The following is a 57,671-nucleotide window of genomic DNA, read 5'->3' on the forward strand; positions in this document are numbered from 1 at the left end:
ATTGAGCATAATCCGAATGCAAAGGTCGTTTATTTGTCTTCTGAAAATTACGAATGAGTTTATCAATTCACTTCGAGATAACAAAGCTGTGAATTTCCGCAATAAATATCGAAATGTGGACGTACTTTTAATTGATGATATTCAATTCTTAGCTGGAAAAGAACAACTCAAGAGGAATTTTTCCATACATTTAATGCCTTACATGATGATAGTAAGCAAATTGTAATTTCTAGTGACCGGCCACCAAAGAAATTCCTACTCTAGAAGATCGCCTTCGATCGCGATTTGAATGGGGTTTAATCACGGATATTACACCTCCTGATTTAGAGACAAGAATTGCAATTTTACGGAAAAAAGGCAAAAGCTGAAAATCTTGATATTCCGAATGAGGTTATGCTTTATATCGCAAACCAATTGATACAAATATTAGAGAATTGGAAGGGGCTCTTATTCGTGTCGTAGCCTATTCGTCTTTAATTAATCAAGATATGAATGCTGATTTAGCTGCTGTTGCACTAAAAGACATCGTTCCTAACTCAAAGCCAAAGGTAATTACAATAAACGATATTCAACGTGTCGTCGGTGATCATTTTAGTATTAAGTTAGATGACTTTAAAGCAAAAAACGCACAAAGAATGTCGCTTATCCAAGACAGATTGCGATGTATCTATCCAGAGAGCTTACTGATTTTTCATTACCGAAAATAGGTAGTGAATTTGGTGGTAGAGATCATACAACCGTCATTCATGCCCATGAAAAAATATCAAAATTGCTGGCAAGTGATATTGAATTCCAAAAACAAATACAAGAAATTAAGGAACAATTAAAGATATAAGTTTCAAAATATAACATTCTTTTTGAAGGTAATTGCTTTTTAGTGATTTAACCTTCTAATTTTTTGCGGGAAATTGTTAATAACATTGCTTCAGTTACGCACAACTTATCTACATGTGAATAACTTGTTGTCTCTGATTCTTTTCGACTTATCCACAATTAACAGGACCTATTACTATTATTACTACTTTTTATTAAAAAAATAATTAAATATAACTATTAAAAATTAAAATTTTTTTTTGATACTCAGGAGGTATACGATGCAATTTGTTATTAACCGAGATCATTTTGTTCACAGTGTTCAGGCATGTATCGAAAGCAATCTCGTCTAGAACTACGATACCTATTTTAACGGGGATAAAAATTGTTGCGGACCATGAAGGTGTTACGTTAACAGGAAGTGATTCAGATATCTCGATTGAATGCTTTATTCCCAAAGAAGAAGATGGAGAACAACTTGTAGAAATTATTGAAGAAGGCAGTATTGTTCTTCAAGCGAAATTCTTTACTGAAATTGTAAAGAAATTACCTGAGGATAAAATTGAAGTTGTTGTTCAAGACCAATTTGCGACAACATTACCGTTCTGGATCATCTGTATTTAACCTTAATGGCCTGGATCCTGAAGAATATCCACGTTTACCTCAGATTGAAGAAGATAATTTATTTCAAATTCCAAATGACCTAATGAAAAATATTATTCGACAAACTGTCTTCGCAGTGTCCACTGCAGAAACACGTCCAATCTTGACAGGTGTAAACTGGCAGGTCGAAAATAAACAATTAATCTGTACTGCAACAGATAGCCATCGTTTAGCAATGCGAACAGCAACGATTGAAACGAATATCGATGACTTGAGCTTTAGCAATGTTGTCATTCCAGGAAAGAGTTTGACAGAACTAAGTAAAATTATTGAAGACAATGTTGATCTTCTTGAAATTGTTGTAACTGAAAATCAAATTTTATTTAAATCAAAACACCTACTCTTCTTCTCAAGACTTCTTGATGGGAATTATCCGGCTACAAAAAATATGATTCCGGATCATTCAAAGACGGAGATCTTTTTAGAGACTAAAGGATTTTTACAAGCAATAGAAAGAGCTCTTCTGCTCTCTCGTGATGGTAAGAATAATGTTGTAAATTTTAAAACGCTAGAAAATGGTGTAATTGAGATTACATCAGTAACTCCTGAAATTGGTCGAGTAACAGAGAAAATTACAACGAAACAATTGAATGGTGAGGAACTAAGGATTTCTTTTAACGGGAAAAATATTATCGATGCATTAAAGGTCGTTGATAGTAGTGAAATTAAGATTTCGTTTACAGGAGCAATGAGTCCATTTTTACTTAGACCGGTTGAAAGTGACAAAGCATTACACTTATTTTCTCCAGTGAGAACCTACTAAGCCAACAAAAAAATGCTGCCTATACAGATAAGACTAGGTAGCATTTTTCCTGTTTTAAAACTAACTTTCTTTTTAAAGATTGAGTTTGTGTTAGTCCCGGGAGTTTAGTACAATATAGTTTAAGGGCAAAATAAGAACGTTAGATTTTTTTCATAAATGTTTCCTCGAAATAAACGAAAGAAGGTGCGCGGATGGAAACAAATGTAACTGTTTCAACGGAGTTTATTACTCTTGGTCAAATGTTAAAAGAAGTTGGAATTATTGATACTGGTGGAATGGCTAAATGGTTTTTGAGTGAACATGAAGTCTACTTAAATAGTGAGCTTGAAAACAGAAGAGGCAAAAAGCTATATAACGGCGATCTTATTTCGATTCCTACTCATGGTACTTTTCGTATCGTAGTAACCGACTAGTCAATTTTTGAAATATAAGCCTATAACTATAGCGGGCGATTTTCAATTAACTCTATGATGTATAGCGTTAATTGGATTTACTAAAGTGAGGGAAAGTTTTGTATATTAAAGATCTTACTTTAACTAATTATCGTAATTATAAAAAAGAGCAAGTAACCTTTGAAAACAATGTAAATGTCATATTAGGAGAAAATGCTCAAGGTAAAACGAATGTCATGGAATCTATTTATGTTCTTGGATTAGCAAAATCACATCGTACGACGCGGGACAGAGAACTTATTTATTGGGATGAAGAATATGCTAAAATAGAAGGTAGTGTTCAAAAACGAACAGGCCCAATAACCTTAGAAGTGATCATTTCAACTAAGGGTAAAAAGGTGAAATTAAACCGTTTAGAACAACGGAAATTAAGCGAATATATCGGCGCTTTAAATATTGTCATGTTTGCACCCGAGGATTTAAATCTAGTCAAAGGAAGCCCTCAGGTGCGGCGTCGTTTCATAGATATGGAAATAGGACAAATAAATCCTATTTACCTTTATAATTTGTCGCTCTATCAAAAAATATTACAGCAAAGAAATCATCTTTTAAAAGATTTGCAAAGAAAAAAGGCTGATAATGGATTGCTAGATATATTAACATTTCAACTCATTGAACAGGCAGCTAAGGTCATGCATAAACGGTATGAGTTTATTGAAATGCTAGAACGCTGGGCGCAGCCAATTCACCATGATATTAGTAGGGGTTTAGAAAATCTTGAAATTAAATATAAACCTTCAATTAAGGTATCAGAAACGACAGATTGTCGAAAATAGAAGAAGTCTTGGAAGAAAATTTTTCCAAGATGAAGACAAAGGAAATTGAGAGAGGAACCTCGTTAGTTGGACCTCATCGCGATGATCTTTTATTTTTTGTCAATGATCGTGATGTTCAAACATATGGCTCGCAGGGCCAGCAAAGAACAACAGCCCTTTCAGTAAAAATGGCTGAGTTAGAATTAATCTATGACAAAATTGGCGAATATCCAATTCTATTACTAGATGACGTACTTTCTGAGTTAGATGACTATCGCCAGTCTCATTTATTAAATACAATTCAAGGAAAAGTCCAAACATTTGTGACAACAACGAGTGTTGATGGTATTGACCATCAAACACTAAAGGAAGCTTCGACGTATTTGGTTGACAAAGGGAATATTCAAAAATTGAAATGAGGTGTATAAGTGTTTATTCATTTAGGAGGAGACACTGTAATTCGTTCCAAAGATGTTATTGCCATTTTAGATCGCCAAGTGAAGGAAACGTCAGAGACTACTGTTGAGTTCTTAGAGTTTTATCAAAAAGAAAAAAAAGTAGAAGAAATAGCGAAGGATATGACAAAATCTATCGTTATAACAAATGAAAAAGTCTACTTATCCCCTATCTCCTCTTCTACATTAAAACGAAGAGCCTTATTTGTTACAGATATAGATGAAATATAGTTTAGAGCTTAGGGTGTAAAGTGTAGAGTTATCTGAGAGTGTTGCTTCGAAGTAATACTTTTAATCAACTCAAAACTCAAACTCAAAACTCTTAACTCAATTTAAGAAGTGGGTGAAGATATTGACAATTGAACAACAATCTCAAGCATATGATGAAAGTCAGATTCAGGTCCTCGAAGGTTTAGAAGCTGTTCGAAAACGTCCAGGAATGTACATTGGCTCAACTAGTAGTCGTGGACTTCATCACTTAGTATGGGAAATCGTAGATAATAGTATTGATGAAGCGCTAGCAGGTCATTGTGATACAATCTCCGTAACAATTGAAGAAAACAATAGTATTACGGTTGTAGATAATGGACGTGGGATTCCGGTTGGAATCCATGAAAAAATGGGACGACCTGCCGTTGAGGTTATTATGACAGTGCTACATGCTGGTGGTAAGTTTGGCGGTGGCGGTTATAAAGTATCTGGGGGGCTTCATGGTGTAGGTGCCTCTGTAGTTAATGCTTTATCTAGTAAGTTGGAAGTTGAGGTACATAGAGACGGGAAAATCTACTATCAAGAATTTCACCGCGGTGTTCCACAAGCGGATTTATCAATTATTGGTGAAACAGACAGACGTGGTACGACTGTTCGCTTCCAGCCTGATACGGAGATTTTTACTGAAACAATCGTTTATGAATTTGATATTTTAGCAACTCGTTTACGAGAATTAGCATTCTTAAATAAAGGATTACGAATTCTTATTGAAGATAAACGTGAGAATGGTAAACAAAAAGAATACCATTATGAAGGTGGAATTGCCTCTTTTGTTGAGCATTTAAACCGAACACGTGAGGCTCTTCATGAGCCACCAATTTTTATTGAAGCTGAAAAAGATGGTTTACAAGTAGAGGTAGCTGTTCAATACAATGATAGTTACACTAGTAACATTTACTCTTTTGCTAATAACATTAATACACATGAAGGTGGAACGCATGAATCTGGTTTTAAAACTGGATTAACTCGTGTAATAAACGATTATGCTAGAAAACATAATTTGTTTAAAGAAAGTGATGCGAACCTTACAGGTGATGATGTTCGTGAAGGATTAACAGCGATCATTTCCGTCAAAATTCCTGAGCCGCAATTTGAAGGACAAACAAAAACAAAGCTAGGAAACAGTGAAGCACGTACAATTACTGACTCTGTTTTTAGTGAATGTTTTTCTAAATTCCTAGGAGAAAATCCTGCTGTCGCCAAAAAAATTGTTGAAAAAGGTGTCATGGCATCAAGAGCTCGAGAAGCAGCGAAGAAAGCAAGGGAATTAACAAGACGGAAAAGTGCCTTAGAAGTAAGTTCACTTCCAGGAAAGCTTGCTGATTGTTCTTCTAAAGATGCTTCAATCAGTGAAATTTATATCGTAGAGGGAGATTCAGCAGGTGGTTCGGCAAAACAAGGTCGTGACCGTCATTTCCAAGCAATACTGCCTTTACGAGGGAAAATCATTAATGTTGAAAAGGCACGTTTAGATAAAATCTTATCTAACACAGAGATTAGAGCTATTATCACGGCACTAGGGACGGGAATTGGCGAAGACTTTGATATTTCTAAAGCACGCTATCATAAAACGATTATTATGACAGATGCTGACGTTGACGGCGCTCATATTCGTACGTTAATTCTTACATTTTTCTATCGTTATATGAAACCATTACTTGAACATGGCTATATTTATATTGCCCAACCGCCGTTATATAAAGTGCAACAAGGGAAAAAAATCGAATATGCCTATAACGATAAAGAGTTAAATGAAATCTTCTCACAAATGGCAGAAAATCCAAAGCCTAATGTCCAACGTTATAAAGGTTTAGGAGAGATGAACCCAACGCAGCTTTGGGAAACCACTATGGATCCAAGCACGCGAACGCTATTACAAGTAACGTTAGAAGATGCTATAAAGGCCGATGAAACGTTTGAAACGTTAATGGGAGACAAGGTAGAACCACGTCGTGAATTCATACAAGAAAATGCAATTTATGTAAAGAACTTAGATATATAAGGCGCTTTTCGTAAACTTTGTTCCTATTTTCAAACTTAAGGTGTTGCATCCTACGACATGCCTTACTTAACCAAATAATAAGTTAGAAAATATGCCCGTCAAAATTGATGCAAAGTCTTTTACTATATAATTGAAAAAAAACAATCTATGCGAAAACACCCATATATAAAAATGTAGAATGTAGAATGTAAATTGTTTGAAGAAAGCTCTATGAAGCAATTTCAACTTTTTATATTCTACAAAGCTCCATCCAATGAGAAAACATCTAGTAAATTAGAATTAAGAATTAGTTTTATTGGCAAACGGTGCTATTAATAACATTTCTACATTCTAAATTCTACATTATACATTTAGTTTTGTTGGATAAAGGGAATTGGAGGTAAGGCTAGATGGAAGGTCAATCTAGAGTTAAAGAAATAAATATAAGTCAGGAAATGAAAACGTCATTTATGGATTATGCGATGAGTGTAATTGTAAGTCGTGCTCTACCTGATGTTCGTGATGGTTTAAAGCCAGTACACCGTCGTATTTTATTTGCCATGAATGAGTTAGGAATGACTTCTGATAAAGCATATAAAAAGTCTGCTCGTATTGTTGGGGAAGTAATTGGTAAGTATCACCCACACGGTGATTCGGCAGTGTATGAAACCATGGTAAGGATGGCTCAAGATTTTAGTTATCGTTACATGCTTGTTGATGGTCACGGTAATTTCGGTTCTGTTGATGGTGATTCTGCAGCAGCAATGCGTTATACAGAAGCAAGAATGTCAAAAATATCGATGGAAATGGTCCGTGATATCAATAAAGATACCATTGACTATCAAGATAATTATGACGGCTCTGAACGTGAACCTAAGGTTTTGCCTGCTCGCTTCCCTAATCTACTAGTTAACGGAGCAACTGGAATTGCCGTTGGAATGGCGACCAACATACCTCCACATCAACTAGGAGAGGTAATTGATGGTGTCTTAGCAGTTAGTCATAACCCAGATATTACATTACCAGAATTAATGGAAGTTATTCCTGGCCCAGATTTCCCAACTGGTGCTGAAATCGTAGGAATTTCAGGGATCCGTCGTGCTTATCAAACTGGTAGAGGTTCGATAGTATTACGAGCAAAAGCATCTATTGAAGAGATGGGCGGAGGAAAACAACGGATCATTGTTTCTGAAATCCCTTATCAAGTTAATAAAGCAAAGCTTATTGAAAAAATTGCTGAATTAGTTAGAGAGAAAAAAATTGATGGCATCACTGATTTACGTGATGAGTCTGACCGTACAGGTATGCGTATTTGCATTGAATTACGACGTGATGTTAATGCCAATGTACTTTTAAATAATCTATATAAGCAAACCGCTATGCAAACAAGCTTCGGTATTAATTTACTTGCCTTAGTCGATGGTCAACCTAAGGTATTAAACTTAAAAGAATGCCTTGAATATTATTTAGAGCATCAAAAAGTTGTCATTAAGCGTCGTACAGCATTTGAATTACGAAAAGCTGAAGCGAGGGCTCATATTTTAGAGGGATTAAGAATAGCTCTAGACCATTTAGATGCGGTTATCGCCTTAATCCGAGCTTCGCAAACAACTGATATTGCAAGAAATGGCTTGATGGAACAATTCTCATTAAGTTATGAACAGGCTCAAGCTATATTAGATATGAGACTTCAACGCCTAACTGGTTTAGAGCGTGACAAGATCGAAAACGAATATGCAGAATTAGTCGCACGTATTGCAGAATTAAAAGCAATCCTTGCGGATGAAGAAAAAGTCTTAGAAATTATCCGTGAAGAGCTTAGTGAAGTTAAAGAAAGATTTAATGACGAAAGAAAAACAATGATCTCAATTGACGAAGATAGCTTTGAAGATGAAGATCTAATTCCTAGAACGAATATTATTATTACCCTTACCCACAATGGTTACATTAAACGGCTACCAATCTCTACCTACCGTAGCCAAAAACGTGGTGGCCGTGGTATTCAGGGAATGGGAACAAATGATGATGATTTCGTAGAACAATTGTTTACAACATGTACTCATCATACACTCTTATTTTTCACAAACAAAGGGAAAGTGTACCGTTTAAAAGGCTATGAAATACCTGAATTAGGTAGAACCGCAAAGGGAATTCCGATTATTAATTTACTGCAAATCGAACCAGGCGAATATATTAGTGCTGTAATCCCAATTGAAGAATTTAATGAAAATTATTTAATCTTTATGACAAAACATGGGGTAACAAAACGTACTGAGTTAAGTTCTTTCGCAAACATTCGTAAAGGTGGTCTTTTTGCAATCAATTTACGTGATGATGATGAACTGCATGGAGTTCGATTAACAGATGGCACGAAGCAAATCATCGTAGGTACAAGAAAAGGTATGGCGATACATTTCCATGAAACTGATGTTCGTTTAATGGGGAGAACTGCTGGAGGAGTAAGAGGTATCTCTTTAACGGAAGATGATCAAGTTGTTGGTATGGATATTATGGAGGATGGCTATGATGTCTTAACGGTAACTGAAAAAGGGTATGGTAAGAAAACTCCTATTGAAGAATACCGAATTCAAAACCGTGGTGGTAAAGGGATAAGAACATGTAATATTACCGATAAAAACGGAAATGTTGTTTCATTACGTGTTGTTTCAGATGAGCATGATTTGATGATTATTTCAGTTGATGGAGTAATTATCCGACTACACGTTCGTGATATTTCAAGAACGGGACGAAACACACAAGGTGTTCGCTTAATCAGAATTGGCGAAGGTGAAGGCGTAGCCACAGTTGCTAAGGTTGATATCGATGAAGAAGCAATAGAGGCTGAAAGTGAAGAACTTGAAGGTCAGGAAGAAGCTGTTGTTGAAGAGCAAAGTGATAGCGAAAATGAATAATTTAATAAAGTAAGCACTCTAGACTTACCTTCATGTATGTGAAGGTAAGTTTTTTTGGATAATCGTATGTTATAATGGTATAAAATTGAAAAAAGTTTTGTTTTTTTGGGGGAAGGCAGCGATGAAAGTCAAACCAAATCAACTAATAGTAGGATGTATTTTAGCTAATGATATCCATTGTAATTCAAACCAAATATTAATGCGTAAGAAAACGATCTTAACTGAAGAGTACATAAATGTAGTAAAAGCTTTCTTAATTGAAGATATTGAAGTTGAATCTCACATAAGTAATGGAATGACATTTTCTCCCAGAGAAGTTATTCCAACCGATGAAATTAATGAAATTGGCGATAGTTGTTCATTTAGGGAACTTTACCTGCAAGCCGTGGTAAGTTATAAGAAATTATTTCAAGGCTGGCAGGCAGGATTAAAAGTAGATATTTTACCAATAAGAAAAATACTACTATCACTGTTGGATAAATTAGATGAAGCGCCTGATGAAATTATTTCAATTCACAGTTATGCAACTAAAGTTGATTATATCTATCACCATGCTGTATCAGTTGGTGCACTTTCAGCATACTTAGGTAGAATGCTAAATCTAACATATGTAGAGCAAATTCAAATAGGATTGGCTGGATTGATGGCTGATAGTGGCATGTCTAAAACTCCCAATAGCATTATCTATAAAAAGAACTCGTTAACAGCATCAGAATTCGAGGAAATGAAAAGGCATCCTATGCTAAGTTATCAGATGATTAAGGATATACCAGGTATTACTGATGGAGTCTTGCTAGGAGTAGTTCAACATCACGAACGTGAGGATGGTAGTGGTTATCCGATGGCGGTTACCTCACAAAAATTACACAAGTTTAGCAAGATCATTGCAGTGGTAGATGTATTTCACGCAATGACTTCAGAACGCACTTATAAGTCTAAGCAATCACCCTATCAGGTAATAGAGTTAATTAGAAAAGACAACTTTGGTAAATTTGATATAAAAATTGTACAAACATTAGAAAGTTTAATAGCCAACTTTTCAATCGGAACAAGAGTTAAACTCAATAATGGTGAAGAAGGTGAGGTAGTCTTTTTAGAACCTCAAGATCGGATACGTCCAATGGTACGATCAAAAGTCAGTGGTGAATTTATTAAACTAGCAAATCGAAGTGATCTTTATATAGATGAAATTATTTAGTAATAATAATTTAGGATTAATAGATGACTTGCTAAGTTAAGAATATTAATCCTAAATTTCTTTAAAACTATTGTGTAATAGTGAATGCTATGGTAAACTTCATTTTACGGTCAAAGAAGAGCTACATTTTAAAGCTAGAGTATTGACCAAGAGAAGTAAAAGTGATATTATATAAAAGTTGCTGATTTAAGCAATACGATTTAATATTAAAAAAAAGTTATTGACGGAATTAAATTATACTGATATAATTTAATTCTTGTCGTAAACAAACGACATCGTTCTTTGAAAACTGAACACACAGCCAAGCGAATTAAAGAGGTAGTAAAATATCTCGTCAATGCAACAAAATTTTTTGAGCTATATCAAACACTTTTATGGAGAGTTTGATCCTGGCTCAGGACGAACGCTGGCGGCGTGCCTAATACATGCAAGTCGAGCGGACAATTGAGAGCTTGCTCTCAATTGTTAGCGGCGGACGGGTGAGTAACACGTGGGCAACCTGCCCTGTAGACTGGGATAACTTCGGGAAACCGAAGCTAATACCGGATAATCTTTTGAGTCACATGGCTCGAAAGTAAAAGTTGGGTTTACCTAACACTACAGGATGGGCCCGCGGCGCATTAGCTAGTTGGTAAGGTAATGGCTTACCAAGGCGACGATGCGTAGCCGACCTGAGAGGGTGATCGGCCACACTGGGACTGAGACACGGCCCAGACTCCTACGGGAGGCAGCAGTAGGGAATCTTCCGCAATGGACGAAAGTCTGACGGAGCAACGCCGCGTGAACGATGAAGGCCTTCGGGTCGTAAAGTTCTGTTGTTAGGGAAGAACAAGTACCGTTCAAATAGGGCGGTACCTTGACGGTACCTAACCAGAAAGCCACGGCTAACTACGTGCCAGCAGCCGCGGTAATACGTAGGTGGCAAGCGTTGTCCGGAATTATTGGGCGTAAAGCGCGCGCAGGCGGTCTCTTAAGTCTGATGTGAAAGCCCACGGCTCAACCGTGGAGGGTCATTGGAAACTGGGAAACTTGAGTGCAGAAGAGGAGAGTGGAATTCCATGTGTAGCGGTGAAATGCGTAGATATATGGAGGAACACCAGTGGCGAAGGCGACTCTCTGGTCTGTAACTGACGCTGAGGCGCGAAAGCGTGGGGAGCAAACAGGATTAGATACCCTGGTAGTCCACGCCGTAAACGATGAGTGCTAGGTGTTAGGGGTTTCGATGCCCTTAGTGCCGAAGTTAACACATTAAGCACTCCGCCTGGGGAGTACGACCGCAAGGTTGAAACTCAAAGGAATTGACGGGGGCCCGCACAAGCAGTGGAGCATGTGGTTTAATTCGAAGCAACGCGAAGAACCTTACCAGGTCTTGACATCCTTTGACAACCCTAGAGATAGGGCTTTCCCCTTCGGGGGACAAAGTGACAGGTGGTGCATGGTTGTCGTCAGCTCGTGTCGTGAGATGTTGGGTTAAGTCCCGCAACGAGCGCAACCCTTGATCTTAGTTGCCAGCATTCAGTTGGGCACTCTAAGGTGACTGCCGGTGACAAACCGGAGGAAGGTGGGGATGACGTCAAATCATCATGCCCCTTATGACCTGGGCTACACACGTGCTACAATGGATGGTACAAAGGGCAGCAAAACCGCGAGGTTGAGCCAATCCCATAAAGCCATTCTCAGTTCGGATTGTAGGCTGCAACTCGCCTACATGAAGCCGGAATTGCTAGTAATCGCGGATCAGCATGCCGCGGTGAATACGTTCCCGGGCCTTGTACACACCGCCCGTCACACCACGAGAGTTTGTAACACCCGAAGTCGGTGGGGTAACGCAATATGCGAGCCAGCCGCCTAAGGTGGGACAGATGATTGGGGTGAAGTCGTAACAAGGTAGCCGTATCGGAAGGTGCGGCTGGATCACCTCCTTTCTATGGAGTTAAAACTCTAGTCGATGCTTTTCTTTTAGAAAAGTACGCTGACGCTGTGTTTCAGTTTTGAGAGAATGATCTCTCAATTAAATAGTTAACTGCTCAATATTCATTATTGTGCTCCTGCGGTACTCCTTGCGTCGTATCCTCGTCGCAAAGTTGCATGAAGCTAATCAATGAAGCATCACACGATGTGATTGAGGTCAGTGGCTTTGTTCCTTGAAAACTAGATAACAACTAACACATTTAAGTTTTACCGGAAAGTTTGTAAAAGCTTTTGAGTAAACTTGAGTAGTCAAGAATTCAATTCGACGTAAAATCCTTTTAACAGGTAATTTTTCGAAAGAAGCAAGAAGATCGAGGAGCCGATTGAGTCAATCACCGGAGTGTACATAAACCGTACATGAGGATGATTGAGGAATGAAGGCGACGAAGATATTCGCCGCTTATTGCGAAAAATTTAGGTTAAGTTAGAAAGGGCGCACGGTGGATGCCTTGGCACTAGGAGCCGAAGAAGGACGTGACGAACAACGATATGCCTCGGGGAGCTGTAAGTAAGCTTTGATCCGGGGATTTCCGAATGGGGGAACCCACCATCCGTAATGGGATGGTACCCATAGCTGAATACATAGGCTATGAGGAGGCAGACCTGGGGAACTGAAACATCTAAGTACCCAGAGGAAGAGAAAGAAATTATCGATTTCCTGAGTAGCGGCGAGCGAAACGGAAACAGCCCAAACCAAGGGGCTTGCCCCTTGGGGTTGTAGGACACTCTACACGGAGTTACAAAGAAACGAAGTAGACGAAGCGATCTGGAAAGGTCCGCGAAACAAGGTAACAGCCCTGTAATCGAAACTTCGTTTCCTCCAGAGTGTATCCTGAGTACGGCGGGACACGTGAAACCCCGTCGGAATCCGGGAGGACCATCTCCCAAGGCTAAATACTTCCTAGTGACCGATAGTGAACCAGTACCGTGAGGGAAAGGTGAAAAGCACCCCGGGAGGGGAGTGAAAGAGATCCTGAAACCGTGTGCCTACAAGTAGTTGGAGCCCATTTACGGGTGACAGCGTGCCTTTTGTAGAATGAACCGGCGAGTTACGATTACGTGCAAGGTTAAGCTGAAGAGGCGGAGCCGCAGCGAAAGCGAGTCTGAATAGGGCGAATGAGTACGTGGTCGTAGACCCGAAACCGTGTGATCTACCCATGTCCAGGGTGAAGTTCAGGTAACACTGAATGGAGGCCCGAACCCACGCACGTTGAAAAGTGCGGGGATGAGGTGTGGGTAGGGGTGAAATGCCAATCGAACTCGGAGATAGCTGGTTCTCCCCGAAATAGCTTTAGGGCTAGCCTCGAGGGAAGAGTATTGGAGGTAGAGCACTGATTGGACTAGGGGTCCCCACAGGATTACCGAATTCAGTCAAACTCCGAATGCCAAATACTTATCCTCGGGAGTCAGACTGCGAGTGCTAAGATCCGTAGTCAAGAGGGAAACAGCCCAGACCATCAGCTAAGGTCCCAAAGTATACGTTAAGTGGAGAAGGATGTGGAGTTGCCCAGACAACCAGGATGTTGGCTTAGAAGCAGCCACCATTTAAAGAGTGCGTAATAGCTCACTGGTCGAGTGACTCTGCGCCGAAAATGTACCGGGGCTAAACGTATCACCGAAGCTATGGATTGCGCACCTGGTGCGCAGTGGTAGGGGAGCGTTCTAAGTGCAGCGAAGTCAGACCGGAAGGACTGGTGGAGCGCTTAGAAGTGAGAATGCCGGTATGAGTAGCGAAAAGAGGGGTGAGAATCCCCTCCGTCGAAAGCCCAAGGTTTCCTGAGGAAGGCTCGTCCGCTCAGGGTAAGTCGGGACCTAAGCCGAGGCTGAAAAGCGTAGGCGATGGACAACAGGTTGAAATTCCTGTACCACCTCCTCACCGTTTGAGCAATGGGGGGACGCAGAAAGGTAGGGTAAGCGCACTGATGGATATGTGCGTCCAAGCAGTTAGGCTGAGAAGTAGGCAAATCCGCTTCTCGTGAAGGCTGAGCTGTGATGGCGAGCGAAATTTAAGTAGCGAAGTTCCTGATCCTACACTGCCAAGAAAAGCCTCTAGCGAGGTGAGAGGTGCCCGTACCGCAAACCGACACAGGTAGGCGAGAAGAGAATTCTAAGACGCTCGGGAGAACTCTCGTTAAGGAACTCGGCAAAATGACCCCGTAACTTCGGGAGAAGGGGTGCTCTGATAGGGTGTTAAAGCCCGAGAGAGCCGCAGTGAATAGATCCAAGCGACTGTTTAGCAAAAACACAGGTCTCTGCGAAGCCGCAAGGCGAAGTATAGGGGCTGACACCTGCCCGGTGCTGGAAGGTTAAGAGGAGGGGTTATCCGTAAGGAGAAGCTCTGAATTGAAGCCCCAGTAAACGGCGGCCGTAACTATAACGGTCCTAAGGTAGCGAAATTCCTTGTCGGGTAAGTTCCGACCCGCACGAATGGTGTAACGATTTGGATACTGTCTCAACGAGAGACCCGGTGAAATTATATTACCTGTGAAGATGCAGGTTACCCGCGACAGGACGGAAAGACCCCATGGAGCTTTACTGTAGCTTGATATTGGATTTTGGTACAATTTGTACAGGATAGGTAGGAGCCTGAGAACCCGGAGCGCCAGCTTCGGTGGAGGCGTCGGTGGGATACTACCCTGATTGTATTGAAATTCTAACCTAGGACCGTGATCCGGTTCGGGGACAGTGTCAGGTGGGCAGTTTGACTGGGGCGGTCGCCTCCTAAACAGTAACGGAGGCGCCCAAAGGTTCCCTCAGAATGGTTGGAAATCATTCGTAGAGTGCAAAGGCAAAAGGGAGCTTGACTGCGAGACCTACAAGTCGAGCAGGGACGAAAGTCGGGCTTAGTGATCCGGTGGTTCCGCATGGAAGGGCCATCGCTCAACGGATAAAAGCTACCCTGGGGATAACAGGCTTATCTCCCCCAAGAGTCCACATCGACGGGGAGGTTTGGCACCTCGATGTCGGCTCATCGCATCCTGGGGCTGAAGTAGGTCCCAAGGGTTGGGCTGTTCGCCCATTAAAGCGGTACGCGAGCTGGGTTCAGAACGTCGTGAGACAGTTCGGTCCCTATCCGTCGCGGGCGTAGGAAATTTGAGAGGAGCTGTCCTTAGTACGAGAGGACCGGGATGGACACACCGCTGGTGTACCAGTTGTTCCGCCAGGAGCATAGCTGGGTAGCTACGTGTGGAAGGGATAAGTGCTGAAAGCATCTAAGCATGAAGCCCCCCTCGAGATGAGATTTCCCTTGGAGTTAATCCAGTAAGACCCCTTAAAGATGATGAGGTTGATAGGTCTCGGGTGGAAGCACGGTGACGTGTGGAGCTGAGAGATACTAATCGGTCGAGGACTTATCCTATAAATAAGTTTAGAGTGATGAGTGTAGAGTTTTGAGTTGCGTGAGTAACTCAAAGCAGTAAATACCAAATTCTAAATAAACGGATTGAATTTTACTCAAGTCTTAAATGTGTGTTATCTAGTTTTCAGGGAATGAAAATTTCTTGAAAAATTAAGTAGCTTGATCTTGAATTGAGTTCGTGCGTCTGTGTCTACCAGTGTAGCTTCGAAGTAAGCTTCCTCGACGCAAAGCAGCATGATGTAAACTCAAAGAAGCATCTCACGATGTGATTGAGGTCAGTAGCTTTTTTGAAGGAATGAACTTTCTTCAGATAATCTAGTAGCGATAGCGAAGAGGTCACACTCGTTCCCATGCCGAACACGACCGTTAAGCTCTTCAGCGCCGATGGTAGTTGGGGGGTTCCCCCTGTGAGAGTAGGACGTTGCTAGGTAGGAAAACACATTCTTTATGGAATGTGTTTTTTTGTATGTTTATCTATAAGAATTTAAAATAGATTATATGGTTGTGTGCATCTGCGTCTACAAGCTAAGCTCCGAAGCGGAATTCCTCGATGCAAAGCTGCACGTAGTTTTTCAAAGAAGTAACTCACGATGTGAACGAGGTGAGCTGCTTTCCTGCGTCTACAAGCTTAGCTCCGAAGCGTGCTTCCTCGTCGCAAAGCTTCACGTTGTTAACCAAAGAAGTATCTCAGGTTGTAAATGAGGTCAGTTGCTTCTCTGCTTGATTTCACGCTGTAACCTCACTGCAAGCTATAACCAGTGAGGCATTAAACCTTATCCTTGAAGAAGTAATGCAATATAAAAGGGAACTTTTTGTTTAGTTACTTCAAGAAACTCTGTTATGAATGGTAAATCGTTAGATGGGTATTGATGAAATAGCTCGCCCCACCAATCAGTCTCATATCTACAAATCATACTTAAATTATATAAAATTAAATAGTGAACCAATAATTCTGGTAAGTATGAATACATTGATCGCTCTGTTGGGAGTTTAAATTGAATTTTGGAGAGATCAAACTGGATTGGTGAACAAAATAATGGATTTAGCTGTTTTTTAATCTCAAGAAATATTTTTGCCTTTTCTTCTCGACTTTTATTAATCACCAATGGTGCGTGCTCTGAGACAAGGTGAACAAAACTATCTAGTGATAAATGTAGGTTGTCTAAGATACGGTTGTCCAGAGAATACAATAAGTCCTGCTCTTTAGTTATTGGGTAAGCTACCTTTTCATTATAGAGAGAATAAAAAGAAGGATGAAGTTCAGGAATTCGCTTCATTAATTCTCCCATCTTATATTTCTCACCTTCTAAGTGCTTGATAGTAAACATTTTTTCTGAAAAGTGGGTAACAAGACCATTTTTTTGGATTTTTACTTCATCAAATAAAAATTCGTACTGAACCTTTTTTCGTTTTCTTGTAGAAACTCCATGTGCTAGTACTTGGGTTGTTTCTGGATAGTTTGGGTCTACGGTTAAAATAGCAGCTTTCATTAGCTGAATCATTCCATAAAATAACAGCACAGGTTGAAGCTCATAAGGAGCTATGACTGATTGGTCATAATACTTTTTGCCATGTTCTAAATAATAAATCAGCGTATAACTATTTTGAAAAGCCAGTTTCTCTCCTTCGGGAAAATGTGTATACTTCTTACTTAAATAATTCTGCGTCTGATTTGCAGAATAAAAAGTTCGAAAGTACTTCCAGGGGTCTAATTTTTCCATATTCTCTAACCTCTTCGAATAAAGATATTTGAATAATTCGACATCTATTCCATTCTTGACAGTAGTTTAACCAATTGATAAGCTACTAATAATATTTTTAAGAGAATATCGTGAGAGGATGAGTTGGATGTGGGACAATAAGTTTGTTAAAGAAGGTTTGACGTTTGATGATGTTTTATTAATACCAGCTAGATCAGAAGTTCTTCCAAAGGATGTTTCTGTAAGTACGACCCTTTCAAAAACATTAAAATTAAACATCCCAATTATTAGTGCAGGAATGGATACAGTTACTGAGGCGAAAATGGCGATTGCAATTGCCCGAGAAGGTGGCTTAGGCATCATTCATAAGAATATGTCGATTGAAGCTCAAGCAGAGGAAGTTGATCGTGTAAAAAGGTCGGAAAGTGGTGTTATTACAAATCCTTTCTATTTAACCCCAGATGCTCTCGTTTCTGATGCAGAACAACTGATGTCAAAATATCGTATCTCTGGTGTTCCTATCGTTAATGAGCAAATGAAATTAGTAGGAATTTTAACGAATCGCGACCTTCGTTTTATTGATGATTACTCTATTACGATTGATACTGTAATGACAAAAGATCAACTAGTAACAGCTTCAGTTGGTACAACATTAAGAGATGCTGAAAAAATTCTTCAAAAGCATAAAATTGAAAAACTTCCATTAGTAGATAATGAAGGTGTATTAAAAGGTTTAATTACAATTAAAGATATTGAAAAGGTCATTCAGTTTCCAAACTCAGCAAAAGATCATCAAGGGCGATTAATCGTTGGAGCTGCAGTAGGTGTAACCGCTGATACTATGGAACGAGTAAAAGCTCTTGTTGAGGCAAGCGTAGATGTCATTGTCTTAGATACGGCTCATGGTCATTCAAAAGGTGTTCTTGATAAAGTTAGAGAAGTAAGAGAGGCATACCCAGATTTAAATATTATTGCAGGAAATGTTGCAACTGCAGCAGCAACGAAAGATCTAATTGAAGCTGGTGCAAATATTATTAAGGTTGGTATTGGTCCTGGTTCAATCTGCACAACGCGAATTATTGCTGGAATTGGAGTCCCACAGATTACGGCAGTATATGACTGTGCAAATGAAGCAAACAAACACGGCATACCTGTTATTGCTGATGGAGGAATTAAGTATTCTGGTGACGTCGTTAAAGCACTTGCAGCTGGTGGTCATGCAGTTATGCTTGGTAGTCTTCTAGCAGGTGTATCAGAAAGCCCTGGTGATCGTGAAATTTATCAAGGACGTCAGTTTAAGGTATATCGCGGAATGGGCTCATTAGGAGCTATGGAAAAAGGTAGTAAGGATCGCTATTTCCAAGAAAATAATCAAAAGCTTGTTCCAGAAGGAATTGAGGGTCGGGTACCGTATAAAGGACCTCTTCATGATACAATTCACCAGTTAGTGGGTGGTATTCGTGCAGGTATGGGTTATTGTGGAACAAAAACGTTAGATGATTTACGTGAGAACGGACAATTTATAAAAATTACAAACGCAGGTTTAAAAGAAAGTCATCCTCATGATGTACAAATTACAAAAGAAGCTCCAAACTATTCACTATAGCACTCAATAATTTCCATTAGACAGGTTCGGTGCCTGTCTATTTTTTTTGGTTTAATTATGTTAAAATTACGTTTATGAAGTTGGAGAGGAGTTATAACATGAATAAAAATATAAGCAAAGTAATAATCGCAAGTTTTTTAAGTTTCCTATTACTAATGTCAACATTCAGCTTTCCAGCTCAAACGAAAGCGAACTTTGACACAAATGCTTACAATGGCATTTTGTTAGACGCAGAAACAGGTAAAATACTATTTCAAAAAAATATCGATGTACTTTTACCAATAGCTAGTATGTCAAAAATGATGAGTGAATATCTTGTGCTAGAAGCAATTAATACGGGGCGAATTAAATGGGATCAAACCGTTCCAATTAGTACAGAAGTAGCTGCAGTTTCCCATAATACTACTTTATCTAATGTTCACTTACGAATAGATGAACAATATACGGTAAAAGAATTATATGAGTCAGTAGCTATATATTCAGCTAATGGAGCAACTATGGCATTAGCGGAATTAATTTCAGGTTCGTACCCAGCTTTTATAAAGCTAATGAATGAAACAGCTAGTAATTTGGGGATGGGCCAAGAAGGACAGGATTTTAAATTTGTTAACTCAACTGGTTTACCTAATAAGTATGTACCAGCAAATATGCGTTATGAAGGCACTTCAGAATCTGACGAGAACTTAATGACTGCAAGAGCAACTGCAACATTGGCGTTTAAACTAATAAACGATTACCCAGAGGTTTTAGAAACGGCTAGTATCCCTAGAAAGAATTTTAAAGAGGGTACTGCTGACCAAATTTTTATGGAAAATTGGAACTTCATGTTACCAGAGCTTGTTTATGGTTTTGAGTATACTGATGGTTTAAAAACGGGCTTTACGAATGCAGCAGGATATTGTTTTACAGGGACTGCACTTAAAAATGGTCAACGAGTGATTACAGTTGTTATGAAAACAGACTCAATAAAAGAGCGTTTCGATGAAACAAAGCGGATGATGGACTATGGTTTTAATAATTTTTCAAAACAACAGATTACTCCAGCTGGTTTCCAAATTGAAGGCTTTGAAACATTAGCTGTCTCAAAAGGGAAAGAGCGCGAAGTTGCTATTTCAACAGCTGAAGACTTAGCTATTATGATGAAAAATGGCGAAGAAGAGCTTTACTCTGTAGAATTTATTTTTGATGAGAGTTTTTTCGATGAAGAGGGAAAACTAGTTGCGCCACTTGAAAAGGGGCAACAGGTTGGATATATGCAAGTCAATTACCATGGGGATATTAACCATGAGTTTATCATTTCAGAAGCAGCCGCTAGTGAGCAAGTAGCTGTTATTCTAAATGAGTCAGTAGAAAAAGCTGGTTGGTTCTCGTTAACTATGAGAGCCATTGGTGGATTTTTCTCTGGGATTTGGACAAGCGTAGCAAATGCAGTAAAAGGGATTTTTTCATAAAATAGTTCCGAGTTTTGAGTGATGAGTGATGAGTTATTCTAGAAAAGCTTCGAAGCTTGTACTAGTAACTCAAAACTCTGCACTCAAAACTCATAACTCATAACTTGATATTACTTGATACTTTGGTAAAATGAATTACAATATGTATAGTAAAGCAATTGATAAACTGTAGGATACATAATTTGATAGGAGGAATTACATATGGTTCAAACAGGTACTGATCGCGTCAAGCGTGGAATGGCTGAAATGCAAAAAGGTGGCGTAATAATGGATGTTATTAACGCTGAGCAAGCAAAGATTGCTGAAGAAGCTGGTGCAGTTGCTGTCATGGCTCTTGAAAGAGTGCCTTCAGATATTCGTGCAGCTGGTGGCGTAGCTCGTATGGCAGATCCTACAATCGTTGAGGAAGTAATGGCTGCTGTGTCTATTCCAGTAATGGCAAAATGCCGTATTGGTCATATTGTAGAAGCAAGAATTCTAGAAGCTATGGGTGTAGACTACATTGATGAGAGTGAAGTATTAACTCCTGCTGATGAAGTGTACCACTTATATAAACGTGATTTTACAGTTCCATTTGTATGTGGTGCTCGTGACATAGGTGAAGCGGCACGCCGTATTAGTGAAGGAGCTTCAATGATCCGTACAAAGGGTGAGCCTGGTACAGGAAATATTGTTGAAGCAGTAAGACATATGCGCATGATTCAAGCGCAAATACGTAATATTATTGGGATGTCAACTGATGAATTAATGACGGAAGCCAAAAACACTGGTGCTCCATTTGAAGTTTTACTTCAAATCAAAGAAGAAGGGAAATTCCCAGTAGTTAACTTTGCAGCTGGTGGAATAGCAACTCCAGCAGATGCTGCATTAATGATGCAGTTAGGTGCAGATGGAGTATTTGTTGGCTCAGGTATCTTTAAATCAGAGAGTCCAGAGAAATTTGCGCGTGCAATTGTTGAAGCTACAACTCATTACGAAGATTATGAACTAATTGCAAAGTTATCAAAAGGACTTGGTACTCCTATGAAGGGGATTGAGATTTCAAGCTTACATCCTTCAGAGCGTATGCAAGAACGTGGTTGGTAAAATTTCATTGATAAAATCGAAAGGTGTCTAGCTTCAGCCAATTGGCGATGCTTCACACTTTCTTGAAAGGAAGCATTGAAATGGTTAAAATAGGAGTACTTGCGCTGCAAGGCGCCGTGCGTGAACACGTACAATCTCTGCAGTCACCAGATGTCGAAGTTGTTGTCGTAAAGAAAGTTGAACAACTTGATGACTTGGATGGGTTAGTTTTACCAGGTGGTGAAAGTACGGCAATGCGACGCCTCATCGATAAATATGACTTTTTCGAACCATTAAAAGCGTTTGCTAATGCAGGTAAACCAATGTTTGGTACTTGTGCTGGGTTAATCTTAATGGCTAAACAGCTTGTTGGTCAAAACGAAGGTCATTTAGAAATCATTGATATGGAAGTCGAGCGCAATGCCTTTGGAAGACAACGTGAAAGCTTTGAGGCTGAATTAATGGTCAAGGGAATCGCTGAGGATATTATGGCTGTGTTTATTCGTGCGCCACTAATTAAATCTGTAGGTGATAACGTTGAAATCCTTTCTAAGTATAAAGGTGAGATTGTGGCAGTCCGCCAAGAACAATTTTTAGCTTGTTCATTCCATCCGGAGTTGACAAGTGATGCACGTTTCCATCAATATTTTGTTAATATTGTTAAAGAAACCAAAACCAAATGTTTAAATGTTTAAGTGTTGGAAAACCTATAATTAAGTAAATTGGTTATATAAAACATACGGTGAAGGGAAATAGTAACATTTGTTTCTTCTACAGAGAGTCGGTGGTTGCTGTGAACCGATGAAGTGCTTATGTGAATCCGTCCCAGAGTAGATTGCTGAACGAAGAATTCATGCTTCTTCCATTAGGTAGTTCCGGTTCATCTTCCGTTATTCAGATGCTAAGAGGCAGGAAAAAGCCGGAACGGCTTTTTCCTGCAACTAGGGTGGCAACGCGGGTTAACTCTCGTCCCTTTTATTAGGGACGGGAGTTTTTGATGTTTTTGGGTTTATTTTTCAAGTGAATTTCATAATTACCTAAACTGAGCTATATCAATTTAAATGAAGTCCGAATGTATTTTAAGCAACTACATTTAGAACTTAGTAGCGAAAATAATGAATTATGAAATTCATCAAAATAGATTAATTAGAATTATGAAGGAGGAAATGCAATGTTAGATGTAAAAGTATTGAGAGCAAATTTCGAAGAAGTGAAAAAGAAGTTAGAAAATCGCGGTGAGAAGATCTCAGATCTAGACCTCTTTGGAGATTTAGACCGAAAAAGACGAGAGCTTATAGTCGAGGCAGAACAACTTAAAAGCAGACGTAATTCTGTTTCTCAAGAAGTGGCTAAGCTAAAACGCGAAAAGCAGGATGCAGATCATTTGATCAAAGAGATGAAAGAAGTATCAGATATAATTAAAGACCTTGATGAAGAACTACGTATTGTTGAAGGGCAATTAGATGAGATTTTAATGACAATTCCAAATATCCCTCACGAAAGTGTTCCAGTTGGATTAACTGAAGATGATAATGTTGAAATTAGGACATGGGGGGAGTTACCGAGCTTCTCATACGAAGCAAAACCCCATTGGGATGTTGCAACAAATTTGGGGATCTTAGATTTTGAGCGAGCAGCGAAAGTAACTGGAAGCCGTTTTGTATTCTATAAAGGGAAGGGAGCAAGATTAGAGAGAGCCCTTATTAATTTTATGATGGACCTACATCAAGATGAGCATGGATACGAAGAAGTACTGCCGCCATATTTAGTAAATCGCACGAGTATGACAGGGACTGGACAACTTCCAAAGTTTGAAGAAGATGCTTTTAAAATTAGAGAAGAAGATTATTTCTTAGTACCTACAGCTGAAGTGCCGGTGACAAACATGCACCGTGATGAAATTATTGATGGCGACCAGCTTCCAATTGCCTATACAGCGTACAGTGCTTGTTTTCGCTCTGAAGCAGGATCTGCTGGAAGAGATACGAGAGGATTAATCCGCCAACACCAATTTAATAAAGTTGAGTTAGTACGTTTTGTTAAGCCAGAGGAATCTTATGAACAGCTCGAGCTTTTAACTAGTCAAGCAGAAAAGGTTCTACAGTTATTACAACTACCTTATCGTGTCTTGAGCATGTGTACAGGTGATTTAGGTTTTACAGCAGCCAAAAAATACGATATTGAGGTATGGATTCCTAGCTATGAAACATACCGTGAAATTTCTTCATGCAGTAACTTTGAGGATTTCCAAGCTAGAAGAGCAAACATTCGCTTTAGAAGAGAAGCAAAAGGTAAAACGGAATATGTTCATACTCTAAATGGTTCTGGCTTAGCAGTCGGACGTACCGTAGCAGCTATATTAGAGAATTACCAACAAGAAGATGGAAGCGTTGTTGTACCAGAAGTTTTAGTACCATATATGGGTGGTTTAACTTTAATTAAATAAATATTTCGAAAACCGTGACACTTTCCTGGCACGGTTTTCTTTGTATGATATGGTTACTTGGTACCATATTTTCCAGTTACAAGGGTGGTTAAATGTTAACAAGAAAACTAGTCAGGTCAATATTTATGTATTTGGTAGTCATGGTTTTAATTATCTTGGTCGTCTTAATTCCACGTAACGCTGAGATGACTTTAGTTGATGGTGTGATGGAGTACCAATATAAATTTTCATGGGAGAGTTATTACCAAAATGTAAAAATGTATTTTACTAATGTGATAGAAACGAAGAGTCTAGGAGAAACCCAAGGTTGGCAATCAGTGGAGGAAGTTATTATCAGCTATATGCCAGCAAGTCTCAAAGTTATTGGTGCAGCATTTATGATAAGTATGGTTTTCGGTATATATAAAGGTATTTTTGACTTCCGACAATCTGGTAGAAAAACTAGTTTCCTAGGTAACGGAACAACATTCTTATTCCAAGCAATACCGGATTTCTTTTTAATTATCCTTACAGTTTTATTTATTATTACATACATGACGTTCATTCCAATTTTTAGCCAAGGGCAGTGGTATAGCTTTTTATTTCCTTCTATGATTGCTTCGATTTACCCATCAATGTATGTTGCTAGAATCACTTCAGCTGCTTTGACAAATGAAGTAGGAATGCAATACATACAAGTCGCTAAGGCAAAAGGTTTAACAGAGAAGATGGTATTATATCGCCATGTGTTGCGTAATTGCTATGCCTTGATATTATCCCACTGTTCTTCTGTGATGTTATTAATTTTGTCAAATTTACTCATGGTTGAGTTTTTATTAGGATATAAAGGCGCAGCATTCCGGCTTTTTCAAGCGCTAGATTATTCAAGTGTGATGGTAGCTGGGCAACGCTCAAAGTTTGAAGGAGAACTAGTTATTGGCATCTCTTTATGCTTTTTACTCATTGTCCTTTTAAGTAGAGTTATCAGTGAATGGGCAAGTAATCGTCTTGATCCAAGGAGAAAGGAGCAACTATGATTAAGGAGAAGAATTTCTATATAGGTATGACTATGCTTCTTTTTGTCGTAGCTATGATGGTAATTGGACCTTACCTTCCGTTCGTTGATAAAGAATAACTGAACAAACGCTTCGCATGGAGGATGGCTTTTCGAGAGCCCCGTTTCCACCATCTTTATCGAACCCCTTTGAACCATTTGGAACCGATACATTAGGGAGAGACTTACTTTCTTTGATTGTCTTAGGGACAAAGGATACGCTTATACTCGTCTTACTTATTACAGTTATCCGCTATGCAGTTGCTATCCCTTTAGCGCTTAGTGCAATTAAACAAAAGGGGCCAACCTTTTGGCTATTAACTAGTTGGAACAGTGTATTTTCGGCTTTACCAACCATCTTTTCGGCAGTCATATTAATGAATCTTCCCTTTGTCATCTTTGCTGAAAATCGTTTAATAATCGTCATTTTAATTCTGGCATTGATTGAAGTAGGAAGGGTCAGTTACTTAATTCAACAGGAAGGGTTTATGCTTTCAAATGAACTTTTTGTAGAGGCTGGTATTACGATTGGGAATAGTCAGCTAGGTCTATATTGGAGATACTACTTACCAGCATTGTTGCCATCTATTATAACCAACTTTTTTCTTGATCTAGGTAAGGTGATGCTTTTGATAGGGCAACTAGGAATTTTTAGTATCTTTATAGAACAAAGTTGGATCCAGTTAGCGAATGTATCAGGGGAATTGCAAAACAGTAGTTATAATTGGGCGTCGATTCTTGGTGAGTCAAGAGGAACACTAAGAAGAGCTCCATGGATTACCTTTTTCCCCGCTTTAGCCATTACATTTACGATTATTAGCTTTTATTTCATTGGAGAAGGATTAAGGGCACATTTTACTCGAAGACAGTAATTAAATTAAAGAATTTTTCGAAAGATGTTTTGTGTAATTATTCATCATACACAAAACATCTTTTTTGGTTTAACAGAGCATTCGGTTTAATAGTAAATCAATAAGTTTTTATATAAATACAAAAATATGTATGTAGCTACCATAATAAAACTTAATGACCTAATTTAAAGGTAATTATTACAAGATTGTTACATATATTTTTTATGTAACAGAGTGGATTTCAAGATTACCTTAATCGAGCTCTAGCAATCTAAATGTAGTTGCGAATATATTTTACTTAACTACATTTAGAACTTATTGGTGGAAATAATGAATTATGAATTACACTGAACAATCTAAATTAATGTTGTTTAGATTAATTTCGCCCAGTTTTTGAATATAAGGGTATATGCATAAAGGATTAAATTTAAAAAACGATAGTTCTCTTTATAGATAACAAACATTTATAATTATTCAATTTAGGTAGGTAATGTTTTTCTGATATAGACAAATGTATATCTTAAAAAATCTTTGGTCAGAAAACTATACAGACTAAGAGATTTTAAACCATCTGTTACTAAAATGTAATGAGGGGAAGACTGATTATTACTAACTAGTTTAGAAAATTCTAAATTAATTGTAATTTTATTGACATATCATTAAAGGTGGTGTAATATTCAGAATATAATAAATTGTTATTTCTAAAAAACTATTTTAGAAAATTGACTTTTTTGTGAATTTTAATTATATTTAAAAAGGTTAATAGTTTTATAGGATTTTAAGTAAGGTGGTGAGTAGCAACTGGATGTCTACTTTGTTAGAAGTTAAAAACTTAAAAACCCACTTTTTTTCAAAGGATAAAGTGTTTCCTGTTGTTGATGGATTAGACTTTAAAGTTAAAAAAGGTGAGACATTAGCGATTGTTGGTGAATCGGGTTCAGGAAAGAGTATTACATCATTATCAATTATGGGTCTTGTTCCAAAGCCAGGTGGCAAAATTGTTGAAGGTGAAATTATCTTTGATGGCACAGATCTAGTCTCTTTAAGTGAGAATGAGATGTATAAAGTTCGTGGAAATGATATAGCGATGATCTTCCAAGAACCAATGTCATCACTTAATCCAGTTTTAACAATAGGTGAGCAAATTACCGAGGTATTAATCTATCACAAAAAGATTACGAAAAAGGAAGCAAGGGAAAGGGCTGTTGAGCTACTAAAAATAGTTGGCTTTGCTCGTGCTGCAGAAATTTTGGATGATTATCCACACCGTTTGTCTGGTGGGATGAGACAAAGAGTTATGATAGCGATGGCGATGAGTTGTGATCCGAAGCTACTAATTGCTGACGAACCAACGACTGCATTGGATGTAACTGTCCAAGCCCAAATTTTAGAGTTAATGAAGGAATTATCAAAGAAGTTTAGCTCTTCGATTATCTTAATTACGCACGACCTAGGGGTTGTCGCTGAACTAGCTGATCGTGTATTGGTTATGTACGCCGGGCAAGTAGTTGAAGAGTCAGAGATTGTTCAGCTTTTTGATCGACCGTTACATCCATACACTCAAGGATTGCTAAGCTCAGTTCCAAAAATAGAAGAAGATCAAGAACGGTTAACTTCTATTGGAGGGAATGTTCCTTCACCAGATAACTTCCCAAAAGGCTGTCGTTTTTCTACACGCTGTGAACATGTGATGCAAAAGTGTTTAGAAAGCCAACCTGACTTAATTGAAGTGTATCCAGGCCGCAAGTCGCGTTGCTTCTTGCATGAGGAAGGAGTTAACTAAAGATGAGCACGGTAACTGATACAAAAGTGAATTCAAAAAAAGACGCTACATCGGATATTTTACTGGAAGTAAAAGGTTTGAAAAAGTATTTCCCAATAAAAGCTGGGATTTTACAACGAACTGTTGGTCATGTTAAGGCCGTAGACGATGTTAGTTTTTTTATAAAAAAAGGTGAAACTTTTGGCCTTGTTGGTGAATCTGGTTGTGGTAAATCTACCACTGGTAGAGCAATCATTCGACTTTATGAACCAACAGCTGGTGAAATTTTGTTTGAGGGAGAAGATATAGCGAATACTCCTGAAAAAGCACTTAGACCCTATCGAAGAGATATCCAAATGGTGTTCCAGGATCCATACTCTTCACTAAATCCCCGCAAAACTGTGGGCACAATTTTAGAGGAGCCCTTTCGTGTACATAACCTTTATTCGAAAAAGGAGCGAAAGGAAAGAGTAGAACATTTATTAGATCGAGTTGGACTTAATCCAACACTCAGAGATCGCTATCCCCATGAATTTTCCGGCGGGCAACGCCAAAGGATTGGAATAGCAAGGGCACTAACGTTAAATCCGAAACTAATAATCGGTGATGAACCAGTATCAGCGTTAGATGTTTCAATCCAGTCGCAAGTGTTAAATATTATGGATGATCTTCAAAAGAGTTTGGGTTAACTTATTTATTCATTGCCCATGACTTAGCTGTAGTTAAACATATTTCTGATCGGATTGGGGTTATGTACCTTGGTCGGATGATGGAAGTAACGGATAAGCAAACACTCTACCGAAATCCACTACATCCATACACTCAAGCTTTATTATCAGCGATCCCAAAATCGCATCCAAGTGAGGTAAAGCGCGAGCGAATTATCTTAAAAGGCGATGTTCCGAGTCCTTCAATTCCGCCGGCAGGCTGTGTATTCCATACACGCTGCCCACAGGCAATGGATCATTGTAAGCAAGCCGTACCTATGTTGAAAGAGTTAGAGCCTGGTCACTTTGTCGCTTGCCATTTATACGAATAAGTATGATGGCAGATTGATAGAGTCCAACTCTACATGAAATATTCAAAATATTCCGAAGGGGGAAAAGACTTTGAAAAAGAAACTGTTAATTTTGTTAAGTATGATTTTCATGCTATCTATCTTTTTAGTAGCATGTGGTGGAGACAAGACATCCACTGAAGACCCGAAAGAACCAACGACTCCAGCAGAGGAGCCAAAAGATGAAGAAAAAGAGGAACCAAAAGAAGAAGGCCCAGTACAAGGTGGAAGCATTGTATTAGGTACTTCTGGTGAGCCTGTTACTTTTAACGGTAACTACTCTCAAGATTCAGCATCAAGTGATGTAATTGATCTATTATTTGTAGGTTTAGTACGCTCTAACGAAAATTTAGAGATCGTTCCAAGTGTAGCAGTTGATCACCCAGAAGTTTCTGAAGATGGATTAGAGTGGGTTTATACACTTCGTGAAGGTGTTCTTTTCCACGATGGAACTGAATTAACTGCAGAAGACGTAGAATTTACTTATAATATCTTCAAGCATGAAGACTATGCTGGTCCACGTGCAGGAAGCTTTTCTAACGTAGAAAAAATCGAAGCAATCGAAAAATACAAAGTTAAGTTTACATTATCTGAAGCTGATGCTCGTTTCCCAACATTAGCTGGTTATGGTATCTTACCTAAGCATATCCTTGGGGATGTTCCTGTTGCTGACTTAGGTGAATATCAAGAGTTCAACCAAAAGAACCCAATTGGTGCTGGTCCATTTAAGTTTGTTAGCTGGACTCCTGGACAAAACTTAGTAGTAGAAGCGTTTGATGAGTACTTCGAAGGTCGTCCATACCTAGATAAAGTAACATTCCGTTTCGCTTCTGACTCAAATGCTCTAGTATTATTAATGCAAACTGGTGATATCGATTGGATGATCGCACCACCAGCTGAGTTAGCGACAATTGAAACATTTGATCATGCAAGAGTATCTAATACTTTAGCTTTACGTTATGACTATATTGGATGGAACTTACAAAATCCATTATTCCAAGATGTAAAAGTTCGTCAAGCTTTAACACATGCAATTGACCGTCAAGAAATCGTTGACACAATCATGGAAGGTAACGCAACAGTAGCGCATGCTCCTGTATCACCGCTTAGCTGGGCGTACAATGACAATGTTCCAAAGTTTGACTTCGATCCAGAAAAAGCAAAATCTTTATTAGCTGAAGCTGGCTGGGAGCCAGGTGCTGATGGCATCCTTCAAAAAGACGGCCAAAAATTCTCATTCACAATTCTTTCTAACGATGGAAACGTAGTTCGTCGTGACATCGGAATTATCGTTCAACAATACCTAGGAAACATCGGTATTGAAGTGAAAGCAGAACAAATGGAGTGGGGCGCATTCTTAGACAAGATCAACCCTCCAAACTATGACTTTGATGCTGTAGTATTAGCTTGGGGCTTAGCTCTTGACCCAGATCCAAGTGCAATCTGGCATTCAAAAGAAATCGAAAACGGATTAAACAACATTAGCTACAGAAATGATAAGGTTGACGAAATTTCTGATAGTAATACAAAAATTCTAGACCAAACAGAACGTGCAGCTGCACTTGCTGAAGTATGGCAAATCTTAGCTGAAGAGCAACCATACACGTACATGTACTACCCACAACAATTCATTGCATTAAATAAGAAGATCCAAGGCTTTACTCACCACCCACGTTCAAACAGCTACCAATTAAACGAGTGGTGGATCGACAACAACTAATATGACTGTAAGGACAAGGGGGACAATTGTCCCCCTTATTCCTTGTCAGATAAGAAAACATAACTGTTTTTAGTACTTGATGTCTAGCTACAGGCGCCTTGTGCTTTTGTAAATTAACATGAATAAACTGAGGCTCCCGCGGTTGGCGGTAGCCAAGTTTTTCTAATACTTTAAAAAATAACGGTATATAAAGGATTAAAGTATAAGAAAAACTAGGGCTTTCGCCATTAAAAACTTGGTGATAAGCCAAGTTTTTCTATTAAATTGATGTAAGGGGGTAATGACATGACGACTTATCTTATTCGCCGATTAGTAATGATGATCCCAATTCTATTTGGAATATCAATTATCTCCTTTGCTATTATGTATGCGGCACCTGGAAAGCCTGCAGTCATGAATTTGGATCCAGATATTTCTGTAGAAGACCGTGAAAAGCAAATGGAAAAGTTAGGTTTAAATAAACCACCTCATGAACAATATTTAATTTGGATGGGGAATGTAGTAAAAGGAGATTTTGGTACTTCTTTTACAAAGAAACAACCTGTAAAAGATATGATCTTAGATCGATTACCAAACACGTTAATTCTCATGTTGTTTTCAACAATACTAGCAGTCATTATATCAATTCCTTTCGGAGTCTTATCAGCTACCAAACAGTACTCTAAATTAGACTACGGAGTTACAATTACTTCATTTTTAGGATTAGCTACACCAAACTTTTGGTTGGGGTTAATGCTTATCATGTTATTTTCTGTTCAACTCGGTTGGACACCTGTAGGTGGGGTTTCGACTTTAAATGCAGATTTTAGTATCTTAGACCGCCTTCATCACTTAATCTTACCAGCAATTGTTTTAGCGACAGCTGATATGGCGGGTTTAACACGCTACACTCGTTCTAGTATGTTAGAAGTTATTAATCAAGACTACATTCGTACAGCAAGAGCTAAAGGGTTCCGTGAACGTACGGTTATTTATAAGCATGGTTTACGCAATGGACTTATTCCTATCATTACAATCTTCGGTTTAATGTTACCAACTTTCATTGGTGGTTCAGTTATCGTAGAATCATTATTTAGTTGGCCAGGAATCGGTAAATTATTTATTGATGCAACCTTTGAAAGGGACTACCCTGTTATTATGGCAATCACCATGTTTGGTGCTGTATTAACGGTAATTGGTAACCTAATAGCAGATATTTTATATGCTGTTATGGATCCAAGAATTGAGTACTAGGAGGTGGCCGAATGGGAAAACCAGAATTAAATCTACCAAATAAAGTTGGAAACGTGGCCATTGAACAGACGCTTGGGGAACGACGTTCTCTCTTATCGATTATTGTAGCGAAGTTCTTTCAAAATAAGTTAGCTGTGATTGGACTAGTCTTATTATTTATTATCATTACTAGTGCTTTACTAGCTCCCTGGATTGCACCACATGATCCAGATTTTCAAAACTTACGGAATCGATTGGCTAAACCAAGTGCGGAATTTTTATTAGGGACAGATCATTTAGGAAGAGATATTTTTAGTCGTCTTTTATTTGGTGGGAGAGTCTCTTTATTCGTAGGCTTTGTTGCGATGGTTGGAGCAGTTACAATCGGAACGACAGTAGGAGCAATTGCTGGTTACTTTGGCGGTTTAGTTGATGCATTTTTAATGCGACTCGTTGATGTAATCATTTCATTCCCAAATATCTTCTTATTAATAACATTGGTTGCCGTACTAGAGCCAAGTATTGATAAGTTAATTATGGTATTCGCATTCTTGAGTTGGACAGGGACAGCACGTTTAGTACGAGGAGAGTTCTTAACCTTAAAGAAGCGTGAATTCGTTTTAGCAGCCCGGACAATTGGGATGTCGAATACACGAATTATCTTCGGACAAATTTTACCGAGTGCATTTGGACCTGTTATCGTAGCAGCAACACTTGCGGTAGGTGGATTTATTCTAGCAGAATCGGCGTTAAGTTTCCTAGGGTTAGGTGTCCAACCACCAACTTCTACATGGGGGAACATGTTAACGTATTCTCAGAGTGTAACGATCTTTAGAACTGCTTGGTGGTATCCAACATTCCCAGGTGTAATGATTTTACTAACAGTATTATCATTTAACTTTGTTGGTGATGGCTTACGTGATGCTCTTGATCCGCGTGTAACAGAAAAGTAAATACTTGTTTATAAAAAGCTAGCCTTAAAGGTTAGCTTTTTTTTCGTGCTTTAAAAGCATCTATATGTATGCGATAAAATGATGTTTAAATTGTGGCTGATCAATACTGTGATTTACATAATTTTATTACACAGTTTCACATAATCTTATTTAGACTATAAGAATACCCTAAGTTATTACTCACTAACTTCACACTTTTTTCACAAACTGAAAATCAAGCAATTTGAGTGGAGTACGCTATAATAAAGGCTTTTATGACCGTTTTATAGCTACTTGTAAAATCGTTCACATTTCTGTAACAGTAAAAGTGATTTTTATCACATTGTGGGAAAGTGTAAAAAAGTATGATTAAGACAAGAAATATTACAACAAAAAAGTTATTGTTCAGCGCTTTAGAAAAAACCGTTGGATATTAAGAGGTTTTATAAATCAACTGCTAAGGGTTTAAAAAATGAAAGGAGAGAAACCGATGGGGAAATTGCTTAAAAGACTAGATAAGAAGATTTTGTTGTTTACGTTAGCTGGTGTGTTTGCTGGAATTGTTTTATTTGCAGGAACTGCCGGGACTTTAAAGGCAACAGATAGCGGAGAGTTTTGTTCTAGCTGTCATATTATGGGTACAGTTTATGAAACATTCGCAAACTCCAACCACGCATCATTAAGTTGTAATGACTGCCATGCACCGCGAGATAGTGTAACATCAAAGCTTATGTTCAAAGCGAAGGCTGGTATGGGTCATATGTATATGAATACAATTGGAGCTAGTAAAATCCCAGATGTACTTCATGCCACAGCTGACTCACAAGAGGTTATTAATCAAAATTGTATTAGTTGTCACGAACCGAGCTTACAAAATGTGTCTCATGATGTGAAAGATAGTTGTGTGGATTGTCACCGTCAAGTTCCACATATGAAAGGTGACTTTAGACCAGCGGATTGGTTTGAACCAAAAGAATTTTACTTTGTAGAACCAGGTAGAAAATAATGAAAGGGATGAATAAAATGAGAAGTAATACTAAAAAGCCGTTTCTTTTAATGATCATATCATTTTTCTTAATGCTTGCATTAGTAGGTTGTGCTAGTTCACAGGCACAAGAGAAAGAACCATTGAATACCGGGTTAGATCCAAAAGAGTGGAATAGTTATGCATTTAAAGATAAATTCCCGTTACATTGGGAAAGTTTTATGAAGAACATGGTAGATGAAAAAGAGGTAAAACCTAAGAATGATCCTTCAATTGAACCTTACTTACCAATCTTATGGAACGGTTTCGGTTTTGCTGTTGAGTATAATTTAACTCGTGGTCATACGTATGCCTTTGAAGATCAAATGGAAGTTAGACGTATCACGGATAACCCAAATGCAATCTCGGCTTGTATGTCTTGTAAAACAACTTTATTTCCAGCTATGATTGAGGAATTTGGATATGAGAAGGCTTTTGCTATGAACTATCATGATGAAGCAATGCCTTGGATTGATAAGATGACAGAACCAACTAAAACAGATGAACTTGGAAATTATGGGCACGCGTCAGTTGGATGTTCTACTTGCCATGACCCTGTAACAATGGATTTACGTGTTTCATTGCCACAGTTAACAATTTCTTTAGAAAATATGGGCTATGATATCTCAAAAGCAACACAACATGATATGCGTTCTCTTGTGTGTGCACAATGTCACGTAGAATATTACTTTGACCCAGCTAATGACCGTCACACAACTTTCCCTTGGGCTAATGGCTTAAGAATGGAAAATATGTGGGATTACTACGAAGAGAAGTTTGAAGTCGAAGGGCAATTCCAAGGAGAATATGTGTCTCGTCTAACGAATCAACCAATTTTAAAAGCGCAACATCCTGAGTATGAATTATGGAGCTATGGGCCTCACCAATCTGTATCATGTTCAGACTGCCATATGCCTTACCAAAGAGTTGATGGTAAAAAGAAAATTACTTCACACCGTTGGGGTTCACCATTAAAGACTGTTGAAGAATCTTGCCGTACATGTCATGCTGATAAATCTCCAACAGAAATTAAAGATCGTGTAAAAGATATTCAAACAGTTCATAAAGCAGCACTACTTGAGGCTCAAGAAGTTAGCGTACAGGCAACTTATTATGTTAACAGAATGATGACTCGTGAAGTAGACGCAGCTAAGATTAAAGAAGCTCAACATTTGCTTCGTGAAGGACAATGGTTCTGGGATATTATTGCAGCTGAAAACTCTAAAGGTTTCCACAATCCACAAGGAGCTATGGAGTCATTTAGAAGATCAATTTTAGCTTCTTCAAAGGCTATTGAAATTGCGACAATCGAGTTAATGAAGAATGGTGAAGACATTGACGAGTTAAAACGTCAAATAGAAATTACAAAGCAAAACGTAGTCAACGAAACAGTCTCTCATCAAAAACACTTACAGGCAATTAATGAGTGGTTCCCGAACCACCGTGATAAGTAATATTATAGTAAGAAACTCTCTTCAAATGGTTGAAGGGAGTTTCTTTTTTATTTTTAAAGTTAGATATAACAACCTTTTCAGTGCTTTTTTCTTTTCAATTTTATTCAATCTCGTCGCTATATTCATAGTTTTGACACACTTTTTGTGATGGATATCACAGTCTATATAGAGGGGGGTGGCCCAATTTTTCAGAGGAATTGTTAAAAAATATGTAAATTACTATGTTGTTTTTTAGATATTGTGTTATTCGCAGCAGGATATTGGCGGTATATTGAGCTTTGCTACAAAACAAAAGCTATGGAAACACCCGAGATTCCTTATAGCGCTAGTATTATTTATACTCGCAAAAGGTGTGATAAAGTTCACAGTTTGTTCACTAATCACAGTGACATTTCTCACAGTGACCAGTAGTAGAAAAAAGTAACCTTAAGGTAGCAAATAAATAATATTGTGTAAAAAAATAAAAGTTGCTGTTAAACTAAGTTTTGAATTGGTAGTAATAAGTCTACCTGGATACGCTTAACGACTTATACCTAGTTTACCGATAGACTTAGTTTAATATGTACAATGTAAAGGGGGGAGATCATGAGAAATTTATTTCAGAAGATCAATAACAAACTACTTTTATTTACACTAGTTGGGGTGTTTGTAGGAATTGTTTTTTTTGCGGGGACAGAAGGGGCAATTAATGCAACAGATACACCAGAGTTTTGTGCTTCATGTCACGTCTATGAACATACAATTACAAACTTTGAAAATTCAAATCACTCAGCACTAAAGTGTAATGACTGTCATGCACCAACAGACAGTAAAATTGCCAAATATACTTTTAAAGGTATAAATGCAATAAGCCACGGTTACGCAACAACAGTTGGTGCAAGCAAGCTTCCTGATGTTATTCATGCAACAGATAAGTCAAAAGAAATTATCGAAAAAAATTGCGTAAGTTGTCATGAACCAGGATTACAAAATGTTTCACATGATATGAAAGATAGTTGTATTGGCTGTCACCGTCAGGTACCGCACAATAAGGGTGATTACCGACCAGCCGAGTGGTTTGAGCCAGGAAACTTCAAATTTAATCGATAAATAATCATGAAAGGGTTGAAACAAATGCGAGTCTTAAATAAAAAGTCACTCTTGTTGGCCTTGGTTTCTATGTTAGTTATGTTTGCTCTAGTGGCATGTAATAGCTCTAAAGCAGAAGAAAGCATGCCTATGGATACTGGCTTAGATCCAAATGAATACTTAAACACAGCGTTTAAAGATAAATTCCCATTACAGTGGGAAAGTTATATGAAAAATATGGTGAATGAAAAGGAAGTCATCTCAAAGAGTGACCCTTCGCTAGAACCATATCAACCTGCCTTATGGAGTGGTTACGGTTTTTCTCTTGAGTATAATTTAACAAGAGGCCATACGTATGCCTTAGAAGATCAAATCAATATTAAACGTGTAAATGATAAAACTACGGGTTCATGTTTAACGTGTAAAGCTACAGTCGTCCCATTATTGTTAAGCGAAGCTGAATTTGGTGAAGGATATTGGGGTGCAAACTTTAATGAAGAAATTTTACCTCGTGTTAAAGAATTAGGTTTAGGTGGAGAAATGGCTGATTTAGGAGAATGGGGTCACCTTTCCATTGGTTGTTCTGATTGCCATGATCCGGTAACTATGGATTTACGTGTGACACGCCCATCGTTCACTAGAGCAATGGAACGTAGAGGTGTAGATTTAACGAAAGCAACACATAATGAAATGAGATCGTATGTATGTGGACAATGTCACGTTGAGTACTACTTTAAGACAGAAAACAAGGAAGTTACCTTCCCTTGGGATAAAGGTTTAAGAGTTGAGAATATTTATGAATACTTTGAAACGATAGCAAAGGATGAGGACTTTAATTATGACTGGATCCATAATATTTCAGGAACTCCATCTTTAAAAGCCCAACATCCTGAGTTTGAATTATCAAGTTACGGACCTCACGGAAATGCAGGGGTAACGTGTTCAGATTGTCATATGCCTTACCAGAGAGTTGATGGTAAAAAGAAAATTTCTTCACACCGTTGGGGTTCACCATTAAAAACAGTTGAAGAATCATGTCGAAGCTGTCATGCTGACAAATCAGTTACGTACTTAAAAGACCGTGTTGAAGATATCCAAGACCGACACAAAGAAGCTCTATTAGATGCTCAAGAGTTAAATACGATTTCACACTATTATGTAAACCGAATGATTACAGCTGGTGTTTCTGAAGCGAAGATTAAAGAAGCGCAAGATCATGTTCGAAAAGCGCAATGGTACTGGGACTTCATCGCAGCAGAGAACTCGTATGGGTTCCATAATCCAGACGGATCAATTGATGCTTTTAGGGTTTCTTCAATTGAATCACAGGCAGCGATTTTAATAGCTACTGAAGAGCTTGTTAAATTAGGCCATAATATTGAAGAACTAAAACAACAAATCGAAACAACAATGCAGAACATTGTTAATGAAGACGATCCATTCAAAAAGCATACACATGCGACTAATGAATGGTTCCCACCACAAAACTAAATTGTGAAGAAGCGCCGTACACATTTTGTACGGCGTTTTTGTGTGTAAATGTGTAATGTTGTGGTGTTGTGTTAGTGCATACTAAACTCAATAGTATCAATGTTTTTATGGGGACGTTGAAGTGTCTCTAGTGAAATTGTCGTTGAGTTTACCTACCTGTAATCCCACATTGTCACATAAATCATTCACAGTTATTTCACCCTAAACTGTGATTTAAATCACAGTTTGAAAACCCCTTAAATATTAAAGTTTAAGTAGGATTTACAGAGATAAATCAAAAGGGGAGAAACATATATGAAAAAACTAGTTAGAGGCTTTGTATTGTTAGTAGCTGTCCTCTTATTACAACTAACGATCTTGCCACCAAATGAAGCATTATCAGACAACCAAGATATGTCATTGACACAGTTAAATATTAAAGTAATGCCTGAATTTATTAATCCAGAAGGGTGGGATTATAACATTCCTTCACTTTTAGTAGGGTATCACGGTACATTCGTTAACAACTCTGACTTGCCGTTTACTGGAGAAATAAAATTTAGTGCACCTACTCACCTTGAGAGTTTCACTCCAGGATTTGTAGCGAAATTTGAGAATTATGAGGATACAAATCCGGTTGAGGAAGATTATACAGTAAATTTAGAAGAAGGCTACTTTTCTTGGATACCTCAAAATCCAATTGCTCCTGGTGAAGAATACTATTTCGTCGTTGAATACTTTGTTGCTGCGATAGAAGGTGTTGTAGATCGAAGCTTCACATTCGAATATGCTGCTGACTTTGATGTTGAAAATATGAGTATTGATGTTTATGCACCTTATAGAGTAGAAAATTTTAAAATTGATAAGGAAGCTGACCTAAACTCAATGACTTTCGGTTTAGAATTTCATATGTACGAATATACAGATGTAAAACAAGGGGAAGTTTACGATCTGACAGTTTCATATACAAAAGACAATATCGTTACGACAATGGAAGCCTTGAACGACTTCAGTGCTCCGGATGATGATGCACATGCAGGTATGTTCCAACCAGCACCAACACAAAATAGTGGCTTCCTTAGCACTGAAAATGTAATCATGTTGATTTTAATCCTGGTCTTTGTTGGTGCTTTTGTTTTTCTTATTCTTCGTAAAAAGAAAGATACACCAAAAGAAGTAATCAAAACACCGAAGAAAATTGTTAATAAAGAAGAAGAGATAAAGAGACTACGTAAAATGTTAGCTGACGGTGCAATTGATGAAAAGATGTACAAAGAAAAGCGTGCTAAGTTAGGTTAATTGAGGAGGGGGAACTCAAATGAAAAAGAATACAAAGGTTTTACTTGGAGGAAGTACGGTCATCTTATCAATATTAATTTTATTAATTGCTGCAACACCAGGAGCAAGTGGAACTGAAATTCCACTTCAAGAGGTTTTAGCAAATCCTGAAAAGTACGAAGAACGTTATGTGACAACTGAAGGATTTTTAGTTGCAGAATCAATTGATTGGCGTGCTGATGAAATTGAATTACGTTTTGATATTGTTGATAGCGAAGGAAATGTGTTATCTGTTTTCCACCATGGTGTAAGACCAGATAACTTTTCTGAGGGAGTTATCACTATTTTAGAAGGCTATATCGTACCTGGAGAACCATTCAACGCGGAACGTGTAAAAACGAAGTGTCCATCAAAGTATGAAGGTGAAGATCCAAACAATTATGATCCAGAGTTTCATAAAGAGTTATTAAATGATAATTAAGTCTATTGAAATTGAACCCAAAGAAGGTGGCGCATCATGCATTTGATAGGAAATATATCAATTTATTTAGCACTCGCTTTATCAATTTATGCTTTTGTAATTTTTATTTTAGGCATATATAAACAAGATCAAAGATATGTAGATAGCGGAAAGGCTGCAAGTTTAGCAGTATTTATTCTAGCATCAATTTCAATGTTAGTCCTTTTTACAGCATTAGGTACAAGTCAGTTCCAATTTGAATACGTTGCTTCTTACACAAGTTCTGATTTACCTATTCTTTATAAATTAGCTGCTCTTTGGGCCGGTAATGCCGGTTCACTACTTCTGTGGACATTCTTTTTAACGATGTATACGGCAATGGTTGTTTACTCAAGAAAAATGAAAAACAATCCAATGACACCATATATTGCAGCAATCATGCTTGCAAATACAATTTTCTTCTATTTAATCTTAGGGTTTGTCGCAAAGCCATTTATTCTTTTAGATGTAGTACCGATGGAAGGCCGTGGATTAAATCCAATGCTTCAAGATCCTGGGATGCTATTACACCCAGTTACATTATATCTAGGATATGTTGGTTTAGCAGTTCCATTTGCATTTGCTATAGCGGCATTAATTATCAAGAGCGTTGATGCATTCTGGCTTCGTATGACTCGTCGTTGGACGATTATCGCTTGGGTGTTCCTAACATTAGGAAACGTTATTGGTGGATATTGGGCATACATGGAGCTAGGTTGGGGTGGTTACTGGGCATGGGATCCTGTTGAAAACGCCTCATTTATGCCATGGCTAACAGTAACAGCTTATCTTCACTCAGTTATGATCCAGGAACGTAAAAACATGTTGAAGATTTGGAATATCTCTTTAATTATTCTTTCATACGCTTTAACCTTATTTGGAACTTTCCTTGTACGAAGTGGGGTACTGACTTCAGTTCATGCTTTCGGAGACTCTAACTTAGGTGCATACTTCTTAATCTTTATGGCATTAGCAGTTATTTTCTCATTATACGTTTTAATGAGTCGCTACCACTTATTAAAGAAAGACAGTGGCCAATTTGAGTCATTATTATCGAAGGAAAGTAGCTTTTTAATTAATAATTTAATCTTAGTTGGTGGTACATTTGCAGTGTTTTGGGGAACAATCTTCCCACTAGTTTCTGAGGCTGTAAGAGGTACGAAGGTAACAGTAGGGATACCATTCTTTAATACAGTTATGTCACCAATTTTATTAGCATTAATATTTGTAATGGCGGTTTGCCCGTTAATTGCGTGGCAACGATCGACAGTGAAAAATCTAAGAGATAATTTCTTAATACCTGCCATCATCAGCTTAGTCATTATTGGTTTGCTAGCTGGCTTAGGAATGAGAGCAGCATATCCAATTATCGCTTATGGAATTATTTCATTCATGATTTTAACTCATATTGTAGAATTTTACCGCGGTGTGAAGGCGAGAAGAAAAGTAACCAAAGAGGCTTATCCAATTGCACTTTACTGGTTAATGGTAAAAAATCGTCGCCGTTATGGTGGTTATATTGTTCACTTCGGGATCGCCCTAATGGCAATTGGTATTGTCGGATCAAACTTTGATGTTGAAACGATGAAAACAGTACAAAAGGGCGAGAAGATTGAAATTGCGGACTACGTACTAACGTATGAATATCTTGCACAACGAACTGAAGGAATTAATGATATCGTCTTTGCTAATATCCATGTATCCAAGAATGGTAAGGATATGGGATACGTACAGCCAGAAAGGATTTTCTATGGTAGCTGGGAAGAACCTTCTACTGAAGTGGCGGTACTTGGTAATTTAAGTGAAGATTTATACGTAGTATTAAGTGCTTGGGAACGTGATGAGCGTGCGACATTTGTAGTTAAAGTAAATCCGCTAGTTAAATGGGTTTGGATTGGAAGCTTCGTCCTTGTAATTGGCTCAGTATTTGCAGTTTGGAATGGCAAATTTGGACATATCACGCCACGTTACACTGGACCACAAAGGAAGGTGTCTTAAGTGAAAAAAGTTATTGCTACTTTGACACTACTTTACTCATATCAGTGATCCCCGCATATGCCGGGGATCAATATGACTACAAGTCAGCGGAATTTAAAGAAGTTGCCTCGCAGTTTATGTGCATGTGTGGATGTGGTCAAGACCACTTCGAATGTAATATGCAAGGCTGTGGATTAAATGACTCATTTAAAGTTGAAATTAAAGAAATGATGGATGATGGTTTAACAAAAGATGAAATTAAGGATTATTATATCGGGATGTATGGTGAAGAAATCTTAACCGCACCAGAAAAAAAAGGTTTTAGTCTTACAGCTTGGATTTTGCCGTTTGCAGTACTTGGAATTGCGGGTGTTGGAATTATCTTCGTCATTCGGAAATGGGTAGCAAGTAATAAAGAAGAGGTTTCACTTTTTGACGAACGTACAGAGGAAGAGCAACTAGAAGATGAAATAGTAAAGTCAATGATTGATGAAGAACGAAAAAAGTATTTCTAGGATGTGAATGGTTATGTCAATCGTGTTAGGTATACTACTAGTAGCATTCTGTCTTTATATCGTAGTCACTCCATTGTTGAGAAAGCACAATACTCAACTAGCGGTAAAAATGACGGATGATACGGATGAAATTTCACTAAAAAGTATCTACGCCACTTTAAATGAGTTAGAAATGGACTTTCATATGAAGAAGCTCTCAGATGAAGATTACCAAAAGCTTAAAAATCAATATGAAGGTTATGCAGCCGAACTATTAGAGAAACAGAAGAAAAAAACTAGTAAGACATCTAATGATAGTCTTGTTAAGGATATCGAGGCGGAAATCGAAGAAGAATTAGCAAAGCTTAGAAAAGAGAGAGGGGAAAAGTAACATGGTTGGACTAATTTTAGCTTCAGCTATTACAAGGTCTACCCCGTCTTTCCATAACCCTGGTCATCTACGAATGTGGTATTCTTCACCGCTAAGAAGCTTTGATCCACACTTGGTTACTGCTATTTTAGTCTTAATTCTAGTTGCAGGTGTTGGTTGGTTTGTCTATTTTCAATTGAAGCACCGTGCTTCAGAAGAAAAGGTAGAAGCTAATCCAGAAGAAAAAGTATTTCAAGAATTAGTTGTAAAACAAAAAGTAATCTTAAATAAGTTATTGGAACTAGAAGAGATGCATAAAGCTGGGGATATAGCTGATCAAGAATTTGAAAAAAAAGCATCTCTTTATCGTGAACATCTCGTAAAGGTAAAAGTGGAATTACAAAGGTTCATGGACTAAAGGAGAGGGCCTATGATAGAGACAAAAGGACTCATAAAAACGATCGGCGATAAGATGATCCTTCGCGGAAATCAACCTTTCTATAAAAAAGGGTGAATCTGTGGCAATATTAGGACCTAATGGTGCTGGAAAAAGCACAATCCTTAAAATTATCGCCGGTCTTATAAAAGCAACAGATGGGGAGATAAAAATAGATGGTATGGACTTTAAAAAAGATTCATACGAAATGAAACAAAAGATTGGTTTTTTAGCTCATAACAGTTTTCTATATGATCATTTAACACCATTAGAAAATTTAAAATTCTTTGGGAAGCTGTATGGTGTCAAAGATGTGGAAACGAAAGCGAAACAACTCGTTGATGAAGTTGGCTTAGGTTTCTTTATCCATGACCCAATCCGCTCCTTCTCAAGAGGTATGTTACAAAGAATTGCTATCGCTAGAGCGATTATTCATGATCCGGAAATACTACTCTTTGATGAGCCGCATACCGGGTTGGACCAACAAGCTATCAAAATTCTTAACCAAGTAATTCTAAAGATGAAAGCAAACGGGTCAACTGTCATTATGGTTACTCATGATTTTCAACAAGCGGTCGAAACGTGTGATCGAGTGCTTATTTTTAGAAATGGAAAACTCGTAGAAGACATTAGCAATGTTGCTAAAGACCTTGAGTTTGTGAAGGAAAGATATGCAGAACAGGTGGCAAGCCGATGAACAATTTATTCAAAGCAGCCTTTATCATAGCCGGGAAGGATCTCTATTCAGAGTGGAAGACAAGACAAGTCGTTACTACAATGTTGATATTTTCAGGGTTAGTCATTGTTACCTTTTCATTTGCTTTTGATCCATCTAATAATGCTGTTAAAGCGATTATTCCAGGTTTGATTTGGGTCATTACAATATTCTCAGCCATTTTAGGATTAAACCGTTCTTTCCAATCAGAAACTAAGAATGACAATCTATATGGGATGATTGTTTCGCCAACGGACCCATCAAGTATCTATTTAGGAAAAGTAATTGCTAATTTTGTCTTAGTATTAATTGTTCAACTCATATCGATACCGGTTTTATTTCTTCTATTCGACTTTCGATTTTTAGGTCATCTGCCGTTATTTCTAGGTGTTGTTCTTCTAGGTACGTTTGGCTTTATTAGTGTCGGGACGTTTTTAGCAGGCTTAGCAGCAAACTCGAGAAGTAGTGAGATGCTCTTACCAATTTTGTTATTCCCGCTTGTCAGCCCTATCATTATTGCAGCAGTTCAGGCAACGAGAATTCTTTTAGTAGATTTAGAGCAAATTGCAAGCGCAATTTCTTGGATGCAGCTAATGGGTGCTTACAACTTAATCTTTTTTGTCTTATGTTTCATCCTTTTTGAATATGTACTGGAGGTGTAATAAATGAAGCTTATTAACGATGATTTAACGGCTATACCAGAAGAAACAATGCTTCATAGAGTTTTAATGTATCTTAGTATCCCAATGGTGCTAGTAGCCCTCTATTTAGCATTTATTTATACACCTATTGAGGTAAAAATGGGAGTTGTTCAAAAAATCTTCTATTTCCACGTTGCCTCTGCTTGGGTTGCATTCTTTGCATTCTTTATTGTTGCAGTGTTTAGTATTATGTACCTTGTGAAAAGGAAGCGTATTTATGACATTATTGCTGGTGTATCAGCAGAAATTGGTGTTGTTTATACTGCAATTGTATTAACGACTGGACCAATTTGGGGTCGTTCTGCCTGGAATACTTGGTGGTCTTGGGAGCCAAGACTTACAACAACTTTAATCCTATTTTTCATGTACATCGCCTACATTATGATCCGTCATATGGACGGACCTTGGGAAAAGAAAGCACGTCTTGGGTCAGTATTTGGAATTATTTCTTTTATAAATGTGCCAATAGTCTTCATGTCAATTCGTTGGTGGAATTCGAAGCTTCACCCAGTTGTATTGGGAGAGGGAGCAAGTGAATCAGGTGGTGGTCTAGAGCCATCAATGTTATTTGCTTTAATCTTTACCGTGTTTACGATGACTGTATTATACTTTGTCTTTTTACAAAAAGGTGTTTATATTGAAAGATTAAAAATTCAAGCTGAACGTTTAAAAGAAAAATTTCAAGAAAAATTAGCTGGATAGGGAGGAATAAATAATGACTTATTTATGGGCCGCATACTCAATCATATTCTTAATGATCGCTAGTTACTTGTTTGTGTTAGGAAAACGTCAAAAGGCAATCGCTAAACAACTGCAATTCTTACAAGAATTAGATAAACAGTAATGTATAATACCCGTATTTTTACAGGGGGAGTTATGAATGAATAAAAAAATAATTCAAATGGTTGTTTTAGTATTTGTAATCGGTATGTTAGTAACTATGGTCTTGGGACTGCGTTCGCAAGGTGGAGCAGTAGGAATTGGTGACGAGGCTTACGATTTTGAGATGGAAGACCTAGAGGGGAATACTCATCGCTTATCGGACTATCGGGGAAAGGTAGTCATGTTAAACTTTTTTGCGACATGGTGTACAGCTTGTGTAGCTGAGGCTCCTGAACTTGAGCGTTTTAATGAAGAGTTTAAAGATGAAGTAGCTCTATTTGTTGTCGTAAAAGGCGAAACCAAAAATACTGTAAGAAAATATGTAGAAGAGAAAAATTCAAAGAAAACCTATGTTTTCGACTTTACGAATAGTGTCTCAAGGAAATTTGGTGTGATCGGTCAACCAGAAACGATTGTCATTAACGAGGACGGAATAATTGTTGACCATTTTATTGGCGGCGTTTCAAGAGACTTTTTAGGTGTAGTATTAAATGATATTAAAGGTAGATAATAATGGAGGGGTGAATTTCTAGATGAGTTCATCTCTTTTTTTGTTTACGCTTATTACAAGGCTGTTTTCGGAAACTTTGTGGCTTTTAGGTCGTCTTTTGAGAATAAATAAGCTTCACGCTTTACGTGAAGAACCAAGCATTCGCTTGGTTACCACCTAAAAGCTAATAGCAACAATCTTTTAGAAAAGAGCGTGCAAAAATCACCGTTCTACAAAAGTTTTTGGGCTTCTTTTCAACTCTAAGCGGATAATGATAGATCTAGTGCTTTGTTAATTAACGAAAAATAAATTAAAATAAATTAATTAATGAAATTCTTGAATAGATAAATTGGAGGTACATAAGATTGGTTGATGATTTCGTCTTTATGAGATTAGCTATAGAAGAGGCCAAGAAAGCTGAAGCGATAAGAGAGGTTCCAATTGGCGCAGTCATCGTGAAAGATGGTGTGGTTATTGCCTCCGCTTATAATCTTAGAGAAAGCGATCAGCGAGCAGTAGCTCATGCTGAGTTACTAGCCATCGATGAAGCTTGCCAAAAGCTTGCTACATGGCGCTTAAGTGATTGTACCCTCTATGTTACATTAGAGCCTTGTCCAATGTGCGCTGGCGCAATTATTCAATCGCGTATTGATCGGGTGGTTTTTGGTGCATCTGACCCAAAAGCAGGTTGTGTAGGTTCAATCTATAACCTTCTGACAGAACCGAAATTTAACCATCAATGTGAAGTTGAAAAGGGTATTATGGCTGAAGAGTGCGGTGAAATGCTAACTACCTTTTTCCGGGAGTTACGAAAAAAGAAAGGGAAGAACTTGTCAGACTCCGAAGTAAGTGAAACTTAATTTTGTAGAAAACAGGGTGTGTTTCATTACGTAGTTTCACTAACGATACATTACTACAAATTCACATTTTTTTAGGATGTTCCAAGGTTTTCATGTATTGCCTATAACAAGTCTATTGCTACTATTGATTTTTCATTTGAAAGAGGCTATACTAAATTATGCGTCACATTAGGACGCGTTAAAAACCGTTTATAAATTTGTCGTGCTAGGTGGGGAGGTAGCGGTGCCCTGTACTCGCAATCCGCTATAGCGAGACGGAATCCCTTCCCTAGGTCTTGGTATCGTAGGGTCTGCCCTAAGTAAGTAGTGTTGACATTTGGGTTCTACGCAACGGAAACCCATGAACCCTGTCAGGTCCGGAAGGAAGCAGCAGTAAGTGGATCATTCCGTGTGCCGTAGAGTCGCCTGAATCGAGCTAACTGCTTAGGTAACGCCTGGGGTACCTTGATCAAAGGAAGGTGCACGGCATCAAATTTATATAAGAAGCAATTCCTTAAAGGAATTGCTTCTTTTTATTTGCTTTATAGACTTTGAAATATAGTAGTTGAAAAGGTATAATGGTATTTAGTACATTATTTTTTTTTACTTAGGAATAGCCATTAGTATATTGAGTTTGTCTAAAAATGGAGGTGAAGAGATGAGTTATCAAGCATTATATCGAGTGTGGCGACCAAAGCAATTAAGCGACGTTGTCGGACAAGAACATATTACGAAAACATTTAAAAATGCTTTAATTCAAGAAAAGCTCTCTCATGCCTATCTATTTACTGGACCACGTGGTACGGGAAAAACTAGTGCCGCAAAAATTATTGCGAAAACTGTTAACTGTCACGAAGCACCTGTTGCGGAACCTTGTAATAAGTGTGAAGCATGTCTTGGTATTTCAGATGGTTCAGTTGTTGATGTGATTGAAATTGATGCAGCTTCAAATAATGGAGTAGACGAAATTAGAGATATCCGTGACAAGGTCAAATTTGCACCAAGTAGCGGGATTCGCTTTAAAGTATATATTATTGATGAAGTACATATGTTATCTACCGGAGCCTTTAATGCATTACTAAAAACATTGGAGGAACCACCGAAACATGTCATTTTTATTTTAGCGACAACAGAGCCTCATAAAATTCCATTAACAATCATATCAAGATGTCAACGTTTTGATTTTAAACGAATTACAAGTCAGGCGATGATTGGTAGGATGGAATTTATTTTAAGTCATTATGAAACAAAGGTGTCTGATGAAGCCTTAGCAATGATTGCTAGAGTTTCCGAAGGTGGTATGAGAGATGCGTTGAGCTTGCTAGATCAGGCGATCTCATATTGTGATGATGGAGTTACTTTAGATGATATCCTGACAATAACTGGAGCGGTCTCTCAAGGATTATTAACCGAAGTTGCGCAAGCTTTATTGACAAGTGATGTTGTTAAAGCGTTACAAGCTGTAGACACCTTAATTTTAGCAGGTAAAGATCCAACACGCTTTATAGAAGATTTTATCTTTTATTATCGAGACATGCTTCTATACAAAACTGCACCAGAGCTTAATGAAGCTTTAGATAGGGTTTCATTAGACGACGAGTTTATTTCTATAAGTAAGAAACACCGACAAAATGGATTTATAGTACGATTGAAATACTCAATGGAATACTCCAGGATATGAAATGGTCTAGTCATCCGAAAATATTCATTGAAGTAGCGATCGTGAAAATTTGCAATAGTAAAGCTGAGACCGAAAAAGAAACTAGTGATACACACGAATCTTTGTTGAAGAAAATTCAAATCTTAGAGCAGAAGCTAGATAATATTGGCTCAATTGGGCATCAGGAGCAAGGGAAAGTTGAAGCTCCAAAGAAAAATCAGGGGCAATTTAGTCTTAAAACAGGGAAAAATGGAATAAGTAGTGGACAAGTAAAAGAAATGCTCAAACAAGCATCTAAACAAGACTTGCAGCGGATTACTAGTAATTGGGGACAGGTTATGGATCTAGTAAAAAAACAAAGTGTCCCTGCGCATGCTTGGTTGTCAGACAGTAAACCCGTTGCAGCATCAAAAACAATGATATTACTTGCTTTCCAAAATGAAATGCATCGCGATATGGTTGATACAAAATTTCGTACTGTAGTTGAACAAGGGATAGCTGAAGTATTTCCTGAGGCATTTAAAATTTTGACATTACTAACGAACCAGTGGGAGAATGTGAAAGAGGAATTTGTTCGCGATCAACGGGGAGAAACAACATCTTCTAATGAAGGTGATCCACTCGTTGAAGAAGCTTTGAAGTTAGTAGGTTCAGATTTAATAGAAATAATCGAATAATGAAAGCGAGGAAACTTAAATGAAAAACATGGGAAATATGATGAAACAAATGCAAAAGCTACAAAAGCAAATGGCACAAGCGCAAGAAGAGCTTAAATCAAAAACAGTCGAAGCCACAGCTGGTGGCGGCATGGTAAAAGTAATTGCGACTGGAGAAAAGAAAATCCTAGAAGTAATTATTAAAGAAGAAGTTGTAGATCCAGAGGATGTTGAAATGCTTCAAGACTTAATTTTAGCAGCAACAAATGAAGCTCTAAAAATGGCCGATGACCTAATTAATCAAGATATGGGCAAGTTTACAAAAGGCATGAATTTACCAGGAATGTTCTAAGCTAATTCAGCATAATATTTTTGGTGTTATCAAACTTTGAATGTTTATCTATTCTACTTAGCCAGGTGATGGTTAAATAACAATAACCTGTTAAGAGCTGCTTTCTAGGTCATTATCCCGGAAGCAGCTCTTGTCTAACTAGTCTGATGAAACATTTCCTAGGAGGAAACGTTGTTGCAGTACCCTGAACCGATATCCAAACTTATTGAAGGATTTATGAAATTGCCAGGAATCGGCCAAAAAACAGCGAGTCGACTGGCTTTTTTCGTATTAGATATGAAAGAAGATGATGTTTTAGACTTCGCGAAAGCATTAGTAAATGCAAAGCGAAATTTAACATATTGTTCTGTATGTCATAATATTACTGATTCAGACCCATGCTATATTTGTGAAGATCAAAAGCGAGACAAAACGATTATCTGTGTTATCCAGGATGCAAAAGACGTTATTGCTATGGAGAAAATGAGAGACTATCATGGTCTTTATCACGTCTTGCAAGGTGCAATTTCACCGATGGACGGTATAGGCCCAGAAGACATAAAAATACCAGAGCTCCTAAAAAGGCTGCAAGATGATACGATCCAAGAGATTATTTTAGCGACTAATCCTAATATAGAAGGAGAAGCTACTGCTATGTATATTTCTCGTTTAGTGAAACCTACAGGAATAAAAGTGACAAGGATTGCTCATGGTCTTCCTGTTGGTGGAGATTTAGAATATGCAGATGAAGTGACACTTTCAAAAGCTATTGAGGGTCGGAGAGAATTATAGTAGTAAAGGAGTAAAAATATGCTTTTTAAGAAAAAGGGTAAGCTTAGAAAAGCTGAAAACAAAAGACTTATTGAGCAAATAGAAATACAAAAGCATTTATTGATGAATCAAAAAGAATTAGTTGGAAGAAGTGTAGATCCTTCTGAAGATGTTCTATTAAAGTTAAAGGTCACTGAAGCTAAATACTTATTTATGTTAAAAGAAGCAAGAGTAAGGAAAACGAACATGGAAAAATCTTAAAATTAGATTTTTCCATGTTCTTTTTTTATTGAAACGGTAATAGGATTCTAATGAGGGCTTGTCAATAAAATGGTGGGGGTTGAGTGAATAATGGATCCAATTATTGTTGTTACATTATTAGGTGGAGTAATTTTTTTGTTGTTGGTATTAGGTGCGCCAATGAAACCATTGCGTTTTATTGGACAAGGAATGATTAAACTAATCATAGGTGCGCTTTTTTTATTTTTCCTCAATGCTTTTGGAACGGTGTTTGATTACCACCTTCCAATCAATCTCGTAACTGCTTCTGTGTCCGGGTTTCTAGGAATACCAGGTTTGATTGTACTTGTTGCTATTGACCTATATATACTATAAAAAAGAAGTTACCATGTATTCCCATTTAATGAAAGTGTTTATGGACTTGCACATTGGGTATATACATGGTATATTGTTAAAACATTCTTCGCGACAATATTCGTCAAAAAAACGACAAAAAAGTCGGTTGACAAACAAAAGTGAAGGTGTTAATATATTATAAGTCGCAACAAACAATTTATGAAATCGCAACTTTGAAACAAGTTGTTGACAACAGAACGTTATTGTGATAGAATAAAATTCTTGCTGCTGAAAAACGGCACAGGATAATTGTTCTTTGAAAACTGAACACACAGCCAAGCGAATTAAAGAGATAGTAAATATCTCGTCAATGTAACAAAATTTTTTGAGCTATTTCAAACACTTTTATGGAGAGTTTGATCCTGGCTCAGGACGAACGCTGGCGGCGTGCCTAATACATGCAAGTCGAGCGGACAATTGAGAGCTTGCTCTCAATTGTTAGCGGCGGACGGGTGAGTAACACGTGGGCAACCTGCCCTGTAGACTGGGATAACTTCGGGAAACCGAAGCTAATACCGGATAATCTTTTGAGTCACATGGCTCGAAAGTAAAAGTTGGGTTTACCTAACACTACAGGATGGGCCCGCGGCGCATTAGCTAGTTGGTAAGGTAATGGCTTACCAAGGCGACGATGCGTAGCCGACCTGAGAGGGTGATCGGCCACACTGGGACTGAGACACGGCCCAGACTCCTACGGGAGGCAGCAGTAGGGAATCTTCCGCAATGGACGAAAGTCTGACGGAGCAACGCCGCGTGAACGATGAAGGCCTTCGGGTCGTAAAGTTCTGTTGTTAGGGAAGAACAAGTACCGTTCAAATAGGGCGGTACCTTGACGGTACCTAACCAGAAAGCCACGGCTAACTACGTGCCAGCAGCCGCGGTAATACGTAGGTGGCAAGCGTTGTCCGGAATTATTGGGCGTAAAGCGCGCGCAGGCGGTCTCTTAAGTCTGATGTGAAAGCCCACGGCTCAACCGTGGAGGGTCATTGGAAACTGGGAAACTTGAGTGCAGAAGAGGAGAGTGGAATTCCATGTGTAGCGGTGAAATGCGTAGATATATGGAGGAACACCAGTGGCGAAGGCGACTCTCTGGTCTGTAACTGACGCTGAGGCGCGAAAGCGTGGGGAGCAAACAGGATTAGATACCCTGGTAGTCCACGCCGTAAACGATGAGTGCTAGGTGTTAGGGGTTTCGATGCCCTTAGTGCCGAAGTTAACACATTAAGCACTCCGCCTGGGGAGTACGACCGCAAGGTTGAAACTCAAAGGAATTGACGGGGGCCCGCACAAGCAGTGGAGCATGTGGTTTAATTCGAAGCAACGCGAAGAACCTTACCAGGTCTTGACATCCTTTGACAACCCTAGAGATAGGGCTTTCCCCTTCGGGGGACAAAGTGACAGGTGGTGCATGGTTGTCGTCAGCTCGTGTCGTGAGATGTTGGGTTAAGTCCCGCAACGAGCGCAACCCTTGATCTTAGTTGCCAGCATTCAGTTGGGCACTCTAAGGTGACTGCCGGTGACAAACCGGAGGAAGGTGGGGATGACGTCAAATCATCATGCCCCTTATGACCTGGGCTACACACGTGCTACAATGGATGGTACAAAGGGCAGCAAAACCGCGAGGTTGAGCCAATCCCATAAAGCCATTCTCAGTTCGGATTGTAGGCTGCAACTCGCCTACATGAAGCCGGAATTGCTAGTAATCGCGGATCAGCATGCCGCGGTGAATACGTTCCCGGGCCTTGTACACACCGCCCGTCACACCACGAGAGTTTGTAACACCCGAAGTCGGTGGGGTAACGCAATATGCGAGCCAGCCGCCTAAGGTGGGACAGATGATTGGGGTGAAGTCGTAACAAGGTAGCCGTATCGGAAGGTGCGGCTGGATCACCTCCTTTCTATGGAGTTAAAACTCTAGTCGATGCTTTTCTTTTAGAAAAGTACGCTGACGCTGTGTTTCAGTTTTGAGAGAATGATCTCTCAATTAAATAGTTAACTGCTCAATATTCATTATTGTGCTCCTGCGGTACTCCTTGCGTCGTATCCTCGTCGCAAAGCTGCATGAAGCTAATCAATGAAGCATCTCACGATGTAATTGAGATCAGTTGCTTTGTTCCTTGAAAACTAGATAACAACTAACACATTTAAGTTTTACCGGAAAGTTTGTAAAAACTTTATGAGTAAACTTGAGTAGTCAAGAATTCAATTCGACGTAAAATCCTTTTAACAGGTATTTTTTTGAGAGAAGCGAGTAGTTCGAGGAAACGAGCGAGTCAATCGCCGGAGTGTACATTAACCGTACATGAGGACGATTGGTGAGTGAAGTTGACGAAGAAATGCGAAGCTTATCGCAAAAAAATTAGGTTAAGTTAGAAAGGGCGCACGGTGGATGCCTTGGCACTAGGAGCCGAAGAAGGACGTGACGAACAACGATATGCCTCGGGGAGCTGTAAGTAAGCTTTGATCCGGGGATTTCCGAATGGGGGAACCCACCATCCGTAATGGGATGGTACCCATAGCTGAATACATAGGCTATGAGGAGGCAGACCTGGGGAACTGAAACATCTAAGTACCCAGAGGAAGAGAAAGAAATTATCGATTTCCTGAGTAGCGGCGAGCGAAACGGAAACAGCCCAAACCAAGGGGCTTGCCCCTTGGGGTTGTAGGACACTCTACACGGAGTTACAAAGAAACGAAGTAGACGAAGCGATCTGGAAAGGTCCGCGAAACAAGGTAACAGCCCTGTAATCGAAACTTCGTTTCCTCCAGAGTGTATCCTGAGTACGGCGGGACACGTGAAACCCCGTCGGAATCCGGGAGGACCATCTCCCAAGGCTAAATACTTCCTAGTGACCGATAGTGAACCAGTACCGTGAGGGAAAGGTGAAAAGCACCCCGGGAGGGGAGTGAAAGAGATCCTGAAACCGTGTGCCTACAAGTAGTTGGAGCCCATTTACGGGTGACAGCGTGCCTTTTGTAGAATGAACCGGCGAGTTACGATTACGTGCAAGGTTAAGCTGAAGAGGCGGAGCCGCAGCGAAAGCGAGTCTGAATAGGGCGAATGAGTACGTGGTCGTAGACCCGAAACCGTGTGATCTACCCATGTCCAGGGTGAAGTTCAGGTAACACTGAATGGAGGCCCGAACCCACGCACGTTGAAAAGTGCGGGGATGAGGTGTGGGTAGGGGTGAAATGCCAATCGAACTCGGAGATAGCTGGTTCTCCCCGAAATAGCTTTAGGGCTAGCCTCGAGGGAAGAGTATTGGAGGTAGAGCACTGATTGGACTAGGGGTCCCCACAGGATTACCGAATTCAGTCAAACTCCGAATGCCAAATACTTATCCTCGGGAGTCAGACTGCGAGTGCTAAGATCCGTAGTCAAGAGGGAAACAGCCCAGACCATCAGCTAAGGTCCCAAAGTATACGTTAAGTGGAGAAGGATGTGGAGTTGCCCAGACAACCAGGATGTTGGCTTAGAAGCAGCCACCATTTAAAGAGTGCGTAATAGCTCACTGGTCGAGTGACTCTGCGCCGAAAATGTACCGGGGCTAAACGTATCACCGAAGCTATGGATTGCGCACCTGGTGCGCAGTGGTAGGGGAGCGTTCTAAGTGCAGCGAAGTCAGACCGGAAGGACTGGTGGAGCGCTTAGAAGTGAGAATGCCGGTATGAGTAGCGAAAAGAGGGGTGAGAATCCCCTCCGTCGAAAGCCCAAGGTTTCCTGAGGAAGGCTCGTCCGCTCAGGGTAAGTCGGGACCTAAGCCGAGGCTGAAAAGCGTAGGCGATGGACAACAGGTTGAAATTCCTGTACCACCTCCTCACCGTTTGAGCAATGGGGGGACGCAGAAAGGTAGGGTAAGCGCACTGATGGATATGTGCGTCCAAGCAGTTAGGCTGAGAAGTAGGCAAATCCGCTTCTCGTGAAGGCTGAGCTGTGATGGCGAGCGAAATTTAAGTAGCGAAGTTCCTGATCCTACACTGCCAAGAAAAGCCTCTAGCGAGGTGAGAGGTGCCCGTACCGCAAACCGACACAGGTAGGCGAGAAGAGAATTCTAAGACGCTCGGGAGAACTCTCGTTAAGGAACTCGGCAAAATGACCCCGTAACTTCGGGAGAAGGGGTGCTCTGATAGGGTGTTAAAGCCCGAGAGAGCCGCAGTGAATAGATCCAAGCGACTGTTTAGCAAAAACACAGGTCTCTGCGAAGCCGCAAGGCGAAGTATAGGGGCTGACACCTGCCCGGTGCTGGAAGGTTAAGAGGAGGGGTTATCCGTAAGGAGAAGCTCTGAATTGAAGCCCCAGTAAACGGCGGCCGTAACTATAACGGTCCTAAGGTAGCGAAATTCCTTGTCGGGTAAGTTCCGACCCGCACGAATGGTGTAACGATTTGGATACTGTCTCAACGAGAGACCCGGTGAAATTATATTACCTGTGAAGATGCAGGTTACCCGCGACAGGACGGAAAGACCCCATGGAGCTTTACTGTAGCTTGATATTGGATTTTGGTACAATTTGTACAGGATAGGTAGGAGCCTGAGAACCCGGAGCGCCAGCTTCGGTGGAGGCGTCGGTGGGATACTACCCTGATTGTATTGAAATTCTAACCTAGGACCGTGATCCGGTTCGGGGACAGTGTCAGGTGGGCAGTTTGACTGGGGCGGTCGCCTCCTAAACAGTAACGGAGGCGCCCAAAGGTTCCCTCAGAATGGTTGGAAATCATTCGTAGAGTGCAAAGGCAAAAGGGAGCTTGACTGCGAGACCTACAAGTCGAGCAGGGACGAAAGTCGGGCTTAGTGATCCGGTGGTTCCGCATGGAAGGGCCATCGCTCAACGGATAAAAGCTACCCTGGGGATAACAGGCTTATCTCCCCCAAGAGTCCACATCGACGGGGAGGTTTGGCACCTCGATGTCGGCTCATCGCATCCTGGGGCTGAAGTAGGTCCCAAGGGTTGGGCTGTTCGCCCATTAAAGCGGTACGCGAGCTGGGTTCAGAACGTCGTGAGACAGTTCGGTCCCTATCCGTCGCGGGCGTAGGAAATTTGAGAGGAGCTGTCCTTAGTACGAGAGGACCGGGATGGACACACCGCTGGTGTACCAGTTGTTCCGCCAGGAGCATAGCTGGGTAGCTACGTGTGGAAGGGATAAGTGCTGAAAGCATCTAAGCATGAAGCCCCCCTCGAGATGAGATTTCCCTTGGAGTTAATCCAGTAAGACCCCTTAAAGATGATGAGGTTGATAGGTCTCGGGTGGAAGCACGGCGACGTGTGGAGCTGAGAGATACTAATCGGTCGAGGACTTATCCTATAAATAAGTTTAGAGTGATGAGTGTAGAGTTTTGAGTTGCGTGAGTAACTCAAAGCAGTAAATACCAAATTCTAAATAAACGGATTGAATTTTACTCAAGTCTTAAATGTGTGTTATCTAGTTTTCAGGGAATGAAAATTTCTTGAAAAATTAAGTAGCTTGATCTTGAATTGAGTTCGTGCGTCTGTGTCTACCAGTGTAGCTTCGAAGTAAGCTTCCTCGACGCAAAGCAGCATGATGTAAACTCAAAGAAGCATCTCACGATGTGATTGAGGTCAGTAGCTTTTTTGAAGGAATGAACTTTCTTCAGATAATCTAGTAGCGATAGCGAAGAGGTCACACTCGTTCCCATGCCGAACACGACCGTTAAGCTCTTCAGCGCCGATGGTAGTTGGGGGTTTCCCCCTGTGAGAGTAGGACGTTGCTAGGTAAAAAAACACATCCAATTTGGATGTGTTTTTTTGTGTGCAAACTTAAAAGAGATCTATGCTTTCTGACTAGAGAAATAAAGTGGACATATAATCCTCTATTAGGTAGGATTTTGTGGTTTTCCTATTTTTGAGGACATACGGTACCTTATTTCCTCAGGATTCATTAAAATACATGTCCGAATGCAATAAAAGTGATCGTATGTCCTCGAAATATCAAAAAGGACTATATTGGCTAAAATAGAGGAACCTATGTCCACTAAATTTAAATTTTAACTTTACGCAATCCAGAGATAGCAGTTGCTTTACAACTGACTAGTGTATAAGATCCAGAAGGTCTTCCTCGTTGTAAAAACAAAAAATAGACCTCTTAAAAAAGGTCTGTTAGGAAATATTTAATAAAGAGTGCTTTAGTTTTCTTAATTTTTGTAGATAGTATCGGTAAAATTCATCAGTTACTTCTGAACTAACAATCTCTCGTTCACATGCTTCACAAATGTAGATATCACAAATATGAATCCCTGATTCTTGTTTTTGCTCACAAACTGAACATTTCTCTAAGTTAAGCCCTTCATTCATAATTGTTCACCTCCATAGCTCATTCATTTCCAATGAAAGGTAAACTATACATAAAAAATTCTGAATTTCTGAAAATAGTTCCTTAAAGAATAGTATGGTTTCAAGAGTTTAATGGGACAAATACTTATTTACTTTGCGCACTCGCTTTCTTATCTATATGCCATCAGTTAACTGATTGTGTATGTCTTTGTGAACTACCCGCCACTTATTTTTCTAACGAAAATTTGAAGTGGGGGTCTTCTGGCCAAACATGATAAAAGTACAAATTAAGAAAAATCATTTTAAAACCAATTGTTTAGTTGGTTAGTAAATTTCGTTATAATAGAACAGTGTTTGAAAATACTCGACCGCAAAGGAAGAAAATAGTGAATCAAAATAATTTACCACTTTATGAAGCTCTGTGGAGTTTTCGCAATGAAAATCCAATTTCTTTACATGTTCCTGGACATAAAAATGGGTTAGTTTTTCCTAGCCAAGCGAAGGAGTTATACCAATCTATATTATCAATTGATGTTACAGAATTGTCAGGTCTAGATGATTTGCATCATGCATCAGGAGTTATTAAACAAGCAGAAGATTTAACTGCCAATTTATATGGGTCTAAGAGCTGTTACTTTCTTGTAGGTGGCTCTACAGTTGGAAATATAGCGATGATTATGGCTACTTGTGAAGCAGGTGATACCGTACTTGTTCAGAGAAATAGTCATAAGTCAGTTATCAATGGTTTAAGGCTTGCGAAAGTAAAACCAATTTTTATTGAGCCTGACTTTGATGTTGATGCACAAATTGCGACCACTATGGATGATGCGAGCGTTATTGAAGCGATAAATAAGTACCCAGAGGCAAAAGCTATATTCATGACAAGGCCAAATTATTATGGATATACAAAGGAAATAGATAGAATTGTTAGCATTGCGCATGAGCATAATATGGTCGTGCTAGTTGACGAAGCGCATGGCGCTCACTTTGGACATCCTTCTTCGCTATTTCCAAAGTCTGCAATTCATTCTAAGGCAGATATCGTAGTTCAGTCAGCTCATAAAACACTACCAGCGATGACCATGTGTTCTTTTTTACATTTCAATAGCCAATTGGTTGACGAAAATAAACTTAAGTATTATTTGCAACTATTTCAATCTAGTAGCCCCTCTTATCCATTACTTGCTTCACTTGATTTAGCCAGG

General features: G+C 39.0%; 41 protein-coding genes, 6 rRNA genes, 1 other RNA gene, 5 pseudogenes and 1 other annotated feature (1 of these 54 running past the window's edge). Of the genes and pseudogenes, 51 read left to right on the forward strand and 2 right to left on the reverse strand.

Translation table 11 applies throughout. The annotated features are described in order from the left end of the window. The first annotated feature begins 16 nt into the window (after positions 1–16). The 13 genes and pseudogenes from H1D32_RS25210 (at position 17) to rrf (H1D32_RS00055) (ending at position 16,021) form a co-directional block, all read left to right on the forward strand. Positions 17–264 (forward strand): annotated as a pseudogene (locus H1D32_RS25210) (DnaA ATPase domain-containing protein). A gap of 170 nt (positions 265–434) precedes the next feature. Further along, on the forward strand, positions 435–707 hold the full coding sequence (locus H1D32_RS25215; RefSeq protein WP_396126118.1) for a hypothetical protein: 273 nt from the start codon (positions 435–437) through the stop codon (positions 705–707). Beyond that, entirely contained in the window at positions 662–835 is a 174-nt protein-coding gene (locus H1D32_RS25220) for a helix-turn-helix domain-containing protein (RefSeq protein ID WP_396126119.1), read from the forward strand. The genes H1D32_RS25215 and H1D32_RS25220 overlap by 46 nt, the downstream gene beginning before the upstream one ends. 259 nt (positions 836–1,094) lie before the next feature. Then, positions 1,095–2,239: pseudogene (gene dnaN, locus H1D32_RS00010) on the forward strand (DNA polymerase III subunit beta). A 191-nt stretch (positions 2,240–2,430) separates the two neighbouring features. Further along, on the forward strand, positions 2,431–2,652 hold the full coding sequence (yaaA, locus tag H1D32_RS00015; RefSeq protein ID WP_261176196.1) for a S4 domain-containing protein YaaA: 222 nt from the start codon (positions 2,431–2,433) through the stop codon (positions 2,650–2,652). A gap of 98 nt (positions 2,653–2,750) precedes the next feature. Then, positions 2,751–3,865: pseudogene (recF, locus tag H1D32_RS00020) on the forward strand (DNA replication/repair protein RecF). A gap of 9 nt (positions 3,866–3,874) precedes the next feature. Continuing rightward, a complete protein-coding gene (remB, locus tag H1D32_RS00025; protein WP_261176197.1) occupies positions 3,875–4,132 on the forward strand; it encodes an extracellular matrix regulator RemB in 258 nt (85 codons plus the stop codon). Positions 4,133–4,259: 127 nt separating this feature from the next. Then, the gene (gene gyrB / locus H1D32_RS00030; protein WP_261176888.1) at positions 4,260–6,173 is read left to right on the forward strand and encodes a DNA topoisomerase (ATP-hydrolyzing) subunit B; all 1,914 of its coding nucleotides are present in this window, start codon (positions 4,260–4,262) and stop codon (positions 6,171–6,173) included. Between the two features lie 389 nt (positions 6,174–6,562). Beyond that, complete coding sequence (gyrA, locus tag H1D32_RS00035; protein WP_261176198.1) at positions 6,563–9,064, forward strand: DNA gyrase subunit A; 2,502 nt, start codon at positions 6,563–6,565, stop codon at positions 9,062–9,064. Positions 9,065–9,185: 121 nt separating this feature from the next. Next, complete coding sequence (locus tag H1D32_RS00040; protein WP_261176199.1) at positions 9,186–10,262, forward strand: HD-GYP domain-containing protein; 1,077 nt, start codon at positions 9,186–9,188, stop codon at positions 10,260–10,262. 371 nt (positions 10,263–10,633) lie between these two features. Continuing rightward, positions 10,634–12,187, forward strand: a 16S ribosomal RNA gene (locus H1D32_RS00045). A 463-nt stretch (positions 12,188–12,650) separates the two neighbouring features. After that, a 23S ribosomal RNA gene (locus tag H1D32_RS00050) occupies positions 12,651–15,591 on the forward strand. A 314-nt stretch (positions 15,592–15,905) separates the two neighbouring features. Further along, positions 15,906–16,021, forward strand: a 5S ribosomal RNA gene (rrf, locus tag H1D32_RS00055). The 16S, 23S and 5S rRNA genes sit together here, the layout of an rRNA operon. A 343-nt stretch (positions 16,022–16,364) precedes the next feature. On the opposite strand, the gene H1D32_RS00060 is transcribed toward rrf (H1D32_RS00055), so the two are convergent. After that, the gene (locus H1D32_RS00060) at positions 16,365–17,312 is read right to left on the reverse strand and encodes a YaaC family protein (protein ID WP_261176200.1); all 948 of its coding nucleotides are present in this window, start codon (positions 17,310–17,312) and stop codon (positions 16,365–16,367) included. A gap of 127 nt (positions 17,313–17,439) precedes the next feature. On the opposite strand from H1D32_RS00060, the gene guaB reads away from it, so the two are divergent. The 37 genes and pseudogenes from guaB (at position 17,440) to rrf (H1D32_RS00245) (ending at position 55,910) form a co-directional block, all read left to right on the forward strand. Next, on the forward strand, positions 17,440–18,897 hold the full coding sequence (gene guaB, locus H1D32_RS00065; protein ID WP_261176201.1) for an IMP dehydrogenase: 1,458 nt from the start codon (positions 17,440–17,442) through the stop codon (positions 18,895–18,897). Positions 18,898–18,995: 98 nt separating this feature from the next. Continuing rightward, on the forward strand, positions 18,996–20,348 hold the full coding sequence (locus tag H1D32_RS00070; RefSeq protein ID WP_261176202.1) for a D-alanyl-D-alanine carboxypeptidase family protein: 1,353 nt from the start codon (positions 18,996–18,998) through the stop codon (positions 20,346–20,348). A gap of 201 nt (positions 20,349–20,549) precedes the next feature. Continuing rightward, positions 20,550–21,434 (forward strand): pyridoxal 5'-phosphate synthase lyase subunit PdxS, encoded by an 885-nt coding sequence (gene pdxS, locus H1D32_RS00075; RefSeq protein WP_261176204.1) that lies wholly within the window; start codon positions 20,550–20,552, stop codon positions 21,432–21,434. 80 nt (positions 21,435–21,514) lie between these two features. Continuing rightward, entirely contained in the window at positions 21,515–22,108 is a 594-nt protein-coding gene (pdxT, locus tag H1D32_RS00080) for a pyridoxal 5'-phosphate synthase glutaminase subunit PdxT (protein ID WP_261176205.1), read from the forward strand. A 38-nt stretch (positions 22,109–22,146) separates the two neighbouring features. Continuing rightward, positions 22,147–22,390 (forward strand) — a binding site (T-box leader). 194 nt (positions 22,391–22,584) lie between these two features. Beyond that, complete coding sequence (gene serS / locus H1D32_RS00085) at positions 22,585–23,859, forward strand: serine--tRNA ligase (protein ID WP_261176206.1); 1,275 nt, start codon at positions 22,585–22,587, stop codon at positions 23,857–23,859. Between the two features lie 92 nt (positions 23,860–23,951). After that, positions 23,952–24,875: an ABC transporter permease subunit gene (locus H1D32_RS00090; protein WP_261176207.1), complete on the forward strand. Its 924-nt coding sequence runs from the start codon at positions 23,952–23,954 to the stop codon at positions 24,873–24,875. Between the two features lie 115 nt (positions 24,876–24,990). Further along, entirely contained in the window at positions 24,991–25,764 is a 774-nt protein-coding gene (locus H1D32_RS00095) for an ABC transporter permease subunit (RefSeq protein ID WP_261176208.1), read from the forward strand. Between the two features lie 784 nt (positions 25,765–26,548). Continuing rightward, positions 26,549–27,526 (forward strand): ABC transporter ATP-binding protein, encoded by a 978-nt coding sequence (locus H1D32_RS00100; RefSeq protein ID WP_261176209.1) that lies wholly within the window; start codon positions 26,549–26,551, stop codon positions 27,524–27,526. 2 nt (positions 27,527–27,528) lie between these two features. After that, positions 27,529–28,544: pseudogene (locus tag H1D32_RS00105) on the forward strand (ABC transporter ATP-binding protein). A 70-nt stretch (positions 28,545–28,614) separates the two neighbouring features. Continuing rightward, the gene (locus H1D32_RS00110; protein ID WP_261176210.1) at positions 28,615–30,282 is read left to right on the forward strand and encodes a peptide-binding protein; all 1,668 of its coding nucleotides are present in this window, start codon (positions 28,615–28,617) and stop codon (positions 30,280–30,282) included. Positions 30,283–30,567: 285 nt separating this feature from the next. Then, positions 30,568–31,515 (forward strand): ABC transporter permease, encoded by a 948-nt coding sequence (locus tag H1D32_RS00115; RefSeq protein ID WP_261176211.1) that lies wholly within the window; start codon positions 30,568–30,570, stop codon positions 31,513–31,515. Positions 31,516–31,526: 11 nt separating this feature from the next. Next, complete coding sequence (gene opp4C, locus H1D32_RS00120; RefSeq protein WP_261176212.1) at positions 31,527–32,447, forward strand: oligopeptide ABC transporter permease; 921 nt, start codon at positions 31,527–31,529, stop codon at positions 32,445–32,447. Between the two features lie 469 nt (positions 32,448–32,916). Continuing rightward, positions 32,917–33,432, forward strand: coding sequence for a cytochrome c3 family protein (locus H1D32_RS00125; protein ID WP_261176213.1), 516 nt, complete (start codon positions 32,917–32,919; stop codon positions 33,430–33,432). Positions 33,433–33,449: 17 nt separating this feature from the next. Continuing rightward, positions 33,450–34,904 (forward strand): ammonia-forming cytochrome c nitrite reductase subunit c552, encoded by a 1,455-nt coding sequence (locus H1D32_RS00130; RefSeq protein WP_261176214.1) that lies wholly within the window; start codon positions 33,450–33,452, stop codon positions 34,902–34,904. A gap of 585 nt (positions 34,905–35,489) precedes the next feature. Then, entirely contained in the window at positions 35,490–35,993 is a 504-nt protein-coding gene (locus H1D32_RS00135; protein WP_261176215.1) for a cytochrome c3 family protein, read from the forward strand. A 24-nt stretch (positions 35,994–36,017) separates the two neighbouring features. Continuing rightward, on the forward strand, positions 36,018–37,463 hold the full coding sequence (locus H1D32_RS00140; RefSeq protein ID WP_261176216.1) for an ammonia-forming cytochrome c nitrite reductase subunit c552: 1,446 nt from the start codon (positions 36,018–36,020) through the stop codon (positions 37,461–37,463). 294 nt (positions 37,464–37,757) lie between these two features. Continuing rightward, positions 37,758–38,741, forward strand: coding sequence for a hypothetical protein (locus H1D32_RS00145; RefSeq protein ID WP_261176217.1), 984 nt, complete (start codon positions 37,758–37,760; stop codon positions 38,739–38,741). A 19-nt stretch (positions 38,742–38,760) separates the two neighbouring features. Further along, the gene (locus tag H1D32_RS00150; RefSeq protein ID WP_261176218.1) at positions 38,761–39,201 is read left to right on the forward strand and encodes a cytochrome c maturation protein CcmE; all 441 of its coding nucleotides are present in this window, start codon (positions 38,761–38,763) and stop codon (positions 39,199–39,201) included. A 36-nt stretch (positions 39,202–39,237) separates the two neighbouring features. Beyond that, positions 39,238–41,217 (forward strand): heme lyase CcmF/NrfE family subunit, encoded by a 1,980-nt coding sequence (locus H1D32_RS00155; protein WP_261176219.1) that lies wholly within the window; start codon positions 39,238–39,240, stop codon positions 41,215–41,217. Next, the gene (locus H1D32_RS00160; protein ID WP_261176220.1) at positions 41,154–41,711 is read left to right on the forward strand and encodes a cytochrome c-type biogenesis protein; all 558 of its coding nucleotides are present in this window, start codon (positions 41,154–41,156) and stop codon (positions 41,709–41,711) included. The genes H1D32_RS00155 and H1D32_RS00160 overlap by 64 nt, the downstream gene beginning before the upstream one ends. Before the next feature lie 13 nt (positions 41,712–41,724). Next, positions 41,725–42,081, forward strand: coding sequence for a hypothetical protein (locus tag H1D32_RS00165; protein ID WP_261176221.1), 357 nt, complete (start codon positions 41,725–41,727; stop codon positions 42,079–42,081). Between the two features lies 1 nt (position 42,082). Further along, positions 42,083–42,478 carry a hypothetical protein gene (locus tag H1D32_RS00170; RefSeq protein WP_261176222.1) on the forward strand — a complete coding sequence of 132 codons (396 nt, stop codon included), beginning with the start codon at positions 42,083–42,085 and terminating at the stop codon, positions 42,476–42,478. Positions 42,479–42,578: 100 nt separating this feature from the next. Beyond that, positions 42,579–43,193: an ABC transporter ATP-binding protein gene (locus H1D32_RS00175; RefSeq protein WP_261176223.1), complete on the forward strand. Its 615-nt coding sequence runs from the start codon at positions 42,579–42,581 to the stop codon at positions 43,191–43,193. Beyond that, positions 43,190–43,873 carry a heme exporter protein CcmB gene (locus tag H1D32_RS00180; RefSeq protein WP_261176224.1) on the forward strand — a complete coding sequence of 228 codons (684 nt, stop codon included), beginning with the start codon at positions 43,190–43,192 and terminating at the stop codon, positions 43,871–43,873. Before H1D32_RS00175 ends, H1D32_RS00180 begins: the two co-directional genes overlap by 4 nt. 3 nt (positions 43,874–43,876) lie before the next feature. Continuing rightward, on the forward strand, positions 43,877–44,614 hold the full coding sequence (locus H1D32_RS00185) for a cytochrome c biogenesis protein (RefSeq protein ID WP_261176225.1): 738 nt from the start codon (positions 43,877–43,879) through the stop codon (positions 44,612–44,614). Between the two features lie 13 nt (positions 44,615–44,627). Further along, the gene (locus H1D32_RS00190; RefSeq protein WP_261176226.1) at positions 44,628–44,756 is read left to right on the forward strand and encodes a CcmD family protein; all 129 of its coding nucleotides are present in this window, start codon (positions 44,628–44,630) and stop codon (positions 44,754–44,756) included. A gap of 36 nt (positions 44,757–44,792) precedes the next feature. Then, positions 44,793–45,305: a TlpA family protein disulfide reductase gene (locus H1D32_RS00195; RefSeq protein WP_261176227.1), complete on the forward strand. Its 513-nt coding sequence runs from the start codon at positions 44,793–44,795 to the stop codon at positions 45,303–45,305. A gap of 344 nt (positions 45,306–45,649) precedes the next feature. Continuing rightward, positions 45,650–46,144, forward strand: a complete 495-nt coding sequence (gene tadA / locus H1D32_RS00200) for a tRNA adenosine(34) deaminase TadA (protein WP_261176228.1) — start codon at positions 45,650–45,652, stop codon at positions 46,142–46,144. 200 nt (positions 46,145–46,344) lie between these two features. Next, positions 46,345–46,610, forward strand: an RNA gene (gene ffs / locus H1D32_RS00205) — signal recognition particle sRNA large type. Positions 46,611–46,781: 171 nt separating this feature from the next. Further along, positions 46,782–48,460, forward strand: a pseudogene (gene dnaX / locus H1D32_RS00210) (DNA polymerase III subunit gamma/tau). A 19-nt stretch (positions 48,461–48,479) separates the two neighbouring features. Further along, complete coding sequence (locus tag H1D32_RS00215) at positions 48,480–48,791, forward strand: YbaB/EbfC family nucleoid-associated protein (RefSeq protein WP_261176229.1); 312 nt, start codon at positions 48,480–48,482, stop codon at positions 48,789–48,791. A gap of 174 nt (positions 48,792–48,965) precedes the next feature. After that, complete coding sequence (gene recR, locus H1D32_RS00220) at positions 48,966–49,562, forward strand: recombination mediator RecR (RefSeq protein ID WP_261176230.1); 597 nt, start codon at positions 48,966–48,968, stop codon at positions 49,560–49,562. An 18-nt stretch (positions 49,563–49,580) separates the two neighbouring features. Further along, positions 49,581–49,802, forward strand: coding sequence for a YaaL family protein (locus H1D32_RS00225; RefSeq protein ID WP_261176231.1), 222 nt, complete (start codon positions 49,581–49,583; stop codon positions 49,800–49,802). Positions 49,803–49,892: 90 nt separating this feature from the next. Beyond that, positions 49,893–50,156 (forward strand): pro-sigmaK processing inhibitor BofA family protein, encoded by a 264-nt coding sequence (locus tag H1D32_RS00230; RefSeq protein ID WP_261176232.1) that lies wholly within the window; start codon positions 49,893–49,895, stop codon positions 50,154–50,156. Between the two features lie 365 nt (positions 50,157–50,521). Next, positions 50,522–52,075, forward strand: a 16S ribosomal RNA gene (locus H1D32_RS00235). A 464-nt stretch (positions 52,076–52,539) separates the two neighbouring features. Beyond that, positions 52,540–55,480, forward strand: a 23S ribosomal RNA gene (locus tag H1D32_RS00240). 314 nt (positions 55,481–55,794) lie between these two features. Further along, positions 55,795–55,910: ribosomal RNA gene (rrf, locus tag H1D32_RS00245) — 5S ribosomal RNA — on the forward strand. Positions 55,911–56,292: 382 nt separating this feature from the next. Here the strand turns inward: rrf (H1D32_RS00245) and H1D32_RS00250 are convergent. Continuing rightward, positions 56,293–56,487: a sigma factor G inhibitor Gin gene (locus tag H1D32_RS00250; protein ID WP_261176233.1), complete on the reverse strand. Its 195-nt coding sequence runs from the start codon at positions 56,485–56,487 to the stop codon at positions 56,293–56,295. Between the two features lie 365 nt (positions 56,488–56,852). Between H1D32_RS00250 and H1D32_RS00255 the strand changes: the two genes are divergently transcribed. Then, a protein-coding gene (locus tag H1D32_RS00255) for an aminotransferase class I/II-fold pyridoxal phosphate-dependent enzyme (protein ID WP_261176234.1) crosses the window boundary here: on the forward strand, positions 56,853–57,671 show its 5' portion. Its footprint extends 612 nt past the window's final position; 819 of the gene's 1,431 nt are visible here — the first part of the coding sequence; it begins with the start codon at positions 56,853–56,855; its stop codon lies beyond the right edge, outside the window.

It is taken from the genome of Anaerobacillus sp. CMMVII, from assembly GCF_025377685.1.
Lineage (GTDB): Bacteria > Bacillota > Bacilli > Bacillales > Anaerobacillaceae > Anaerobacillus.

What these genes read in the sequence shown, in the direction of transcription:
- H1D32_RS00100 (WP_261176209.1), top strand. Translation starts at nt 26,549, where the DNA reads ATGTCTACTTTGTTAGAAGTTAAAAACTTAAAAACCCACTTTTTTTCA.
- H1D32_RS00040 (WP_261176199.1), top strand. Translation starts at nt 9,186, where the DNA reads ATGAAAGTCAAACCAAATCAACTAATAGTAGGATGTATTTTAGCTAAT.
- H1D32_RS00150 (WP_261176218.1), top strand. Translation starts at nt 38,761, where the DNA reads ATGAAAAAGAATACAAAGGTTTTACTTGGAGGAAGTACGGTCATCTTA.
- pdxS (WP_261176204.1), top strand. Translation starts at nt 20,550, where the DNA reads ATGGTTCAAACAGGTACTGATCGCGTCAAGCGTGGAATGGCTGAAATG.
- H1D32_RS00140 (WP_261176216.1), top strand. Translation starts at nt 36,018, where the DNA reads ATGCGAGTCTTAAATAAAAAGTCACTCTTGTTGGCCTTGGTTTCTATG.
- H1D32_RS00060 (WP_261176200.1), bottom strand. Translation starts at nt 17,312, where the DNA reads ATGGAAAAATTAGACCCCTGGAAGTACTTTCGAACTTTTTATTCTGCA.
- H1D32_RS00070 (WP_261176202.1), top strand. Translation starts at nt 18,996, where the DNA reads ATGAATAAAAATATAAGCAAAGTAATAATCGCAAGTTTTTTAAGTTTC.
- H1D32_RS00135 (WP_261176215.1), top strand. Translation starts at nt 35,490, where the DNA reads ATGAGAAATTTATTTCAGAAGATCAATAACAAACTACTTTTATTTACA.
- H1D32_RS00115 (WP_261176211.1), top strand. Translation starts at nt 30,568, where the DNA reads ATGACGACTTATCTTATTCGCCGATTAGTAATGATGATCCCAATTCTA.
- opp4C (WP_261176212.1), top strand. Translation starts at nt 31,527, where the DNA reads ATGGGAAAACCAGAATTAAATCTACCAAATAAAGTTGGAAACGTGGCC.
- H1D32_RS00125 (WP_261176213.1), top strand. Translation starts at nt 32,917, where the DNA reads ATGGGGAAATTGCTTAAAAGACTAGATAAGAAGATTTTGTTGTTTACG.
- H1D32_RS00195 (WP_261176227.1), top strand. Translation starts at nt 44,793, where the DNA reads ATGAATAAAAAAATAATTCAAATGGTTGTTTTAGTATTTGTAATCGGT.
- H1D32_RS00190 (WP_261176226.1), top strand. Translation starts at nt 44,628, where the DNA reads ATGACTTATTTATGGGCCGCATACTCAATCATATTCTTAATGATCGCT.
- guaB (WP_261176201.1), top strand. Translation starts at nt 17,440, where the DNA reads ATGTGGGACAATAAGTTTGTTAAAGAAGGTTTGACGTTTGATGATGTT.
- H1D32_RS25220 (WP_396126119.1), top strand. Translation starts at nt 662, where the DNA reads ATGTATCTATCCAGAGAGCTTACTGATTTTTCATTACCGAAAATAGGT.
- H1D32_RS00180 (WP_261176224.1), top strand. Translation starts at nt 43,190, where the DNA reads ATGAACAATTTATTCAAAGCAGCCTTTATCATAGCCGGGAAGGATCTC.
- gyrA (WP_261176198.1), top strand. Translation starts at nt 6,563, where the DNA reads ATGGAAGGTCAATCTAGAGTTAAAGAAATAAATATAAGTCAGGAAATG.
- H1D32_RS00155 (WP_261176219.1), top strand. Translation starts at nt 39,238, where the DNA reads ATGCATTTGATAGGAAATATATCAATTTATTTAGCACTCGCTTTATCA.
- H1D32_RS00230 (WP_261176232.1), top strand. Translation starts at nt 49,893, where the DNA reads ATGGATCCAATTATTGTTGTTACATTATTAGGTGGAGTAATTTTTTTG.
- H1D32_RS00215 (WP_261176229.1), top strand. Translation starts at nt 48,480, where the DNA reads ATGAAAAACATGGGAAATATGATGAAACAAATGCAAAAGCTACAAAAG.
- H1D32_RS00250 (WP_261176233.1), bottom strand. Translation starts at nt 56,487, where the DNA reads ATGAATGAAGGGCTTAACTTAGAGAAATGTTCAGTTTGTGAGCAAAAA.
- serS (WP_261176206.1), top strand. Translation starts at nt 22,585, where the DNA reads ATGTTAGATGTAAAAGTATTGAGAGCAAATTTCGAAGAAGTGAAAAAG.
- H1D32_RS00225 (WP_261176231.1), top strand. Translation starts at nt 49,581, where the DNA reads ATGCTTTTTAAGAAAAAGGGTAAGCTTAGAAAAGCTGAAAACAAAAGA.
- yaaA (WP_261176196.1), top strand. Translation starts at nt 2,431, where the DNA reads ATGGAAACAAATGTAACTGTTTCAACGGAGTTTATTACTCTTGGTCAA.
- H1D32_RS00170 (WP_261176222.1), top strand. Translation starts at nt 42,083, where the DNA reads ATGGTTGGACTAATTTTAGCTTCAGCTATTACAAGGTCTACCCCGTCT.
- H1D32_RS00185 (WP_261176225.1), top strand. Translation starts at nt 43,877, where the DNA reads ATGAAGCTTATTAACGATGATTTAACGGCTATACCAGAAGAAACAATG.
- H1D32_RS00165 (WP_261176221.1), top strand. Translation starts at nt 41,725, where the DNA reads ATGTCAATCGTGTTAGGTATACTACTAGTAGCATTCTGTCTTTATATC.
- pdxT (WP_261176205.1), top strand. Translation starts at nt 21,515, where the DNA reads ATGGTTAAAATAGGAGTACTTGCGCTGCAAGGCGCCGTGCGTGAACAC.
- H1D32_RS00130 (WP_261176214.1), top strand. Translation starts at nt 33,450, where the DNA reads ATGAGAAGTAATACTAAAAAGCCGTTTCTTTTAATGATCATATCATTT.
- H1D32_RS00095 (WP_261176208.1), top strand. Translation starts at nt 24,991, where the DNA reads ATGGAGGATGGCTTTTCGAGAGCCCCGTTTCCACCATCTTTATCGAAC.
- H1D32_RS00145 (WP_261176217.1), top strand. Translation starts at nt 37,758, where the DNA reads ATGAAAAAACTAGTTAGAGGCTTTGTATTGTTAGTAGCTGTCCTCTTA.
- H1D32_RS00090 (WP_261176207.1), top strand. Translation starts at nt 23,952, where the DNA reads ATGTTAACAAGAAAACTAGTCAGGTCAATATTTATGTATTTGGTAGTC.